This is a genomic window from Nitrosomonas sp. (assembly GCF_021731985.1).
Lineage (GTDB): Bacteria > Pseudomonadota > Gammaproteobacteria > Burkholderiales > Nitrosomonadaceae > Nitrosomonas.
Genome location: NZ_JAKFWH010000060.1, coordinates 1 through 57,671 on the forward strand (window position 1 = coordinate 1; position 57,671 = coordinate 57,671).

46 protein-coding genes and 1 pseudogene (1 of these 47 running past the window's edge) are annotated in these 57,671 nt (G+C 48.0%); 19 read left to right on the plus strand and 28 right to left on the minus strand.

The genetic code is table 11. From position 1 onward, the window contains the following. Positions 1-163: 163 nt before the first annotated feature. Positions 164-772 carry a DUF4214 domain-containing protein gene (locus QZ942_RS07825; protein ID WP_292994354.1) on the plus strand — a complete coding sequence of 203 codons (609 nt, stop codon included), beginning with the start codon at positions 164-166 and terminating at the stop codon, positions 770-772. Between the two features lie 238 nt (positions 773-1,010). Here the strand turns inward: QZ942_RS07825 and QZ942_RS07830 are convergent, their stop codons facing one another. After that, complete coding sequence (locus QZ942_RS07830) at positions 1,011-5,267, minus strand: TIR domain-containing protein (protein WP_292994356.1); 4,257 nt, start codon at positions 5,265-5,267, stop codon at positions 1,011-1,013. Between the two features lie 49 nt (positions 5,268-5,316). Continuing rightward, positions 5,317-6,621 (minus strand): M18 family aminopeptidase, encoded by a 1,305-nt coding sequence (locus QZ942_RS07835; RefSeq protein WP_292994358.1) that lies wholly within the window; start codon positions 6,619-6,621, stop codon positions 5,317-5,319. Between the two features lie 351 nt (positions 6,622-6,972). Between QZ942_RS07835 and QZ942_RS07840 the strand changes: the two genes are divergently transcribed. After that, positions 6,973-8,607, plus strand: coding sequence for a L,D-transpeptidase family protein (locus tag QZ942_RS07840; protein ID WP_292994360.1), 1,635 nt, complete (start codon positions 6,973-6,975; stop codon positions 8,605-8,607). Positions 8,608-8,657: 50 nt separating this feature from the next. After that, a complete protein-coding gene (locus QZ942_RS07845; protein ID WP_292994362.1) occupies positions 8,658-9,251 on the plus strand; it encodes a DUF882 domain-containing protein in 594 nt (197 codons plus the stop codon). Positions 9,252-9,268: 17 nt separating this feature from the next. Here QZ942_RS07845 and QZ942_RS07850 read toward each other — a convergent pair whose 3' ends face one another. The 5 genes from QZ942_RS07850 to pyrE form a co-directional block, all read right to left on the minus strand. Then, complete coding sequence (locus QZ942_RS07850; protein WP_292994364.1) at positions 9,269-12,064, minus strand: CHASE domain-containing protein; 2,796 nt, start codon at positions 12,062-12,064, stop codon at positions 9,269-9,271. 577 nt (positions 12,065-12,641) lie between these two features. Then, positions 12,642-13,109, minus strand: a complete 468-nt coding sequence (gene bfr, locus QZ942_RS07855; RefSeq protein WP_292994366.1) for a bacterioferritin — start codon at positions 13,107-13,109, stop codon at positions 12,642-12,644. A 363-nt stretch (positions 13,110-13,472) separates the two neighbouring features. Then, the gene (locus tag QZ942_RS07860) at positions 13,473-14,174 is read right to left on the minus strand and encodes a PEP-CTERM sorting domain-containing protein (RefSeq protein WP_292994368.1); all 702 of its coding nucleotides are present in this window, start codon (positions 14,172-14,174) and stop codon (positions 13,473-13,475) included. Between the two features lie 934 nt (positions 14,175-15,108). Further along, positions 15,109-15,768: a hypothetical protein gene (locus QZ942_RS07865; protein ID WP_292994370.1), complete on the minus strand. Its 660-nt coding sequence runs from the start codon at positions 15,766-15,768 to the stop codon at positions 15,109-15,111. A gap of 486 nt (positions 15,769-16,254) precedes the next feature. After that, a complete protein-coding gene (gene pyrE, locus QZ942_RS07870) occupies positions 16,255-16,896 on the minus strand; it encodes an orotate phosphoribosyltransferase (RefSeq protein WP_292994372.1) in 642 nt (213 codons plus the stop codon). 26 nt (positions 16,897-16,922) lie between these two features. Here pyrE and QZ942_RS07875 point away from each other — a divergent pair, with 26 nt between their 5' ends. The 4 genes from QZ942_RS07875 to QZ942_RS07890 all read left to right on the plus strand — a co-directional run bounded on the left by QZ942_RS07875 (position 16,923) and on the right by QZ942_RS07890 (position 20,913). Then, complete coding sequence (locus tag QZ942_RS07875; RefSeq protein WP_292994374.1) at positions 16,923-17,696, plus strand: exodeoxyribonuclease III; 774 nt, start codon at positions 16,923-16,925, stop codon at positions 17,694-17,696. Then, positions 17,693-19,069: an MFS transporter gene (locus QZ942_RS07880; RefSeq protein WP_292994376.1), complete on the plus strand. Its 1,377-nt coding sequence runs from the start codon at positions 17,693-17,695 to the stop codon at positions 19,067-19,069. Before QZ942_RS07875 ends, QZ942_RS07880 begins: the two co-directional genes overlap by 4 nt. 6 nt (positions 19,070-19,075) lie before the next feature. Continuing rightward, on the plus strand, positions 19,076-20,287 hold the full coding sequence (zapE, locus tag QZ942_RS07885) for a cell division protein ZapE (RefSeq protein WP_292994378.1): 1,212 nt from the start codon (positions 19,076-19,078) through the stop codon (positions 20,285-20,287). A 452-nt stretch (positions 20,288-20,739) separates the two neighbouring features. Beyond that, the gene (locus QZ942_RS07890; RefSeq protein WP_292994380.1) at positions 20,740-20,913 is read left to right on the plus strand and encodes a hypothetical protein; all 174 of its coding nucleotides are present in this window, start codon (positions 20,740-20,742) and stop codon (positions 20,911-20,913) included. An 832-nt stretch (positions 20,914-21,745) separates the two neighbouring features. On the opposite strand, the gene QZ942_RS07895 is transcribed toward QZ942_RS07890, so the two are convergent. The 6 genes from QZ942_RS07895 to QZ942_RS07920 form a co-directional block, all read right to left on the minus strand. Beyond that, a complete protein-coding gene (locus QZ942_RS07895; protein ID WP_366836259.1) occupies positions 21,746-22,561 on the minus strand; it encodes a formylglycine-generating enzyme family protein in 816 nt (271 codons plus the stop codon). A 215-nt stretch (positions 22,562-22,776) separates the two neighbouring features. Beyond that, positions 22,777-22,992, minus strand: a complete 216-nt coding sequence (locus QZ942_RS07900) for an SUMF1/EgtB/PvdO family nonheme iron enzyme (protein WP_292994382.1) — start codon at positions 22,990-22,992, stop codon at positions 22,777-22,779. Position 22,993: 1 nt separating this feature from the next. After that, positions 22,994-24,001: a reverse transcriptase domain-containing protein gene (locus QZ942_RS07905; RefSeq protein WP_292994384.1), complete on the minus strand. Its 1,008-nt coding sequence runs from the start codon at positions 23,999-24,001 to the stop codon at positions 22,994-22,996. Beyond that, complete coding sequence (locus QZ942_RS07910; protein WP_292994386.1) at positions 23,976-24,329, minus strand: HRDC domain-containing protein; 354 nt, start codon at positions 24,327-24,329, stop codon at positions 23,976-23,978. Before QZ942_RS07910 ends, QZ942_RS07905 begins: the two co-directional genes overlap by 26 nt. Positions 24,330-24,472: 143 nt before the next feature. Then, on the minus strand, positions 24,473-25,345 hold the full coding sequence (locus tag QZ942_RS07915) for a formylglycine-generating enzyme family protein (protein WP_292994388.1): 873 nt from the start codon (positions 25,343-25,345) through the stop codon (positions 24,473-24,475). A gap of 116 nt (positions 25,346-25,461) precedes the next feature. Further along, positions 25,462-26,241 (minus strand): DUF5995 family protein, encoded by a 780-nt coding sequence (locus QZ942_RS07920; protein ID WP_292994390.1) that lies wholly within the window; start codon positions 26,239-26,241, stop codon positions 25,462-25,464. Positions 26,242-26,819: 578 nt separating this feature from the next. Between QZ942_RS07920 and QZ942_RS07925 the strand changes: the two genes are divergently transcribed. After that, positions 26,820-27,806 (plus strand): malate dehydrogenase, encoded by a 987-nt coding sequence (locus QZ942_RS07925; RefSeq protein ID WP_292994392.1) that lies wholly within the window; start codon positions 26,820-26,822, stop codon positions 27,804-27,806. A gap of 38 nt (positions 27,807-27,844) precedes the next feature. Here QZ942_RS07925 and QZ942_RS07930 read toward each other — a convergent pair whose 3' ends face one another. Together QZ942_RS07930 and fur are read right to left on the minus strand one after the other, a co-directional pair. Beyond that, positions 27,845-29,116, minus strand: coding sequence for a lytic murein transglycosylase (locus tag QZ942_RS07930; protein WP_292994394.1), 1,272 nt, complete (start codon positions 29,114-29,116; stop codon positions 27,845-27,847). A gap of 4 nt (positions 29,117-29,120) precedes the next feature. Continuing rightward, a complete protein-coding gene (gene fur / locus QZ942_RS07935) occupies positions 29,121-29,561 on the minus strand; it encodes a ferric iron uptake transcriptional regulator (protein WP_292994396.1) in 441 nt (146 codons plus the stop codon). 77 nt (positions 29,562-29,638) lie between these two features. Here fur and QZ942_RS07940 point away from each other — a divergent pair, with 77 nt between their 5' ends. From QZ942_RS07940 to QZ942_RS07950, 3 genes are read left to right on the plus strand one after another with little or no spacing between them, the layout of a single operon-like run. Next, positions 29,639-30,052: an outer membrane protein assembly factor BamE gene (locus QZ942_RS07940; protein ID WP_292994398.1), complete on the plus strand. Its 414-nt coding sequence runs from the start codon at positions 29,639-29,641 to the stop codon at positions 30,050-30,052. 41 nt (positions 30,053-30,093) lie between these two features. Then, positions 30,094-30,900, plus strand: coding sequence for a 4-hydroxy-tetrahydrodipicolinate reductase (gene dapB, locus QZ942_RS07945; protein ID WP_292994400.1), 807 nt, complete (start codon positions 30,094-30,096; stop codon positions 30,898-30,900). A gap of 60 nt (positions 30,901-30,960) precedes the next feature. Next, the gene (locus QZ942_RS07950) at positions 30,961-31,764 is read left to right on the plus strand and encodes a symmetrical bis(5'-nucleosyl)-tetraphosphatase (protein WP_292994402.1); all 804 of its coding nucleotides are present in this window, start codon (positions 30,961-30,963) and stop codon (positions 31,762-31,764) included. On the opposite strand, the gene QZ942_RS07955 is transcribed toward QZ942_RS07950, so the two are convergent. From QZ942_RS07955 to QZ942_RS08005, 11 genes and pseudogenes are all read right to left on the minus strand, one after another. After that, positions 31,715-32,509 carry a lysophospholipid acyltransferase family protein gene (locus QZ942_RS07955; protein ID WP_292994404.1) on the minus strand — a complete coding sequence of 265 codons (795 nt, stop codon included), beginning with the start codon at positions 32,507-32,509 and terminating at the stop codon, positions 31,715-31,717. The genes QZ942_RS07950 and QZ942_RS07955 overlap by 50 nt on opposite strands. Before the next feature lie 388 nt (positions 32,510-32,897). Then, positions 32,898-33,215: a transcriptional regulator gene (locus QZ942_RS07960; protein WP_292994406.1), complete on the minus strand. Its 318-nt coding sequence runs from the start codon at positions 33,213-33,215 to the stop codon at positions 32,898-32,900. A 42-nt stretch (positions 33,216-33,257) separates the two neighbouring features. Further along, positions 33,258-34,214, minus strand: coding sequence for a sodium-dependent bicarbonate transport family permease (locus QZ942_RS07965; RefSeq protein ID WP_292994408.1), 957 nt, complete (start codon positions 34,212-34,214; stop codon positions 33,258-33,260). A 238-nt stretch (positions 34,215-34,452) separates the two neighbouring features. Beyond that, positions 34,453-35,748, minus strand: coding sequence for a HAMP domain-containing sensor histidine kinase (locus QZ942_RS07970; protein ID WP_292994410.1), 1,296 nt, complete (start codon positions 35,746-35,748; stop codon positions 34,453-34,455). Continuing rightward, positions 35,723-36,418: a response regulator transcription factor gene (locus tag QZ942_RS07975; protein ID WP_292994412.1), complete on the minus strand. Its 696-nt coding sequence runs from the start codon at positions 36,416-36,418 to the stop codon at positions 35,723-35,725. Before QZ942_RS07975 ends, QZ942_RS07970 begins: the two co-directional genes overlap by 26 nt. 44 nt (positions 36,419-36,462) lie before the next feature. Beyond that, positions 36,463-37,536: a uroporphyrinogen decarboxylase gene (gene hemE / locus QZ942_RS07980; protein ID WP_292994414.1), complete on the minus strand. Its 1,074-nt coding sequence runs from the start codon at positions 37,534-37,536 to the stop codon at positions 36,463-36,465. A gap of 176 nt (positions 37,537-37,712) precedes the next feature. Then, entirely contained in the window at positions 37,713-38,834 is a 1,122-nt protein-coding gene (locus QZ942_RS07985; protein ID WP_292994416.1) for a deoxyguanosinetriphosphate triphosphohydrolase, read from the minus strand. Further along, a complete protein-coding gene (gene aroB, locus QZ942_RS07990; protein WP_292994538.1) occupies positions 38,827-39,927 on the minus strand; it encodes a 3-dehydroquinate synthase in 1,101 nt (366 codons plus the stop codon). Before aroB ends, QZ942_RS07985 begins: the two co-directional genes overlap by 8 nt. A 108-nt stretch (positions 39,928-40,035) precedes the next feature. Beyond that, positions 40,036-40,524 (minus strand): annotated as a pseudogene (locus QZ942_RS07995) (shikimate kinase); the annotation flags it as partial. Between the two features lie 62 nt (positions 40,525-40,586). Beyond that, on the minus strand, positions 40,587-43,742 hold the full coding sequence (locus tag QZ942_RS08000) for a multidrug efflux RND transporter permease subunit (protein WP_292994418.1): 3,156 nt from the start codon (positions 43,740-43,742) through the stop codon (positions 40,587-40,589). A gap of 15 nt (positions 43,743-43,757) precedes the next feature. Next, the gene (locus QZ942_RS08005) at positions 43,758-44,813 is read right to left on the minus strand and encodes an efflux RND transporter periplasmic adaptor subunit (protein ID WP_292994420.1); all 1,056 of its coding nucleotides are present in this window, start codon (positions 44,811-44,813) and stop codon (positions 43,758-43,760) included. 519 nt (positions 44,814-45,332) lie between these two features. Between QZ942_RS08005 and QZ942_RS08010 the strand changes: the two genes are divergently transcribed. After that, complete coding sequence (locus QZ942_RS08010; protein WP_292994422.1) at positions 45,333-47,042, plus strand: multicopper oxidase domain-containing protein; 1,710 nt, start codon at positions 45,333-45,335, stop codon at positions 47,040-47,042. Further along, positions 47,042-48,004 (plus strand): copper oxidase, encoded by a 963-nt coding sequence (locus tag QZ942_RS08015; protein ID WP_292994424.1) that lies wholly within the window; start codon positions 47,042-47,044, stop codon positions 48,002-48,004. The genes QZ942_RS08010 and QZ942_RS08015 overlap by 1 nt, the downstream gene beginning before the upstream one ends. Before the next feature lie 196 nt (positions 48,005-48,200). Here the strand turns inward: QZ942_RS08015 and QZ942_RS08020 are convergent, their stop codons facing one another. Then, positions 48,201-50,630 carry a Lon protease family protein gene (locus QZ942_RS08020; RefSeq protein ID WP_292994426.1) on the minus strand — a complete coding sequence of 810 codons (2,430 nt, stop codon included), beginning with the start codon at positions 50,628-50,630 and terminating at the stop codon, positions 48,201-48,203. Between the two features lie 293 nt (positions 50,631-50,923). Here QZ942_RS08020 and QZ942_RS08025 point away from each other — a divergent pair, with 293 nt between their 5' ends. The 6 genes from QZ942_RS08025 to arsA all read left to right on the plus strand — a co-directional run bounded on the left by QZ942_RS08025 (position 50,924) and on the right by arsA (position 56,836). After that, positions 50,924-52,270, plus strand: a complete 1,347-nt coding sequence (locus tag QZ942_RS08025; RefSeq protein WP_292994428.1) for an HDOD domain-containing protein — start codon at positions 50,924-50,926, stop codon at positions 52,268-52,270. Between the two features lie 232 nt (positions 52,271-52,502). After that, positions 52,503-53,333: an abortive infection family protein gene (locus QZ942_RS08030; RefSeq protein WP_292994430.1), complete on the plus strand. Its 831-nt coding sequence runs from the start codon at positions 52,503-52,505 to the stop codon at positions 53,331-53,333. Between the two features lie 73 nt (positions 53,334-53,406). Beyond that, positions 53,407-53,985, plus strand: coding sequence for a DUF2269 domain-containing protein (locus tag QZ942_RS08035; protein ID WP_292994432.1), 579 nt, complete (start codon positions 53,407-53,409; stop codon positions 53,983-53,985). Positions 53,986-54,188: 203 nt separating this feature from the next. Further along, positions 54,189-54,518, plus strand: a complete 330-nt coding sequence (locus QZ942_RS08040) for a metalloregulator ArsR/SmtB family transcription factor (RefSeq protein ID WP_292994434.1) — start codon at positions 54,189-54,191, stop codon at positions 54,516-54,518. Positions 54,519-54,563: 45 nt separating this feature from the next. Next, entirely contained in the window at positions 54,564-54,914 is a 351-nt protein-coding gene (gene arsD / locus QZ942_RS08045) for an arsenite efflux transporter metallochaperone ArsD (RefSeq protein ID WP_292994436.1), read from the plus strand. 164 nt (positions 54,915-55,078) lie between these two features. Then, the gene (arsA, locus tag QZ942_RS08050) at positions 55,079-56,836 is read left to right on the plus strand and encodes an arsenical pump-driving ATPase (protein ID WP_292994438.1); all 1,758 of its coding nucleotides are present in this window, start codon (positions 55,079-55,081) and stop codon (positions 56,834-56,836) included. 60 nt (positions 56,837-56,896) lie between these two features. Here arsA and QZ942_RS08055 read toward each other — a convergent pair whose 3' ends face one another. Beyond that, positions 56,897-57,671, minus strand: partial view of a GGDEF domain-containing protein gene (locus QZ942_RS08055; protein WP_292994440.1) — the 3' portion only. It continues 1,088 nt past the right edge of the window; only the last 775 of its 1,863 coding nucleotides appear in the window; the start codon falls outside the window, past its right edge — the gene reads right to left on this strand; the stop codon is at positions 56,897-56,899.

Here is a 57,671-nt window from a genome sequence, read left to right on the forward strand (position 1 = left end):
TTTTAAGCCTAACTCTTTTCGAAAAAATACCTATCGATCAATTGGTTAAAAATACCGATGTGCAAATAACCATGTCGAACAATAATAACCAACTGAATCTATTCAATTAAATCTCCGGACACTTCTGCTGGCCGGTATAGAAACCAATCCCAATATTATCCGGGTGGATGCAATCCGTGACTTTATTGGCGGCGATGAAGATAATCAGGGTTATTTGCCGCTAGGACTGGCCATGAATACCGATGGCGGCGCAGGTTTTGATGTATTGCGCATGCCGGGTAGTCGTGACGATGTGCATCTGGAGTTTGTCGATAATCATCTGGAATTGACACAACTCAGTGATGGCGCCATGTTCAGCATTAAGAATGCCGAAATGATCGCATTCGACAACAATGAAACCGTCGTGATTGCGCACAATCAAACTGAAGGTATTCTGGCACGTCTGGTGCACAGCTTCTTTAACCGCGATGCCACTGCAGCAGAATGGCAACTCGGACGCGAAACACTGCAACAGCCTTACGATCCAGATGCAATTCTAGATTGGTTTCAGCAGCGGGCCGGTTTGCAAGATCTACCCGATACCGACTATGTGCAAACGATTTATACCCAAACACTGGGGAGATCTGCAACCGGCGATGAACTCGATCTGCAATTGTCTCGGCTGGAAAGCAATCAAATAGATCGCAATTGGCTGCCGGTTGAGATTGCACAAAGTTCCGAAGCTGTCACCCATCTGATTGGCAGTGTCCTATTGCAGGACGGGTGGGTATAGTTTCCAGGGAATCTCTAAAAAATTGTCATTTGGCGCAACGCGAGAAATCTATAGCGTAAATACGACAAGATTCCTCACTGCGTTCGGAATGACAAATGCTGGTTATTCAGAATCGTCTTCGCCAGGTAAGGCTAGCGGCGATTTGACAGGATCAGACAACAATAACGAAGAAAAACACACTCCAATCAAACCCGAGGCCCCATTTATTGGGACACAATCATACTGTGAAGTGCGGGCGCTAGCGGGGCTTCTCCAGCGTTTCAATCAGGAACAGAATTTCGGCGGCCATCGTGTAGTGAAGATCTGGAGCATCAGCGAGGGCGGGGTCGCGATTGCCAGCGACGATGGCTTGCAGGGCGTGGATGAAGCCACCAAAACCAGCCTCTTCAAAATGGGAAGCTTGTTGATGAAGCAAGGATGTAGCGGCAGCATTGTCACCAGCAAGCAGCGATTGGCTAACACCCAAAGCTAGGCGAGCGGTATCGGAGTGATCCTTACCGCCGTCGCGGCGGTAGTCGAGGCAACAAGCAATCGCACGGTTAATTTCCAACCGTGCTTCGTTAAAGCAGTTAAGCTTTCGCAAGGTATCGCCAAGATTATTTCTCGCTCGCCCTTCGTTGACCACATTGCCGATCTCGGCATACTTCTCCGCAGCTTGCCGATAAAAGTCCACGGCCTTTTCCAGACTGCCAAGGACATTGCCATACAAGCTCCCCAGTTGCATGAGTGTATCCGCCTGCCCGCTGACATCGCCAAGTCTCACATCGATAGCCAGCGCTTCGTAATAGGCGTTCTCCGCCGCTTCCGGTTGATTCATCTCCTGATAAGCATTGCCGGTCTGATGCCAGCTCACGGCAATCATGTGTGGTTCATTCAGCTGCGTGAACTTTTCACGCAATTCGGCATAAGCCTTCAGCACTTCCGGGTAGCGGCGCTGCAGCAAACGGACAGTCGCAAGCTGGCCTTTGGAAACAACAACTTCCCGGTCGATACCGATTTTCTCGTCGCGGAACATGGCCTTTTCGTAAGCTTCCGCGGCCTCCTCGAGCCGACCCAGATAAAGGAAACAAGTGCCTTGTTCCCCAATGCAGGCAGATACCATTACTGCTGCACTGCGATCCGGCTCCCGTTTCTCGATAGCATCGAAACGCTGATGGGCTTCATTCAGTAGTGGCAAGGCCTGCTCAGCGTCTCCAACCATGTGCAACACGCGCGCCAATAAAAAATGAGCCATCGCCAGATCGTAATCGACACCGGGATAAGCCTGCTCACCTGCCTCCCGAGCGCGCTGCAGCAACGCTTGCGCGCCATCAAACGCCTCGCGCAGCCGATTAGCGGCAAGCTGCTGCTCGATAATGGTTCGCTCTACCTCGAACTGAAGATGATTCCAGATATCGCCCAGCGCCGTCGCTGCGGCGTCTCGCACCTGCCCCACGCGACCTAACAACCGTGGCTTGTCGAGCCATCTTAGCAGATCGTAGAGCGAAATAGTCAGATCGATCGTCGCCGCAGCATCTCCTGCGTGCTGCACCCGATCAAGCAACACAAATAGATTTGGGAGTTCCAGCATTGTCAGTGTCGCCGCGACCTCGATTTTCTGTTTCTGCTGCTGCCTAAGAAACCCGGTATGCGCAAGCATCGCCTTGACCCAATGGGCCATCAGCGACTCTCGCTCCATTTCCTCCATCCGCCCGAGCAGGTAGGGGCAAAGCGCGGGATTAAGCGTGAGATAGTTGTAGCGGTTTGCCGTCGCCAGTCCTGTCTGAATCAGTTCCTTTGCCAGGGAGACCACATCCACCACTTCCCATTGCATCATTGTGCGAAGAACTTCCGGATGAAATCCACTGTGGAATACCCCAAGCACTCGTACCTTCTCTTGATTCACCGCAGACAGGCGTTGCAGCGACAGCTCAATGCTGGCAAAAACCGATTGCTCTCGACTGCCAGGAAATCGCTTTTCCATCTCGGCCATCAACTCGACGAGCGAAACGCGAGTCGCTTCGACGCCGCGACTGCGCAGTGCCGGGGCCAGCAGCGACAATGTACGGGCATGACAATGCACAGCATCGACGAGTTGCTCGATTTCCTCACGCGTGGCATCGCTGGTAGCATCCGCTTCTCCACCAGCAACGTTCAGCACGCGTTCGACCAATTTCACCGCATCGTCGCGGTCAAGCTGGTGCAGTTCGCGCCGGTTCCGTACGGCATTAAACGGCTCGGGCAGCGCTTCACGGCTGGTGAAGATCAGGCGGGTGTCACCCGCTTTCAGTAATTGTTCGCACAGCGCGAGAATGGCTTGCAACGCCTCGTTCGCATCCTCCGACAGTGCTTCCGGTGTTTCGTGCTGCATAAAAGGCGACAGCAGGATGCTTTCCATATTGTCCACTATCAACAAAGTAGCCCGCTCGCGCAATGCACGCTCAATCGGCAGCATGGCTTTATCGAGATTCTCGAATGTCGCCACAGAATAATTTGAGCACACCAATTGACGGCCGAGTGCATCGAGCACTGCGGCGGCATGGCTATGCGTTTCGACCGAGACGAACGCGGCATGACGGATTTGCTGCGAACGCACCATCCAACGGGCAAGCTCGGCGGCAAGTGCAGTTTTGCCTTCGCCACCCTGACCGCGCACTACGGCGTAGCGCTCGTGCTGCAATAACCGTTGCAATGCAAGCAGCTCGCGGCTGCGCCCAACAAATCCGGTTTCCGGCATCGGCGGCAGATCGCCAAGGCGTTTAGCGAGCGCGGCTTTGGCATCTTCCTGCGTCTGTTTGGCAGGCATGGTTTTAAAAAGCTGCGGATCGTCTTTTTCCTGGAACAGCACCGGCACGAACCAATCTTCCAGCCGCAATTCACCCGCGCCGAAAATGCGCCTTCGGAAAGTGTCGTCCTTGAGTTGACGCTGACCGGCGAGCATAGCGTCACCAACGCGTTTACCCCCGGCCAATGCCTGATAAAACGCACTGACAAATCGCTGTGCCGTCTCGACCAGCACGCTGTGGCTCATGGCAATCACGGAAACCACCCCGGTCTTGAGCAATTCGGAAGCGACGGATTCGGATGCTTGTTCGGCTTTCGCAGTCTGGCAAGCTCCGAGAAACACGAGTGGAATGCGGTGATCGCGTAGCAGCGGGCCAAGTTCGCTGGTAAAAACGGTGGCATGCCGACGCTGCTCCAGCTTGTTGGAGTCCTCTGGAAGCTCGAAACACAACCCGCCAAGGCCGACGGAACGATCATAGACGCCGTGACCATCGAAGTGGACAACGTGGTAAGGTTTATTTTCTCCCCTGCCACGATCGAGTTCCGCGCGCAAGGACGGTAACGTGGGCGGATTGAGCACTTGAAGGACCAGACCGGGCAGCGATTCCATCGCATCAACCAGCGGCAATGCGCTCGCACGGTGGTCGATGTAGCCGCAAGCCTCATCCTCTGGACGTGCAGTCACAAGCAGAATGCGGATCGGTGGAGCAACCACCGGCACATCGAGCACTTTGGTATTGGGCAAACGACGGCGAACGCGCGTCGGCTTTGCACCCTGGAAAAGATAACCATCGCCGTCGTGCAGCAGCTCCCACGGCAAACCGAGCAGCAGCGTAGCGGCTTCTCTGGCAGCGAAAACTTCAACTTCGGGTGCGCCGGATTCAGGCGTCGCATCCACGTGAATAGAAAACCGGCGCCCGGCGCGATCGTTAATTCGCACCCAAGCCAGCATAACATTCGCAGTGGACGCTGCGGGCATCGCTTCCTCGTGCAGAAGCTGCCCCCACTTCACGAGATTTTCCTCGACTTTACGCGCTTGGTCGCGGAAATAGTGGCTCGGCCAGATCGCATATTTCTCCAGATACCAGCGCAATTCTTCCACCTCGATGGGACCAATGGGCGCGACGAAACGCCATTGCTGTGCGCTTATGACTTCGCGCTGGCCCGGCGTGGCAGGCTCATAAATCAGCCGGGCGCGAGCCGAAGCGCGGCGTTTGCCGTCTTGCTCTTGAATTTTCAGATCCGTGAGTTCAAGAACCAGCTCTTCCAGCGGCTCGGCCTTGGGTTGCGGCGTAGAAGAAACGTCAGCAGGACTTCGCCGTTTCAACGCGACCAGAACCGCATCCATTGCGGCTTCAATGCCGCCCGCCTCGCTGCTCACTGAAATGTAAAGCGGTTCCGTGGCGAAAAGCTGCTTCAGAATACCAAGTTTTGTACCGTCCAACGAAAGCGGAATAACAGGGTATTCGTCTTCGCCACGCTGCTTCTGCACGTCCAGCGCGTAAGCTAACTCGTCACCAACCCAATCCGATTGCAACCCATTAGGGCTGACGACGACAGCATACGCCGATGCATCCTCGATGGCCTTTTGAATCTCCGGCCAGAGCAAATCGCCACCGCGCAACTCGCGCGAATCGATCCAGCCAGCTTGCCCGTGATCGGCAAGCACTTCACGGAGTTCGCGAACAAAAGCATCATCTTGCGAGCTATGCGAAATAAAAAGTTTGGTCATGTCTAGCCCGGTATACGGATTTAGTAATAAGTACAGTAGTTTACCGTGCCTAATCGCTAAAAAACCGCTTCAACACTCTGATCATATAGTCATGATCCTGCACACCGGCGCTTTCGCGGATGCTGTGCATCGCCCACATCGGGCAGCCGACATCGACGCTGCGTATGCCGAGTTTTGCCGAGGCGATCGGGCCGATGGTGCTGCCGCAGGGCAGGTCGCTGCGGTGCGAGTAGCGTTGATGGGGAACATCGGCTTCTTCGCACCACTGGATGAAGCGCGCTGTGGAGACACTTTCGGAGCTGTAGCGGCGGTTGGCGTTGGATTTAATCACTGGGCCTTTGTTGACGAAAACTTTGTGATCTGCGTCATAGGCCGAGGGGAAGTTAGGGTGATAGGCATGCGCCATGTCCGCGCTGACCAAGAAACTCTGCGCCATCGCGCGTGCCGTATCTTCGCGCTCCGACGATGTGGCGATGCTGATGCGTTGCAAGACATCGGATAAAAAGCTGCCGGCAGCGCCAATATGGCTTTCGCTGCCAATTTCCTCGTGATCGAAAAACGCGCACACCAGGGTGCTTTCAGCATGATTCAGCACGCTGTCATCCAGCATGGCTTGCAGTCCGGCGTGGCAGGAAGCCAGGTTATCGATCTGGCTATCGGCATAAAACTCTTCATTCGCACCCCAGAATGCGCCCTTTTGCGTGTCGTAAACCGCCAGATCCCACGACAACAGTTGCGCGGCGCCGATGCCCGTCGCCTGCTCCAGCAGTTGCAGAAAGTAAGGTTTCGGTAACTGGTCGCCGGTCAATTGCGCAAACAGCAGCGGCAACTCATTCTGTTTATGCAACTTCAAACCGTCTTCATTGACGCTTCGATTCATGTGAATCGCCAGATTCGGCAAGCGCAACAATGGCCGGTCGAAGTGCACCAGCTTGTAGGCAAGATTTCCCTTTTCATCAATATAGCTGATCCGTCCAGCCAGACTCAGATCACGATCGGCAAAGGTCGCGAGTATCGGTCCGCCGTAAATCTCGACACCGAGCCGGGCAATGCCATCGCTCACAGTTGCGGCATTCGGCCTGATCCGGAATCCCGGTGAGTCCGTATGCGCACCAACAATCTTAAAACCTGATTCAGCTGGCGCTTTATTTCCCAACACGAACAGCACAATCGACGAATCATCGCGCACCACATAGTAACGCCTGCCCGCCTGCAACTGCCATTTGGCGGTTTCGTCGAGGCGGACAAACTGAAATGCTCCAATTGCCGCTTCAATCGAAGCGACCGCATGCCAGGGACTTGGGCTTTTATCGATAAAGTCCAATAAATACTGCACTTGCTTTTTAGCTGTCATATTTATATTGTAGTTCAATTGCTTATATGAGAATCTCTGTTCTCCCCGCACAAAATATACGTAATGCCGGATATTTAGTCAAACAAGCTTCTGCGTGATCAATTAGGGAGCCGTTGAATTATTAGGAATGTGTCATTCCGGCAAAAGCCGGAATCCAGAAGAATCAAAGAACTGGGCACCGGCTTCCGCCGGTGCGACAAATAATTCAGTCGTTCCTTAGATTTTTTGGTTTAAAAATCGAGAAATGCGTGGTAATTTTACCTTTCAGCCAAATATGAGATCACAAGGCATTGATGGTAAAATCCAGAAATTCCCTGATAAAAACATTGCCGCATCGAAAGGAACCACAGTTTGCCGCGCTATCCACTTAAAAACCTCTCATTGATTTTCCAGTTCTTTTGTTGCACTTTTTTTCTGTTAATTCCTTCGATTTCCCATGCGCTGATCATTGAAGCAAAAGCAATAGAGCAGCAATTCTCAAAATCTGCTTCGTTTGGCTTGAACAAAACTGATACTGCCGATTTACAGCGCTTTTACACCGCCCGGAATTATCAGCCGGTGTGGGTAACGCCGGAACCGGGATCCTCTCTACTCGAAATAGCATTCACTTTCATCGCCAATGCGGAATCCGAGGGATTGGATAGCCACGATTATCACTTGCAACAATTGCAGCAACTACAACAACAAGCCAGTCAATCTTTGCCCGCAGCAATTGAACTGGAAATACGCACGACGCATGCGCTGTTGATATTGGCACGAGATTTATCGCGCGGACGGTTCACAGCGGCTAAGGCTGATGAGGATTGGCATATCCCGCAACCTGCGTTTGACGCGGTAACTTTCTTGCACGGAGCAATCAAAACCAACCGTCTGCAACAATCGCTCAATGATTTGTCCCCAAAGCAGCCAAGCTATCAGTTGCTTAAGCAAACACTGGCGCGTTACCAGAAACTTGCCAGCAGTCACATCGAGTGGGTGCATATTCCCAGTGCACCATCGATCCGGCCGGGAGACACGCACACAAACATCCCATTGATCCGCCAACGCATCGCGCAAGCGTATGCCGCCGACGGAATCGACGACTATCACATTGCTCCCACTGCAAGCGAGCACTACGATGACGAGCTGGTTACGGCCATTCAGGCATTTCAAGCGCAACATGGATTGAATACCGACGGCGTTATCGGAAAAAACACCATCCGCGCCCTAAATGTCCCTCTTGACAGGAAAATTCGCCAACTGCGGATCAATATGGAGCGCCTGCGCTGGCTTCCGAGAAATCTGGGTGAACGCTACGTACTGGTTAACACGGCCGGATTCCGCCTCACAGTCATCGAGAAAGACAAGCCTGTTCTCGATATGCGCATTATCGTCGGACGCGATTACCGGTCAACGCCCACTTTTAATGGCAGGCTCTCGCATATGATTCTGAATCCGTATTGGAATGTTCCTGACAGTATTGCGCGTAAAGACTTACTACCGAAACAACAGAGTGATCCGAGTCATTTCACTTCATTAAATATCAAAGTTTTTCCGAATCACAACCGGAATGGTGAAGCCATCGATCCGGACACGATCGATTGGCAAACAATCAAACACAGATTCCCCTATGTTTTGCGCCAAGATCCTGGCAAAAACAATGCATTAGGCAGGATTAAATTCATGTTTTCCAATTCATTTGATATTTATCTGCATGACACGCCCTCCAAGTCCCTTTTCCAGAGGGATATTCGCACCTTCAGTTCCGGGTGCATCCGGCTGGAAAAACCGCTGGAATTTGCGGCATTTGCACTGGGGAAACAAGAACTACCGGAGAAATTCCTTGCTGATCTGGAAAGCAGCCAAACCACCACCGTGTATTTACCCAAACCACTGCCCATTTACTTAGTGTATATTACGGCCTGGATTGATGAGCAAGAAAAGCTGCGCTTTTCCCCTGATATTTATGACCGGGACATGCGCGCTTTGCGGTATGCTCGCTGGTAATAATTAATTATTCGCACACATTCGCAACATTTTCAAGGAGAAAATAGCCGATGATACGAAACCTTCTAAATCAAACCCACGTATCCGAAACAGAACCAGAACCAAGCCGCCGCCGCTTTTTAAAAGCCGGATTAGGCGCATGCACTTTACTGACCCTTCCAATGGCTGCAACGTCTGTTCATGCAGCAATCAAAAGACCCTTCGAGAAAAAACTAAGCTTTCTTAACTTACACACCGGCGAACGCACGCGCGCGACCTTCTGGGCCAATGGCCGCTATATTCCTGAAGGAATGCGCGCTATCAATCATGTGCTGCGCGACCATCGTACCGGTGATCGCTTTGCGATAGATCCTGATCTATTCGATATTCTGCATCAGTTGCAATACAGATTGAGAACCAATCAGGAATTCCATGTCGTTTCCGCGTACCGCTCCCCTGCCACCAATGCCAAGTTGGCGGAACAAAGCGGTGGCGTTGCTAAAAACAGCATGCATACGCATGGAAAGGCCATCGACATTCGCTTGCCAGGACGTAAATTATCCGATCTGCGCGCTACCGCCTTGTCATTGCAAATGGGTGGGGTCGGTTATTATCCCTCGTCCAATTTTATCCATCTGGATACCGGCAATTTCCGTTATTGGTAGCGGGTTGAACAATTTTTCTAGCGACTGGAGCCGGTGTGCTGATTGGCCCATTTATTGAGCGCCACCACCAAGAGATTCATATTGACGGGTTTGGAAAGAAAATCATCCATCCCTGCTGCAAAGCACCGCTGACGGTTATCCTCGAACGCATTTGCAGTCAAGGCAATGATCGGCAGATGCGTTTTTCCGGTTTCCCGTTCCCATTGACGAATCTTTTCTGTCGCTTGATAACCATTCGTCACCGGCATTTCGCAATCCATCAGCACAAGCACAGGCCTCATCCCTTGCATGACCGCATTCACCGCTTCTTGGCCGTTTTCAACAACTTCACAGCGGAATCCCTGATTTTCCAATAAAGAGACGATTACCGTGCGGCTGATCGCATTATCCTCAGCTACCAAAATCAAACCGGCTTGCTGAGAATTTTTTCGTGTCGGCACAGCACCGGTAATGGTATCGCCTGCATCGTCGACGCTGGCCGAGTAAGCACGGATTTGGAACCATATTCTCGTGCCTTTGCCTTCCTGGCTTTCGACACCGACGCGTCCTCCCAGCAATCGGGCCAGATTATGCACGATAGAAAGACCAAGACCGGTACCGCCGTATTGCCGGGTTGTCGAAGCATCCACCTGGGAAAATGGCTTAAACAGTCTATCGTGCTTGTCGGCAGGAATGCCAATGCCGCTATCGGTCACCGTAAACTCCAGCATCGTTTCTGCTGATGCGTTTCTGATTTCGCGTGCCTCGATACGCACAAAACCTTGCGGCGTAAACTTGATGGCATTGTTAACCAGATTAGCCAGCATCTGACTTATTCTGACCGGATCGGAACAGTATCGCATTCGTGGTTTTCCGTGCCAAGACACATCGAGTGCCAGTCCTTTCATATTCGCACTCTCGGCAAATAGTGCCGCCGTTTCCAGCATCAATTGTCCGGGATCAAAAACATGGTTTTCCAATTTGATCTGTCCGGCTTCAATCTTTGACAAGTCAAGGATATCGTTGAGTATGATCAACAAGTTGTTTCCGGAGGTCATGATTACCCGGGAATAATCCAATCGCTCATTATCTTTGATGTCCGTCTTTTGGAGCAGGTAGGCCATGCCCAGAATGCCATTCAGCGGTGTCCGAATTTCATGAGACATGGTCGCCAGAAACTGGCTTTTGGCCAAATTAGCCGATTCTGCAGCAACCTTAGCCTGCCGGAGCGCTTCGCTGTTCGCACGCAATTGCGCCGTTTGCTCGTCTACGGTTTCTTGAATCAGTATGGTTCTACCCGTAGTCACTAACATCAACATCTGCAGCATGCTGGCCACCAGCAATCCGGCAAAGCTCAGCGCCCAGGCCTGCCATGGCCGATGCGCATGCAACCATTTCGCATCCGGAGAAATGATTAATTCCCAGCTACGATCAGCCATCATCAGCGTTGTCCGCCAATCGAGATTGGTATCCGTTGCACTGCCTGGTGCTGAACTGAACAGCAATTGACGATCGCGGTGCCCGGCAGAATCTCGCAATTGAAAAACAATACCCGGCGCAGCAACATTGCCGACGGCGAAGTTAACCATATCGGGAATTTTTAATGCACCCACCACAAAACCGATAAATTCCGGTGGATGTTCCGGACCATTCTGCTCAAAAATCTGGCGGTGAACAGGATGCAGTACCAATATGCCCGCCTTATTGTGTTGGTCCTGCACCAGATTGATCAAACCGGTTGCCACTGGCTGGCCGGAATGCCGGGCGCGGTCAATGGCTTCTGCCCGAGCGGGATTGGAATATATATCGTAACCGATTGCCCTTTGATTGCTTTCAAGCGGCGTCATATAGGTCACGACAATATACTCCGGCCGCTTGCTTGCAACCGTTAACTCGCCCTGCGCATCCAATTCGGTTATCCGGAATGGCCCCCCAGAAACACTCCCGGAGTGGGTTCGTTCGAAGAGAGCCCGGTCTCGGTCACGCACAAGAAAATTGTAGCTTAATCCTGCAATGCTCTGATAATCCTGCAATATCTCTTGAGTAAAGTAATCAAATTGCTGATAGCTCATATCCGGATTCAGCTCGATCAAACGCCGCAACGCCGATAGCGTTTCGTTGTAGGCATTGAAACGTTCCTGTAACTGAAAAGCGATGTTTTGCCCAATGCTCTGAATTTCTGCTTGCTGTTGCCTGTTTTCAAGTTTCGATGTATTAACAAACCCCGTAACGATCAACACCACCAGAATCAGCGTAATGGGAGCAATGACGGACTTGCGCGTTTTCCAGTAGGATTGGCTGCCGAAAAAAGCCAGCGACAACGGTGCGAAGACGAGTACCCCAAAGGTATCGCCGGACCACCAGTTCCACCATGACCAAGAGATATCGTCTGCACCGATAGCGCCAGAAAAGAACAAGGTTAGATGCGCGATACTGGCTGAGATCATGCAAGACAATGGGCCGCTCAGCAGAAAAAACGTGAAGATCTCTTTTTCCCGCATCAAAATTTGCCAGCGCGCCTTGACGAATCTGTGGACAAGCCAAGCCCCTAGCGCGGCTTGCAGCATCGCACCCATTCCTAAGAACACCGCAATCAGGATACTACTCTGCGTAAGATCGTTCTGATTCCAAGCAACCCAGATATTGAGTCCCAACGAGCCAATCCAGATGCCCGGCAACAGGCGGTAACCCGATACCAGTGTCAATGCTAGCGCTAAGCCAGCGGCAGGAAAAACCGGACTCGCATAACCCGGCGGAATCGCGAGCAACAATCCCAGGAAGCCAAATAGGACATAACCAACAGCCGCATAGGTATTGTGTCGTATGATCTTCAAAAACACTCCGGTTGATGTTTGGATCTGATCCAGCATGCAAATAACGATTTGTTATAGAAGAAGGTCTTGCACAACCGATAGCGGACTAGGCCGTGCGGATGTTGTGATTATATGCGGAAACATAGTCTTGAAGTGAAAGGCTATGCGTTTCTGATTCCTGAGACAATGGACCACGGTTGATTGGGATTTATTTTTCAGGTCGTTCGGCGAATCCTGGCTGATCGTGAACTTATGATGTTTCAGAGCATATGTCCGAGTAATTTTCACAAGGACGGATACCTAAGGAAACACTGATTAATTCATTTTTGTCATTCCGAACAGAGTGAGGAATCTTTCCGAATCAACATCATAGATTTCTCGCCATGCTCGAAATGACAATTATTCAGAGACTCTTTAAAAATATCTGACTGCTCACAAGAAATTCTTTAGCGTGACCGATCACGCTCAAGATTTTGCAACTGTTGATAAATATTCGCAGATTCAAAATGCCATTTTTCTCGTACAGAGTGCGAGAGCGGCTTAAAGTCATCGCTCATGACGCAGACTGCTCCTAGCATCATGAGCGATACATCCACAATCACATCTGCGATTGCAAATAATTCTGCAGTCCTACTCTGTTGATCAGTCCCAATTGCTGTTCTAGCCAATGCGCATGATCTTCCTCCGTTTCGGCGAGCATACCTTCGAGAATTTCCCGCGTTTGATAATCCCGTTCCTGTTCGCAAATCGCGACGGCATCACGTAACGCGGTGATCACCGAACGTTCTAGCGCCAAATCGTTTTGCAGCATCTCCGGCACATCCTGGCCAATTCGCAGCGGGCTGCGGTTGCCTATCACCGGCACACCTTCGAGCAACAAAATCCGTTTGATCAAAAGATCGGCATGCTGCTTTTCATCGTTCATCTCGTGATCGATTCGCTCATATAACTTGTTGAATCCCCAATCTTCGTACATACGAGAATGGGCGAAATATTGATCCATGGCTGTCAACTCTTCGGCCAGCAGCTTGTTCAGCAAGCCGATAATTTTTGGATTACCTTTCATGATCGTGTTCCTCTAATCTATTGGATGACAGGCAGCTCTTGATGCCGTCTTATTTGAACAGACAAGAGCCGAAAAGCATTTTGCAAACAACCGGCATTATACGAGCCACAACGCACAAAAACAACAACAAATTATTGATTACAAACAGTAATAATTCTTGATACCGTTATCATTCCGTTTATGTGGCTTACTGATAAGACGCTGGGAGTTTGAAAAGAAGATTAGGCAGACGATCCGATAAGCGCATCGTAACACCCGTCTTTTTTGACTCAGAAACTACTTCAGAAGCAAACAATCACCGGCCTTATCCGGTGATTGTTTGCTGATTTTTAAGAGACTTTTACCCGGCTTGGGAAAAAATTATCAAACATAAATCCTGCCAAATTTTCTGCGGAATCCCACAAGTGCAATTAAACCAGCACTCAGCAAGAAAATCATATTGGGTTCAGGAATGGGCGCTGCCACAAATTCCAAATTATCGATTGAATAAAAGCCGAAATTGGAATCCGTATAATTAAAAGCGACATAGCGGATACCGGGTAACGCTATAGAAGCCGATGTTTGATCATACCCCAATGCATTCGGTAAGTTTGTAGTGCTATAAACCTGGCCGATTTTATTTCCCGATGCATCATAAGCCGTCAACGTCACCGATTCGTCATCCGTGCCAGAATTGGTGCCGTTATCAACCCCTACCAAAGAAACACTATTCACATCGAACGCAAAGCTGATTAATATGCCGCCATCCCCATAATCAGGCTCTCCAGCAAATGGCGAGCTTACCGCAACCTGAGGCGGTGATAATGCTGATGCAAAACCTTCCGTCCATGTCGACACGCCGCCTAGAGTGACAGGCAATATGTCAGGCGCTGGGAAAGCGCCAGAAAGTGGAAAAGGATTGTCGATGGCATTCAAGGTAACGCCCAGTCCCGCATACCTGTTAGTGATATCAACCCTTGAACCGATCACATCATCAAAGTCAATTAAAACGGGTGCCGCTTTGATAAAAGAAGAAAACGTAATGAGTGTTAGGCAAAGAGTGATTGTTATAAGTGATTTCTTCATTTGATACTCCTTTCAGTCTGGAATAAAAAAATTATAACCAAGTCAAGGCATAAAGAAAGTTTCCCTAAACTTTTCTTGGTCTGGCTGAAAATCTAAACTTACATCGCTATATGAGAAATATTATAATTAATTCAAAATATTATACATACTCCCCTAAAGAATCTTAATCGACGAGGCTTTCCGGCTCAATAGAACATTACGCCTAGTCCAACTAGGACATTTGTCATAGTTTTCCCAGCCAAAAAAACGATTTCGAGGCAACCGGCGCGAGGTAAAGCCAGTTTTCTTGAACATCAACGCCGACTACCGCCATAATGGAAGCTCTGAATAACTGTCATTTCGAACGTAGCGGGAAATCTATCACGTTGATTCACAAAGATTCCTCACTTTGTTCGGAATGACAAACATGAGTTATTCAGCGTTTCCTAAACTTAGCGGCAATATTCGGACGTCTCCACGACCCGCTCGATTTGATAGGGAGAGTTCGGACTGAGAATATACTCACTCGCGCCGAAACGGCTTGCCGGATTACCCCAATCGCAGGTATAACCCAGGCCAGTCCACGGTACGCCGGGGCGGTAGCGAAAGTCATTAAAAATTTCCGATATGCGTGGTGATCTGAGTGAGTACTCCCTGCAGCAACTCAATCACTAGTGTACGTACGATACTGGTTAAATGGGAGGAGAGATGCCATACCAAAGAACGAAGAAAATGGAGTGTAACTTACTGAATAATTAAGGGTTCAATGCGTACGCATTTTGATGAATAAAAATTCTTTATTCTGGACCTGGCCCCGTTGACTAAACCTGTTAGCACGTGCGTTATTATTGAATCTTGGAAGCAGCACAAACCATAGTTGATTTATCCGCCGCTGAGAAATTCAATATCTCGGTTTAGATACATTTTATATGCTTATAATTATCCAAAATTTTTCTTAATTAATTTTAAAAGTATTTGGATTCATACTAATATAGCGTTCTTGCCTTAAAGTTACTTCTGAAATAGAGGCTCCGCTTTTGGGAATAAATTTACAGGTAATAACCTTGCCGTGATCAACACTCTTATCATATTTGCAATTTGTATATCGGTAATCATGAATAGGATGATCCGCTAAACTACTGTGACGCGCTATTCGCGAAAAAGACATAGAAAATTGCTCACCGACAGTACCATCCTCTTTGGAATTGAAACTACCTTTGAGCGTTAATGCAGTTAGTGTTATTTTAGGTCCCTTTGTTGCATTCCGAACTATTTCATAGCCGATAAGTATTTCGTATTGATTATCGGGTCCCCAGATAATGAATGCTTTTCCTATTCCTCCGAGTTCTTCTAAATCTTTTTCATCAAAATATTTCGTGAAACTTGATTCAAAGTTCCAAACACCTTGAAGAGGTTTCTCAATCGAATTTCGTATTGAATACGTATTATCTTTTATTTCAGAAGTCATCTTTTTTTCATTAATAGTGTGATACAACGAAATACCAACAATAAAAAGTGTAGTTATTTCTATCGCTAACTGTACCCAGCTTCTTTTATATTTTATTTCCAAATATTTGTGATCAATGTTTTGAGTTTTTTCGAAATCTTGAGCCATAAATTTAACTTCCAATGAACATAACGTATTATTTAATTTAATCATATCTATTTGTTGCTAGTATTTCAACTTATGATTCGATAACAAAGCACAATGTTTGTTATAGGCACCTGCCCTCTTTTCTCTCGTTTATTCAACCTTCAAACTTTCTCAATTTAAGTTACAAAAAAGCACCCCCCCTAAGCACTATTCTGTCTGTATGGAAGCAATCAAAATTAACAAACAATAAGGGCTGACTTTGACTCCAAAAAAGAAAGCTTTTAGCAGACAAAATAATTGGAATAAGTAGGGGCAGATCCTAAACTACGGATTTTTACTGCTATGAATATTCATCCCGGCGGAACTTGTGTAAAAGGATTGGGATGCATCACGAATAGATACGACTTCAGTGCTTTGGTTATTGCGCCCGCTGGCGGCGTCCTTGTTTGCGAACTTCACGTGACCGTAATTCAAGACCCCGAGAGCAACTACCGCCACGACCAATAATTACTTGATTCCGTATTGCGCGCGATAACGCTCTACGGGGGGGAGATATTGTTCGAGCTCCCGATGATTCTGCAAATATTCCACCAAATCATCCAGATTAATAATCGAAGTCACCGAGAGTCCGTGCATTTGCTGTACTTCCTGTGCCGCCGATAACTCCCCGATACCCCGTTCCATGCGATCGAGCGCAATCACAACACCGCCAGGTGTGGCAGCCGAGGTTTTAATGAGTTCGACCGATTCACGCACTGAAGTACCCGCAGAAATCACGTCATCGACAATCAGCACCCGCCCGGCCAGCGCCGCACCGACCAGCACCCCGCCTTCCCCATGATCCTTGACTTCCTTGCGATTAAAGCAGAATGGATAGTTGTGACCCATTTCTGCCAGCGCGATGGCTATTGTGCTGACCAACGGAATCCCCTTGTACGCGGGACCGAACAGCATATCAAACGGAAGCTGGGCAGCGACAATCGCTTTGGCGTAAAATTGCCCGAGTTTGCGCAGCGAATCCCCATCGTTAAACAAACCGGCATTGAAAAAATACGGGGACATGCGCCCTGCTTTGGTTTTAAATTCACCAAAGCACAACACATTGCGCTCAATGGCGAACTGAATAAATGCCTGCCGGAAATCGGACATAACTTGACCAATCCAAAAATAAAGATATGCAAATTATAACGCTTAACCTGAACGGCGTTCGCGCGGCCGCAAAAAAAGGCTTTTTTGAATGGCTGGCCGCGCAATCGGCGGACATTGTGTGTGTGCAGGAATTAAAAGCGCAATTGCCCGATCTTTCCGGCGATATGCTGTCGCCCGACAGTTATCATGGTTACTTTCATTGCGCGGTGCAAAAAGGCTATAGCGGTGTCGGTATTTATTCCCGCAAGCAACCGGATAACATCATTGAAGGCGTCGGCATCCCGGAGATTGATGCCGAAGGCCGTTTTATTCAGGCGGATTTTGGCAATTTGAGCATCATTTCACTCTATCTGCCGTCCGGGTCCAGCGGCGAACACCGTCAGGTCGCGAAATTCTTTTTTATGGAAAAATTCTTTCCGGTACTGAAAACACTGATCGCCAGTGGCCGGGAAATTATTTTGTGCGGCGATTGGAATATTGCACATAAGGAAATTGATCTGAAGAACTGGCGTTCCAATCAGAAAAATTCCGGTTTCCTGCCTGAAGAACGCGCCTGGTTGTCGAATGTTTTGGATGACATCGGTTTTGTCGACGTGTTCCGGCAGCTTAATCCTGAAGCCGACCAATACACCTGGTGGTCCAATCGCGGACAAGCCTGGGCGAAGAATGTGGGCTGGCGGATCGACTATCAGATCGCCACACCGGCAATTGCGCAAAAAGCGCGCAGTGTTTCCATTTTTAAAACCGAGCGTCTCTCCGATCATGCGCCATTGATCATTGATTACGATCACACCTTATGAAATCCACAGGATTTTCCGGTTGGTTACAGGCATTGCGCGTTTATACGCATCCGCGCGTGCTGGGCATGCTGTCACTGGGATTTTCGGCCGGACTGCCATTGTTGTTGATACTTGGCACGCTGTCATTCTGGTTGCGCGAAGCGGGCATCGACCGCACTACAATTGGGCATCTCAGTTGGATTGGCTTGGCGTACAGTTTCAAATGGCTGTGGTCGCCATTGGTCGACCGGCTATCGCTGCCGCTGTTGACGCAACTGCTGGGCCGGCGCCGTGCCTGGTTATTACTGTCACAAATTATCATTACCGTTGCATTGGTGGGGATGGCCAGCACAGACCCCGTTGTGAATCTTACCCAAATGGTGTTTTTCGCGCTCGCGGTGGCCTTTGCTTCCGCCACGCAGGATATTGCTTTGGATGCCTACCGTATAGAGGCGGTCGCCGCCGAGCTGCAAGGCGCTATGGCTGCGACTTACCAAGCCGGTTACCGTGTCGCCATGATCCTAGCCTCGGCGGGTGTGCTGTGGATCGCTGCGGCGGTAGATCTCTCTGCGGATGCCTACGATCATGCGCCGTGGCGCTTCGCTTATCTGGTGATGGCTGCCAGCATGGCGGTCGGCATTATTTCAACGCTGATCATTCGTGAACCGGATGTTCCTTACAGCAAACTCATTTCAGAAAACGAAGAAATTGCGCAACTAGCGATTGCACACTGGAACCTCCCTCCGCGCATCAGGGCCATGTTGATATGGCTTTACGGTGCACTGATCGCCCCTTTCCGCGATTTTATCGTGCACCATGGCCGGCAAGCCTTGCTGATCTTAGGGCTGATTGCCATCTACCGCATTTCCGATGTGGTGATGGGTGTGATGAGCAATCCCTTCTATGTGGATATGGGCTACAGCAAAGACGAAGTCGCCACGATTTCTAAGGTGTATGGCGTGATCATGACCATCGTCGGCGCGGCGATTGGCGGTGTGCTGACCCTGAAAATCGGCATTATGCGCACGCTGTTCCTTGGAGCGGTGTTGTCCGCGGCAACCAACTTGTTGTTTGTCTGGCTGGCAGGACGCGGCCACGATGTGAGCGGATTGATTTTCACCATTTCAGCGGATAATCTGTCTGCCGGTATTGCCTCCTGCGCTTTCATTGCTTACTTGTCGGGCTTAACCAATTCCGCTTACTCGGCCACCCAATATGCCTTATTCAGCTCGGTGATGTTGTTGTTGCCTAAATTCATCGCCGGTTTCAGCGGTCAGTTTGTTGATGCCTACGGTTATGAAAATTTCTTTATCGCCACGGCGCTGTTGGGCTTCCCCGTTTTGATACTGGTCTGGCTTGCCGGGCAAGCAAAATTTGCAACTTCTGCCAAGTAATCAACCATGCAACAGAATTTAGAGAAACCCGACCCGGATGCAGAATACCAAGCATTGATGCAAGCCGGTGAATTAAAACCGGACGACGATCAAGTCAAAGCAGTTGCTGTATTAGAGCGATTACACCGCGAACTCATCGATTATCCGGCGATCGGAAATAAACGTGATGGCCTTGCGCTCAAAAGCTGGTTTCCTAGCGGCATCTTTCGTTGGCTGGGTAGTGACAAACCTACCCCCAAAGGCATCTATCTCTATGGCGGTGTAGGCCGCGGGAAATCTATGTTGATGGATTTGTTTTACTCCGTCGCTCCGATTGCATCAAAGCGACGAGTGCATTTTCATGAATTCATGTTGGACATCCATGCCCGGCTTAAAGAATGGCATGATCTCTCAGTACGGGAGCGCGCACAGCACGGTAGCCGTGCGAATGACAATGACCCGATGCCATCCATCGCACGGCAAATAGCCGGTGAAACAACATTGTTATGTTTTGACGAATTACAAGTCACTGATATTGCCGATGCCATGGTTCTGACCCGATTGTTCAAGGAGTTGTTCGCCCGAGGCGTGATTGTGGTCGCCACTTCCAACCGCCCGCCCGATGATCTTTACAAAAATGGCCTGAACCGCCAGCGCTTTCTGCCTTTCATTGCGCAACTCAAGGAAAAACTTGAAATCATTCCGCTTGAAGGCCCGGTAGATTATCGCTACAACCGTTTGAAAGGCGCAGAGACTTATTATTTCCCAATCAATACAGAAACCACGGACCAATTAGCAGCAACTTTTTTCCGACTGACCGACCGCCGAATTGAAGACCGGGCAAAAGTTCCCAGCGAAGTATTGAATGTGCAAGGACGTACACTGTTTGTGCCTAAAGCGGCACGCGGGGTTGCGGTTTTTTCGTTTAAACGCCTGTGTGCAAATCCACTGGGGACAGCAGACTATCTCGCTATCGCCAGAACCTATCATACCGTCATCATGGTCGCGATCCCGCAATTCAACGAGGAAAATAGCGATGAAGCCAAGCGCTTTGTGAATTTTATCGATGCGCTCTACGAACATGGCGTCAAATTCCTCTGCTCTGCCGCTGTGCCGCCGCAATCACTGTATACCGGGGGCGATGTCAGTTTTGAATTTGAACGTACGATTTCGCGTTTGATGGAAATGCAATCGGAAAACTATCTGGCAAGCGGCCATGGCAAAACTATCGCGGCTTAGGAGAGCCTCTTAGACAGACCATTTTTGACAAATCATCAATAAGAACAGGAACCCAGCCACACACTTCATTTTTTATCGATGTATTCCGCGAACCTGGCATCAAATTTTAGTGCTCAATCATTGCACTCTTTCGATCACTACACGCCTATCTGTTGCGTTTAAATTTCACACATAATTAACATTTTTAATGTTATCCTTAAATCAGGATAAGTGTTATCGCTTATTCTTAGTTACATCACTTAATTACTTCAGAAATCGTATCCTATCCTTTTAGAAGATTAAGTTTGTACGAATAGGTAGTCTTCTAAAAGCATATTTTCTGTCTGTGGAACTGCAATTTGATTCCAGATAAAGATTGTAGACTAGGTATGTGACTTGTAGCTGATTGAGTTTCAACGTAACGCTGAATATATCCATTAACATCATTTGATATTATTACAAAGGAGATTTTCATGAAATATTCACTAATTGCAGTTGTACTGTTAGCCATCATGTTGACCGGGTGTAAAGGCGAGGGCAAGCCAGGTCAATACCCACCAAGTCTATATAAAGAAAGAGACAGTGCATTATCTGATGCCGAACTCGAAAAAAATAAACAAGAAGCTGCGGGGAATAAAAGTAACTAATTGTTTCTACTGTTGATTCTTTAATATTTCATAGAGAGTCGATTCTGAAGCATCAGCAACAAGCTAAAGCAACAGATGATTGAGCATTTTATTGTGCATAAGCAAAAACTATAATGAGCAGATAAAATGTTAAAGCTTGTTCTCCAAAAGACCCTGGTGAAATACCCAGGGTCTTTTTTTTAAAACTAGCCTCTAAGCAAATTTCCTGCATCTCGCACCGCTGCATATCGACGATTGGTTATTGGCCATCGCAGGCGGAATACTCGTTGCAGCACTCACCCTGTTGAATTCAGCAAACCAGCCGAATGCTGCGCACAATCGGAAAACAAAATAAAACGCCATCGCCCGGAATCCCGCTCTGTGTTGTGAGAATAATCACATACACAACAGAACAATTACTGGATACTGTCCCTCACGTACTGCAGAACTCTCTCTCCTACTGCTGCTACGTTCTCCAACTTTTGACGATAAAGTTGGAGACCCCTCCCGGTCAAATGGACTTAACGGTTCATTTGACCTTTTTTTCTTTGTCATTCCGAACAAAGTGAGGAATCTTTGGGAATCAACTGCGCAGATTTCTCGCCATGCTCGAAATGACAACGCTTCAGGGCGCCTCTAAAAATTCAAAGTTCCAAACAAAACGAGGCGTGAGTAACAAAGTGTTGTGACGAAATTTGGATTTTTAGAGGTGCCCTTCAGAGACCTCTTAAGCGCTGATAGTACCCCGCAGTCCATCCCCCGTTTTGTCCCCCGCGCGCTCCGCCGCGCAGCTGCCAACCGGCTGCTGGCCTGCTGTGTTTGACTTAGTGCAATACCCTCCGGGTATTGCACTCTACCTGAGCTCATGACCTCGGACAAGACGGAAACCGACGTTGCCGCGGCGGTCCGACGGATCGCCGTGATAGCGGCCAGCAGAACGGCAGTGCCTGCCGTAGCCGTACCAAGAGCCGCCGCGCAGCACGCGGGAATCGCCCGATTCCGCCCCTTGTGGATCGATTATCGGCTCCGCCGGGTAATCTCCATACCGATCCTGGCACCATTCCAACACATTACCGTGCATCTGGTATAGCCCCCAGTCATTGCACGGCAGCTCTTTGACATCAACAGTCCGACGCCGGTATTCACTTGGGCTACCATTGTTGTAAGGGCGACTTCCATCAAAATTAACCAACGTTGAATCCATCTGATCTCCCCAGCAAAATGGCGTAGTACTCGCGGCGCGGCAGGCATATTCCCACTGCGCTTCGGTCGGCAGGCATAATTTCAATTCTGCTTTCAGGCCGTTCATTTTGGTAATGAAAGTTTGAGCATCCTCCCAGTTGATATTCTCTACTGGAAGTTCTTCCCCTTTAAAATGACTGGGATTTTCCCCCATCATCACTTCCCACAGCGCTTGCGTCACTGTCGTATCAGCCATCCAGAAGCCTTTGGTTAAAGTCACCTGATGTTGCAATTCATCATCATAGCGTTCCGGCTCATCTGGTGGCGACCCCATCAAAAACGTCCCCGGCTCGCACCAGCGAAATGCCTGCCGCACGCCTTTGTAGGTGAATGCCATCCATAGCCCGAATTCATCTTCGCCCCAATCAGAGGCCCATGCTTCCGGGAATTCTTCGGGGAAAATCGTGTGTTTACGGATAACGAACATATTAGTTTCTAAGGAGCAACAGAGTAATTGTCATTTCGAGCATGGCGAGAAATCTATAACACTGATTACCAAAGATTCCTCACTATGTTCGGAATGACATCCGTGGATCATTCAAGATTTCTCTAATTTCTTTAGTTTAAAAAGACGGTCAACCGGCGGGCGTTCACACGAACATCCATCCGCATTACTAGCGCATCCGGCGACCTTGCTTTTTGTCAATCAACCATCGGATTGAACTGGATAAAGATCTGGTCATTCACGCTCATTCCAACAGCGTGTCGAGCTCGGACAAGACGGAAACCGATGTTGTTGTTGCGGTTCGACGGATCGTTGTGATTGCGGTTAGCAGAACGGCAGTTCCTGCCGTTGTTGTTCCAAGAGCCGCCGCGCAGCACGCGGGAATCGCCTTTTCGACCTTCACCCATCATCATTCTACACAACCAGCGCAGGGTGTTGCAGCAAATTCCCTCGCCGCCAGCCTAAGCTGTCCGTTCCCTGCGTGATTGAGTGTACGGCGGCGTAGGCCGTTTGCAACTGTGCCGGGGTAATCCATTCCTGCCGACATTGGTGTTCCCAGTATAAGCGGCGCTGCTGATAACGGCGTTTGCGGCGAATGCTCATACGCATGACACCCGGAAGAATGCGATAACCACAGAAAAGAATGCCTTGATCGCTGCGCTGGATTTGCCAATTGGGTTTGACCGTAAGCTGACGCTGTTCATGCAGCCAGTTCTGCACCAGTAGTAAAATCTCTTGCACTTGTTGCTTATCGTCACACCACCACACGATATCATCCATGTAGCGCACATGCGCCCGCACTTCCGGCAATTCATTCAGCAACCGATCCAGGCCATCCAGATAATAATTGGCGAAATATTGCGAGGTCAGAGAACCAATCGGCAAACCTTTGCCGGGTCGAGTGTGGTAACAAGCCAGCAAACGCTGCAACTGCGCTTCAAACGCTCTTCCCTTGAAGCGGCGCAACAGTATCGACAATAAAATATCCTGGTCGATGCAGGCAAAATAACTGTCAATGTCTATCTTGCCGTACCATCCATACCGGCGGATAGACTGCTGTGCCGAATCTGCCGCCCGGTGCACACCCAAGGCCGGGCGGCAAGCAAAACTGGTTGGCAGCATGGCACGCTCTAATACCGGCCCGGCCAAATTGATGAGGGCATGATGAAAAACCCGGTCTTCAAAACAAGCAGCATGAATGGTGCGCCGTTTCGGATCATGAATGATAAAAGAACGGAAATCCCCATAAGGCATTCGACCATCCAGAATCGCCTGGGCTAGCTGATTCAGATTTTCCTCAGCTTGTTGCAGAAACCGGCTGATTGGATCGCGGTGGCGTTTACCACTGGCAGCTTTGTGTAACGCCAGCGTCAGATTGGCATGACCGGCAATCTGTTCAAGATCGATCCGAATGCGCTTCATCGTCGCCTTCCGGTACATCGCCTGCCCAAAATCCGGTCAATTTTTGTAGAAATTGATCGCCATATTTTTCCACCCGTGACTTTCCAACACCCGGAATGGCCTGTAATGCGGTTTTATTGCGAATCCGTTGTTCCACCATCGCAGCCAATTGCTCATTGGTGAACAAGGCATACGGTGGCACACCATAACTATCAGCCAGTTCTTTGCGCAAATTACGCAGTTCAATATACAAACCAAAATCCGTTTCACTCAGCACTTGCTTGTAATCCACCGAAGATTTTTTCTGAATGCTGGCAGAAGGCGCGGCTTCGCCGTCCAGCCAGGTCACGCAGATTGACCAAAAACTATTGGCACCATCAGCAACTCAGTGTTTCTCCACAAAACTAACACGGTGCTGACTGCAAAAAGCATTCAATTCTTCTGCGGATGAATCGGGAGCACAGGCAGAAACGGCAAAGAACTTGTATTTCATCACTTCATTAAATCTTTAAACCGATCCAACATACCTTTCGGCTCTTTCCCGCCCCGCAGACCATCCCCCGTCTGTCCCCCACGCGCTCCGCCAGCGTGGCTGCCAGCCGGCTGCTGGCCTGCTCGAACTGACCTGACTGACTGGAGCTCATGACCTCGGACAAGACGGAAACCGAAGCTGTCGTAGCGGTACGACGGATCGTGGAGAGAGCGGTGCGCAGAACGGCAGTACCTGCCGTGGCGGTCCCAAGAGCCGCCGCGCAGCACGCGGGAATCGCCTGATTCCGGCCCTTGTGGATCGATTACCGGCTCCGCCGGGTAATCTCCAACGCGATCCTGGCACCACTCCCACACATTACCGTGCATCTGGTACAAGCCCCAGTCGTTACAGTACAGTTCTTTGACTGCGATAGTCTGTTCCCGATATTCGCTCGGACTGCCATTGTTGTATGGATAATTTCCATCAAAATTAACCATCGTTGAATCAATCTGATCTCCCCAACAAAATGGTGCAGTACTCGCGGCGCGGCAGGCGTACTCCCATTGTGCTTCGGTCGGCAGGCATAATTTCAACTCTGCTTTCAGGCCGTTCATTTTGGCTATAAAGGCTTGAGCTTCCTTCCAGTTGATTTTCTCTACTGGAAGTTCTTCCCCTTTAAAATGACTGGGATTATCCCCCATTACAACTTCCCACAGCGCTTGTGTCACCGTTGTATCAGCAATCCAGAACCCTTTGGTTAAAGTGACTTGATGTTGAGTTTCATCATTACCGAACGATTCCCGTTCCGGTTCATTTTCCGGTGACCCCATCAAAAACGTCCCCGGTTCACACCAGCGAAACGCCTGCCGCACGCCTTTGTAGGTGAACGCCATCCATAGACCGAATTCATCTTCGCCCCAATCAGAGGCCCAGGCTTCCGGGAATTCTTCGGGGAAAATGGTGTGTTTGCGGATGTACATGGCAGATTTTAGTGAGCGTTACAAACCCATCATTCCAAAATTTCAATACGTTGACGTGTCGTGCCCCGCTCCCCGAGGCGAATGATGCCGATGATGAAAGACCCGTAAAAACCCGGATGGGAAATGACGTTTGAAAATAATGCGATCATTTGATCTTTATCGATGATCGCTTGCTGGCGTTGTTCTTCGGATAAGGGAGATAACTTTTCTGCGAATGACCAGGCGGCATCGCGGGCCTTTTCCATGCTGAAATTGATGATCGCTGTTTCCACGCTACCCAGAGCACTATTGAGCAATTTCAGGAGAGGCCATATTTCCGCCAGTTCCTTTTGTACGTCACCCACCAGGCCAGCAAGTACGCCATTGATCTTATCAAAGTCACCTTTGAGACCGGGTAGCTCTCCTGGGGGAACTGTTTCTGCCGCAGCAATTCCCAAGTCCAGGTTGATATGCGCATTCATGCCGATCAGCAAATGCTGTAATACAATCGGCCACCAGTGTTCGGTTTCATTAAATGCACGCACCCAGGATTGCGTCGGCGTTTGTCCTGTCTGATACTGATAACACGCATGAATATAGCGATTGGCAAAAATGATATCGAGTCGCTCCATGCGCGGACCATCGTCAAAAAAATTGTCTGTAATGCCTTTCTTAACTTGGATGGTCACTTTGCGATACAACGCTGCAAAGTAACCGATGCGTGAATCATTTTGTTTGGACCATTCAATGATGGCTGTTAATTGCGCGATAACTTCGTCAATCGATGTTGCGGGCGTAGAAATAGAAGCGGGGAAACTTTCGGTATTCATAGCATCTCCTTTTAGGGCACCTCTAAAAATCCAAATTTTGTCACAACACTTTGTTGCTCACAAAAAATGTTTCCTTACATATCAGCTATAGGCTGCGTAACCATTTTTTGCTCGTGCCTCGTGTTGTTTAGAACTTTGAATTTTTAGAAGCGCCCATTAGTTATTCAACTTCAGCATCATACGCAATACAAATTATGATGCAAGTTCAATGTACGCGGACTTGTCAGCAAACAATGATCGCCAATTTTTATCTGCAAAACCTGAAAATTTTGTAGCAGCACAGGTCCCTTTAGGAACCTCTGATTAACTGTCATTTCGAGCAGAGCGAGAAATCTATACTGTTGATTGCCAAAGATCCCTTACTACGTTCGGAATGACAAGGGTGAATTATTTAGAGATTCCTTTACATTCCAGATACTCCGTGTATTTCAATCTGCAATCAATGCCCTATCGCATTTATTTTTTCTTAAGTAAACTTGCTCTTCCGCGAGACCCTGATTGCAAGTATAATTCCTTCACTTTTCCCCATATACCGCCAATCTCCCAAGTTATTGACGGATTCTCGAGGATTGGAAAAAATGAAATCGCCTATTCGTATTGCTGTCACCGGTGCAACTGGACAGATTTGTTATAGCTTGCTATTTCGCATTGCGGCTGGTGACATGTTTGGCAAAGATCAACCGGTCATTCTGCAGTTGCACGACATTACTGATGCGCAGCCGTTTTTCGAGGCCATCGTCATGGAGTTATATGACTGCGCTTTCCCATTATTAACTGAAATTATCACTACCGATAATCCAGAGGTTGTATTTGATAATGTGGACATTGCCTTGCTGGTAGGTGCCCGGCCACGGGGTGAGAATATGGAACGCAAGGATCTCCTTGCAGCCAATGGCCCTATTTTCATCGCGCAAGGAAAAGCACTGAATGTCGCTGCCAAGCGTAATGTCAAAGTATTGGTCGTCGGTAATCCTGCCAATACGAATGCTTACATTACCTTAAAAAATGCACCCGATCTGGATCCCGCGAATTTCTCGGCGATGTTGCGGTTGGATCATAATCGTGCAGTGTCTCAAGTCGCACTGAAGCTCCATGCTCCTGTGTCAGACATCAAAAAAATGATCGTGTGGGGCAATCATTCCAATACGCAATTCCCTGATTTAAGCCATGCAACCGTTGGCAATGGCCAGGTGGCATCGCTAATTGGAGATGCGGCTTGGGTTGAAAATCACTTTATCCCGACAGTACAAAAACGCGGCACGGCGATTATTGAGGCGCGTCGTGGCAAATCCAGCGCAGCCAGCGCGGCCAATGCGATCATCAATCATATGCAGAGTTGGATTTTCGGTACTCCGGAAGATGATTGGGTATCTATGGGTGTACCGGCCAATGGATGCTACGATATACCCAGAGGGGTTATCTTCAGTTACCCAGTCACTTGCAAGAACGGCCAGTATAAAATTGTCGAAGGATTAGAAATAACTCAGTCAGATCGAGAAAGAATGCAGAAAAGCTATCAGGAATTGATTGCTGAGCAGGAAGCTATTAAGCATTTGCTCGCTTAAATCGAAAGTACCTATCAAAATTCTCAGTAAGCTTTTGTTTAGCGTACCATACTCGCCGCTTCACGAATAACCATCAATAATGTTGTATCCAAATGACCATCCGCAATACGCTGGGTATTTTTCTGGAACCGGCTGATTGCTTGACGGGTAACTGAACCCATTACACCATCCGCGTCACCGGCATCAATGCCCAGTGTGGACAAATCCATCTGAAGCTGGCGTACTTGTTCGCGGGATATTTTTTCCGTATCAGCCCGTGGTGTACGATGTAATGCGGCCGCACCGGCAATGCGATCTGCCAGATGTCCGACTGACAGCGCATAAAATTCCGAGCGATTCCAGCGCATAATCACATAAAAATTCTTGGTAACCAGAAAAGCGGGTCCTTGATGGCCTGAAGGAACGAGCAATGCAGCTCTCTGTTCGGTAGGTACCAATGGCGTTCCAGCGGCTGTGGTAACACCCAGTTTTGCCCATTCCGCCTCACTCAGCATTTGATCACGCCCTGCCAGCGAATAATCAAAAGCTGGTGGCAACCGGACTTCCCGTCCCCAGTCTAAACCAGGCGCCCAACCCAATTGCCGTAAAAAATTTGCCGCAGATCCCATGGCATCCGGGATACTACCCCACAGATCACGACGCCCGTCGCCATCGATATCTTTGGCATAGCGCAAGAAAGTCGATGGCATGAATTGCATATGCCCCATGGCTCCCGCCCATGAGCCGATCATCCGTTCCGGCGAGATATCTCCCGCATCGACAATGCGCATGGCATTGAACAATTCCTGTGTGAAAAAGGTGCTGCGACGCGGATCACAGGCAAGCGTGGCTAATGAATCGACCACTGACCAGTCGCCAAAATGCCCGCCGTAGTTAGTTTCCAGACCCCAGAATGAAACCAGATATTGTGCCGGAATACCCGTTTCCTGCTGAATCTGATTCAGTAAAGGACGATGTCTGGTAAATAATTCCCGGCCACGTTGTATACGTTCATCATTGATACGCGTGTTAAAGTAATTTGCAAATGTTTGCGTGAATTCCGGTTGACGCCGGTCCAGTTCAATCACACGCGGTATGTATTTGGCCTTATCCAGCGCCTTACTGACTGTTCTGTCAGAAATACCTTCTGCTTTGGCTTGTGCTTTTATTCGGGCAATGCACTCGCCAAAATCGTTATTTTCGGCATGAACAGTGTGTGTGAACGTCAAAACAATAAACGCCATGATTCCTGAGCCTATCTTCCTGCAACATGCGCTATGCGCCAAGGAAAAACTCAAAGCAGGGAAATAGCGGGTAGCAATCACTGGCATTTTGTTATTTTCGATGAGGGCAGTTTGGTTTAGTGCAATCGGCATAGAGTGACAATGAATGTTCCTGCAGGGTAAATCCCCGGTCTTTCGCAATGGCTGTCTGGCGTTTCTCTATTTCTGCATCATAGAATTCTTCAACACGGCCACATTGCAAACAAACCAAGTGATCATGATGGCCATCGCCTTTCAGTTCAAAAACAGCCTTTCCGCTTTCAAAATGATGCCGCTCCAACAATCCAGCTTGTTCAAATTGTGTTAAAACACGATAGACAGTAGCCAATCCGATATCCTCACCTTCGCTGATCAATACTTTATAAACATCTTCAGCAGATAGATGGCGGACACTGCTTTGCTCGAACAAATTCAGTATTTTTAGCCTTGGCAGTGTTGTTTTTAGGCCAATATTTTTTAGATCTTTACTTTTCAGATCGTCGAAGTTACCCATGGTTCTCTCTGTTCGGAAAATTATTTACTGTATCATATAGTGCTGTGTTCACTTTGGAAACATATAATATCAACAAAATGGCCGCAAAAATTTTCGCACTGCTTACGTGCCTGCTGCTGGCAGGGTGTTCATTCCTGCCTTCTATTCTCTACAGGATAGATGTGCAGCAGGGCAATGTTGTTACAGAAGAAATGGTAGAAAAATTAAAACCTGGCATGACCAAATCCCAAGTACTCTTCGTTTTGGGATCGCCGCTCATCCTGGATGCTTTCCGTGATAACCGATGGGATTACGTCTACTTATTTCGTGAGAAGGGAGAATTAATCGAACAAAAAAGAATGACCGTTTTTTTTGAAGATGACATGTTGGTGAATATTGAAAATCATCTGTCTTTCTCTAAGGATCCCATCAAACCAAAGCCAGCCAATGCTAGCCCTGATGCAGAAAAAACTCAGTCTGACGATACGGAAGTTAAGAAAGCTGTTCCTTGATATTCATTCTTTACTTAAATTTAAAACCAAGCAAAAACAAAATGATAATTCAAAAGATTGCTATCGCAGGTAGCTCTGGACGTATGGGTCGCACATTGCTGGAAGCAGTCACTCAAGCGCCCGATATGCAGCTCGCTGCCGCACTCGAAAGAACTGGCAGCCCTTATCTGAATAAAGACGCAGGAGAATTAATAGGCGCCAGTTGTGGCACCCCTATAGTGAGCGATTTTTCTGGCGCCTTAGAAAGCTGCCATCAATTGATTGACTTCACCCGTCCGGAAGGCACACTGGCCCATCTTTCCGCTTGTCAGAAAGCTGGTGTAAAGATGGTTATCGGCACCACCGGTTTTTCAGTCGAGGAAAAAGCTCATCTCAAAGCAGCAGCAAAGGACATTGCTATTGTATTCGCACCCAATATGAGTGTTGGCGTGAATGTGACTTTCAAGTTACTGGAAATTGCCGCAAAAGTCCTGAATGAAGGCTACGATATTGAAATTATCGAAGCGCATCACCGGCACAAAGTGGATGCGCCATCCGGCACCGCACTGCGTATGGGCGAAGTAATCGCGGAAACCTTGGGAAGGGATTTGAGTAAAGTGGCAGTTTACGGACGTGAAGGCGTGACCGGTGAGAGAAACCCGGAAACCATCGGATTTGCGACCATCCGTGCGGGTGATATTGTGGGTGATCATACCGCGCTATTTGCCGGTATCGGTGAGCGCGTGGAAATCACTCATAAAGCCAGTAGTCGCATGACCTTTGCGATGGGCGCATTGCGCGCGGTACGTTTTCTTGCCGACAAACCCAATGGCTTATTCGATATGCAGGATGTGCTCGGACTACGCTAATATATTTTCTATTACTAAAGCAGCAATGTAACGTTACATTCGTTCAGCGGTAACCCAAAGATGGCAACTTATGCAATCGGTGACTTACAAGGCTGTTTTACCGCATTCCAGCGGCTTATTGATTTAATCCAGTTCGATCCGGCACAGGATAAATTGTGGCTGGTTGGGGATATTGTTAATCGCGGCCCTGATTCATTATCCCTATTGCGTTATATCAAACAAGCTAACAATACGATGATCATGGTGCTGGGTAATCATGATTTACATCTTTTGATGGTTGCAGCAGGTATCGCAAAAAGCCATTCCAGTGACACAATTCAGCCCATTTTGGATGCGCCTGACCGGGATGAATTGTTGCACTGGTTGCGGCAGCAGAAGCTATTTCATGCGCAAGAGCAATACGCCATGGTACATGCCGGTTTGTTACCGAGCTGGTCTATTGCGCAAGCTGAGCAATTAGCGCATGAAGCCGAGCATGCTTTGCGTCAGGATAATTATCAGGAATTTTTCTCACAGATGTATGGCAATGAACCCAATTACTGGCAAAATGAATGGACTGGTTATACTCGCCTGCGGGTGATCATCAACGCCATGACGCGGATGCGTATCTGCACTGTGACAGGCAAAATGAATTTTGCTTTTAAAGGTGATCTGCAATCCATTCCCACGGGTTATGTGCCGTGGTTTAACGTACCGCAACGAGCCAGCCAGAAAAAAACCATTATTTGCGGCCACTGGTCGGCATTAGGGCTGCACATCACAGATAACTTGATTGCATTGGATACTGGTTGTGTATGGGGCGGACAACTGACTGCTATTCGTCTGGAAGACCGGAAAGTTTTTCAGCTTCCTTGTGCGCAATAGGCAGCGCCAGCGTATCAGCGATCGCTTGTTCCGATAAGCGTGCCAATTCCCGCCGATTCTTCAAGCCACATTGAATCGGCTGATTAAAAGTCAAACTAACATCAATGCTTGTCTGGCTCAGTATCCTCTGTAACGACAAGACCAGAGAGGGCTCTATATAAGCAGCCTCCTGGCAGATATCGCCTGCGCTATTACGATAACTAATGGCCACGGGATAAAGTAATGCATCGGAGGTTACTGCCGATTGCAGCAATGACGCATGAAAATGATTTAATTGCATACCAGTGGTTGTCGTGCCCTCGGGAAATACGGTGACCCGCTCACCTTGTTCCAGTACTTCGCTGATTTGTTGATTAATACGCAAGGTATCGCTACGTTTTGCACGTTCAATAAATAATGTGCCAGCATTTCGACTCAACAAACCCAATACCGGCCATTTGCTTATTTCTGCTTTTGCCACAAAACGAGTCGGACAAGCTGCCATCAGCACACAAACATCCAACCAGGATACGTGATTAGCAGCAAACAACACGCGCGGCACTTCCGCTGCCGGCAAACTGCCATAACAATGCAGCCTGATTTCGAGAATAGATAGTAAGCCGGCTGCCCAATTCTGCATCATACGGCGCTGAATATTCTGTGGAAAATACGGATAGACAATGGACTGCAGTAATCCTGAAGCAATTTGGAACAGCAAGCGGACCATGCGAATAACACGCAGTAACAGAGGGGTGGTTTTTTGCATGTAGCGAACTGTGCTGGGTAACGGTTGCGTAGATCTCAGGTCGTCAGAAATTTACCAGGAAGACTCACCGGTAGTTACTTTTATTGTGTCCCGTAGATCCGGCTTTTCTTATCAAAATTGGGAAACGGGATTATACAGACAAATGTGCGCGAACTTCTGTATTGGAATACTAATCTGTGCCAGACATGGGATTAAACGATAAAGAATCCTTAAATCTTGCGCAGACTATAGAAAGTAATATGTGTGATTGGATGGATATTGCATTAGTGACTTCACATCACATTTCACCAAGCTATTAAACGAAAAATTCTGTAATACGCGCAATTCACAACTAAAAAATTGGTGCGCATATTACAGAACGATACAAAAGATCTAAAAGAATCCGGAATTAATAAGAAACTGCCGGCCCTTCAACCCACATGCACTCGGAAATCAGGCACATACCACCTAACTTCTTTAGCGCAGGTCTTAGCTCATCAAGCACTCTTTGCGCTTGATCATCTTTACAAGCAAGAACAACCATCACATTTTCTTGTTCCATCAACACATCACCGGGGCCCCGTATACCGCGTGAACCGAGTCCACCTGCATTTTTAAGAACGGTGTAGCCACGCACTGAACATCTATCCAATAATTCCGTCAATTTTTCGAGTTGTTCGATACCGACAACAATCTCAAATCGTTTCATTGCTATTGTGTTATTCATAAATTTTTCCCATCAATAAACATTCAATAAATTCAATCTTATTTAAACTGCGATGCTATGGAACCAATGCGACATTTCCCAATAAATCGGTACACCAATAAAAATATTAAAGGGGAAAGTCACACCGAGAGAAGCGCCTAATGAAAGTGCTGGATCCGCATCGGGTACCGCAAGACGCATGGCTGCAGGCGCAGCGATATAGGAACAGCTAGCGTACAAGACAGCCAGTAACATCGTGCCGCCTTCCGACAAGCCAAACATCCAACCCAAGTAAGCGCCTAACATTGCCATCAACATCGGAAAAAGTATACCAAAACTAATTATGAATACACCTTTTTGGGCAACCACTTTCAGTCGTGCCGCTGCCAGCAAACCCATTTCCAACAAGAAGAAGGCCAGCACACCCATAAACAAGTCCATAAACATTTTGTCTAGTGGAGATACCAGCTTCACCACGCCAGCGTAATAACCAATAATTACACCCATTACCAAGAGATACAGGCTGGTACCGGTCAAGATTTCATGCATCAACTTGCCCCATTGGGTTTTTTCACCGCCAGCACCTGCACGTGCCAAGATCGTACCGGTTACCAACGCTGGTATCTCCATCAGCGCCATAATCAGCACCATATAACCTTCGGAAGGTTCATCCTTCGCAGCCAGAAAGGCTACGCCCACAGCGAAAGTTACCGCGCTCACCGAGCCATAATGCGCGGAAATAGCGCCCGCATCAGCCTGGGTGAATTTACCTAGGTACCTTAATATCGGGTAAGCTGTCAGCGGAATGAGCGCTGATAAAACAACCATGGAAAGCGCGACAGGCAGCACCTCCATGATTTCATACTTGGCCATTGACACACCGCCTTTAAAACCAATGGCGATCAACAGAAAAATACTCAAGCTCTTATATAAAGCTTCGGGTATTTTGAGGTCAGATTTGATTACACCTGCCAAAACCCCGAATACAAAAAAAAGCACTACTGGTTGTATAGATGCCATACAAAAAACTCCCTATTCGATTTGATGTTATTTAATATTTTAGTTTTAAAATAAATTCGCCCCGTACCACAGTCTTCTTCAAAGCATCGTAGATTCGGAACTAAATTAACCCGGACAAATTCTGTAGACAGCAAGACACCACACTACTCAATTTTATCTGAAACTCTACGAGACTCTAAGGTTGAAAACGTTAACACAGGAAATGTGAAGAATTCGTGAATAATATTGATCTAATTAACTATCTGATACTAGAGGAGTGCTCGGAGAAAACAATATGAAAAGTTGTACCCTGCCCAGGCGTGCTGTTTACTTCGATCAACCAGCCATAGTGATCGCAGATTCGCTTCACAATAGCAAGTCCAATCCCTAATCCTTGCCCCTGTGTTGAACCACGAAAGAAGCGCTCATACAGCAATGGCAAATAAGCCGGTTCTATCCCGATTCCGGAATCTGAAATAGACAGTCGTTGATGATCAAATCCAACCCGGATATGCCCTATTGGCGTATATTGCACCGCGTTTCGAATCAGGTTCATCAGTACTGTATGCAGTGCTTGGCGATTGACCGTAAGCACCACATCGGGAGCAATCAGTACTTCAAAAGCGAGCTTCTTCCTGGAAATCTCAACCATTAATGGATCTGCTGCATCATAAACACATTCTGCAACTGCCACTGTCTCTATGACGCCGAGCGCTTGTTCACGCGCAAGGAATAACAAGGCTTGGATCTGCTCACCCATGCGGGTGGCAGCCGCTTCAATCATTTTTATACGTTGATAGGCTTTGACAGGTATGTCGGCTGCCGCAACCAGCAACTCACAACTGGTCAAAATAGTAGTAATCGGCGTTCTTAATTCGTGACTAATATTAGCAGTAAATTCTTGCTCACGTTGCAGCATGCGCTTGATACGATTCTGATAATCATCCAATGCGCGCGCAAGTTGCGCTACTTCCTCATCCATTCCAGGCTGCGTTAATAATCCAACCTGGACATCTCCCGGAGCGAGTAAATTGACTCGCTCAGCCAGATCTGTCACTTGTTTAACCAGTATTCTTGCAAGTAGATACCCGACTGCAAACGCAATAGCAACTACTACGACCCAAGACAATAAAATGAGTAACCTCAGTTTACTCAATCGCTGTTGATGAAGCGCAATCCGATACGCTACAAGAAACTTCACTTCATCAACAATGCGTACTAAAACATGGAAATCCTCAAGGCCGTAGTAAATACGATGATAACCAGCATTAAGTCCGCGTAAATAAGCAGGAATCTGCAGCTCATCGTCTATATCATGAATAACATAGGTTTTTAGATGTGAGCCGACTTGAGAAATAAAGTCCGAATGCTTCTGATAGCGATAAACAAGATGATCCATTTCCATTTCAATCACTTGTCCAATATGGTCTTCCTCTATGTTGTCTGAAACAAAATAAAGAATAATGCACAGTGTACCAACAGTAAAAATGCTGAATGTCGCCAGCGCTACAGCAACACGATAGCGCAGACTATGTTCTATCGGGAATCTGCGCACGAGATGTCAAACAATAACCAAGACCATGAACCGTCTCAATTGGGTCGTAACCGCCGGCCTTGGATAAGGCACGTCGCAAAATATGCATATGACTACGCAAGGTATCACTTGTTTCCTGGACATCTTCCCAAGCTTCCAGCTCAAGCTCTTCCCGGCTGAATACCCTGCCCGGTTCGCTCATCATCAGTGCCAATAAACGTATGCACTTGGGCGGAATCTTTACAGTCTGATTGTCGAAAAGAATGGAAAATGTTTTCGGGTCAAAAGACAGTTTGTCAAACTCCAACTTGCGGTTCGCAACTTTTCCGACATGCCTTTTATGCATCGCCAACAAGCGCGCTTCGACTTCTTTTAATGCGAATGGCTTGACAAGATAATCATCCGCGCCTTGCTCAAAACCAGCCAGCTTATCATCCAGTGTATCGCGGGCTGTTAACATCAAAATCGGCGTGTCAATCTGTGATTCCTGCCGCAGTTTACGGCACAAAGTCATTCCATTCATTCCAGGCAAACCTAAATCAAGCAAAATTGCGTCAAATCGCTGTGTTACGGCAAGATGAAGTCCCGCAATACCATTGACAGCAGCATCTGCCGTATGACCTCGTGATTCCAGAAAATCATACAGATTGGCAGCGATCGCCAAATCGTCCTCAATAATCAATATATGCATAAACTTACTATTACAAAATTACTTGCGATGATCTCCAAATCTGTTTACACGCTCACCGAATGAAATTTACGGCTCAATGTATGAACAGCCTCTACCAATGCCGCTGCGCTTTCAGGGGGAGTAAACTGAGAAATGCCATGCCCCAGATTAAACACATGACCGCTTCCATCCCCATAACTGGCCAGTATCTTTTCCACCTCCGCAGTGATTACTTCGGGCGATGCAAAAAGCACTGAAGGGTCTAGATTACCCTGCAAAGCAACTTTATCCCCGACACGGCGACGTGCGTCACCAATATCTATTGTCCAGTCTAACCCGACAGCATCACAGCCAATATCCGCAATGGCTTCCAGCCATAAACCGCCACCTTTGGTAAAAACAATACTTGGAATACGCACACCATCCTGCTCACGCTTTAATCCGGAAACAATCTGCTGGATATAACGCAATGAAAATTCCTTATAAGCCGCATGTGAAAGTGCCCCGCCCCAGGTATCAAAAATCATTACAGTCTGCGCACCGGATTCAATCTGCGCATTCAGGTAAGCCGTCACAGCCTTGGCATTCACATCCAGTATGTGATGCAGCAATTCGGGGCGCTGATACAGCATGGTTTTGATTTCACGAAATTCTGTACCGCCACGCCCTTCAACCATATAGCAGGCGAGTGTAAAGGGGCTGCCGGAAAAACCAATTAACGGCACCCGGTTATCCAGAGCTTTGCGGATTTCTGCAACCGCATCCATCACATAACGCAATTCTTGGCCGGGATCAGGCACCTTTAATGCACGAATTTCTTTTTCTTCGCGTAAAGGACGTTCAAACATGGGGCCTTCACCTTGTGAAAAATACAATCCCAATCCCATTGCATCAGGAATTGTCAGGATATCCGAAAACAATATTGCGGCATCCAGCGGGAAACGCGCCAGCGGCTGCAGTGTCACCTCCGTAGCAAATCCAGGATTTTTGCATAAAGACAGGAAATCCCCGGCACGAGCACGCGTCTCATTATATTCCGCCAGGTATCTACCCGCCTGACGCATTAGCCAAACAGGTGTATATTCAACGGGTTGCTTCAGAAGCGCACGCAAAAACGTATCATTCTTAAGTGTTGTCATTAAAAAGCCTATATCTTATTGTTCTTTTGAAAGGCTACTCGCAAGCAAGTATGTTAGCCTTTTCCCCAATCAGCAATATTACCAGTGAATAGCTATCACGTATATTGTCTATCCGGCATGAAAATCAATCTGTCTTGATAAAAGAGGTGTTCTTTCAATTGAAACTCTGTTCATTATTAATTTTCTGTAATAGAAAATAAGCGCTGATACTCTTTAATCGCATACCGGTCCGTCATTCCAGCAATATAATCAGCGATCGCCTGATGTCCTTCCTGCTCAAATTTTTTCTGATATTTGACAGGCAGCAGCAGTATCTCCGAGCTAAAAGCTGCAAATAACTTCTCAATAGTATGACGCGCCCTGCTATTCATGCGTACCACACGAAAATGCCGGTAAAGGTTATCGAACAGAAATTTTTTCAATTCTTGCTGCTCCTTTTTGATCTGCTGGCTAAAGCCGATTAGCGGCGGCGCTGTATGCACTGCAGCCAGCGTATCAATACCGGCATCTTTGATGTTGCGGGTACTTTGCTGAATAAGATCGGTTACCAGCGTATTGATCATACTGCGCACCGTTTCATAAACCATGCGACGTTCCGGCAGTATCGGATATTTATCTTTCACTTGTGTTAGGTGACGCGAAAAAATAGAGACTTCTTCCAATTGATCCAATGTGATTAAACCCGAGCGCAATCCATCATCCACATCGTGATTATTGTAGGCAATTTCGTCAGAAAAGTTGGCTAACTGCGCTTCCAGAGAAGGATTTCTATGCTGCAAAAAACGCTCTCCTAATGCGCCAAGTTTTGGAATGTTTTTCCTCGCCACATGCTTGAGTATTCCTTCCCGCGTTTCATAGCAAAGATTCAAACCATCAAAAGTGGCATAACGTTCCTCAAGAACATCCACAACCCGCAAGGATTGGAGGTTATGTTCAAAACCGCCATATTCCCGCATGCATTCATTCAATACATCCTGACCCGCATGCCCAAATGGGGTGTGCCCAAGATCATGAGCCAGTGAAATTGCTTCAACTAAATCTTCATTTAACCCCAAGTTTCTTGCAATCGAACGCCCTATCTGCGCAACTTCCAGGCTATGCGTCAGACGTGTACGGAATAAATCCCCTTCATGATTGACAAAAACCTGGGTTTTATACTCCAGGCGGCGAAAGGCTGTAGAGTGTATGATTCGATCCCGATCACGCTGAAATTCACTCCGCCCGGCAGGCGGCTCTTCAGGAATCATGCGTCCACGTGAATTATCAGAAGACACTGCATAAACAGTCCGCTTATTCATCACTCATACAAGCCAAAATCGTTTCATTCAGTATGGCAGGTGGAATATCCGCCCGCATCACGGCTTCACCGATGCGATTGAGAACAATAAAACGTGCTCTGCCAGCATCCACTTTTTTATCCAGCATCATCAATTGCAAATATTTTTCCGACGGCATTCTGGGTGCTACAACCGGCAACCCAGCCTGTAAAAAAATCTTGCGGATACGGCTAACATCCGCTTCGCTGATGAGTTTCATGCGCCGGGATAAATCAGCTGCCAGCACGATGCCGGCCGCCACTGCTTCACCGTGTAACCAGACACCATACCCCATCCCATTTTCTATGGCATGTCCAAATGTATGCCCCAGATTCAGCAAAGCCCTTACCCCTTCTTCCTTTTCATCCGCAGCAACTATTTCAGCTTTATTCTCACAGCTACGTTGGATCGCTTCATTCAACGCCACCGGGTCCCGTGCTAACAAGCGATGCATATTTCGTTCCAGCCAATCAAAAAACGCTGGATCACGAATCAAGCCATACTTGATAATTTCAGCAAAACCTGCGCGCAGCTCTCTATCCGGCAACGTATTCAATGTTGCGCTGTCCGCCAATACCATACGCGGCTGATAAAAGGCGCCGATCATGTTTTTACCTAAGGGATGATTAATACCGGTTTTACCCCCTACCGAGGAATCAACCTGTGCCAGCAATGTCGTGGGAATCTGAATAAATGGCACGCCCCGTAAATAAGTCGCCGCGGCAAATCCGGTCAAATCACCGATCACACCACCACCCAGCGCCAAAATGGCAGTATTTCGTTCGCAGTGATTTTTAAGGAGTGCATCAAAAATTAAATTTAAAGTTTCCCAATTTTTATGGGCTTCGCCATCCGGCAGGATGATCGAAACAGAAATAACTCCCTGTTTCTCCAATGCTGCGCGCAAATTATCCAGATAGAGTGGTGCAATCGTTGTGTTGCTGACGATAGCGACTCTTTTTTGCGGCAAGCAAGACACGATCAAATCAATCTGTTGCAGGATTCCGTGACCGATATGGATGGGATAGCTGCGCTTTTCTGACGAAGGCGTAAAATCTACCGTGATAGTTTGCATGATATTTTTGTTATTATTTTGCATTATATTGTTGAAATCAATAGATATTAACTTATTAATGAGTTTTTGTACTAAAAAACGGATACCTTGTTTCCCGCTATCAATGATGATATGAGCTGTTTCACGATACAGCGCATCCCGCTGCGCATAGAGTTCATTCAATCGTGCAAACAAATTTTGTGTCTGAAGTAATGGCCGGCTTTTATCATACCGGGTGCGCCGGTACAAATCATTGACCGATGCCCGGAGATAAATAACGATCCCGCCGCGCCGCAGTATTTGACGATTTTCCCGGCTCAGCACTGCGCCGCCACCGGTAGCCAATACGATATTACTTTTTTTAACCAGCTCAACCAGCACTTCAGATTCACGTTTACGAAAGCCAGCCTCACCTTCAATCTCAAATATCACCGGAATTTTTACACCGGTACGGTCCTGGATCTCATGATCTGAGTCGACAAATTCCTTACCCAGAGAATTAGCCAGTGCTTTACCGATGGTCGTTTTTCCGGCACCCATCATACCCACCAGAATTATATTGGTATTCCCCAGTTTTTTCTGAACGGGTTGAAGTATTTTCGTTTTGCTTAAATTCATACCTGTGATTGTAGCAGCAGTAAGTACGCAGATACACTCACTGGTTAGTCACGCCTTGTCAGTTAATTCTGAGTCTTTTTGACAGGCTTGAAGGATAACGCGGGTTGTTTCAGTGTGTTTTGATTGTTTCCAGGGTGTTTGGGGCCATGTTTGCTCACAAACCAGGAAAAAAATAACGGCACAAATATCGTCGCAATCAGAGTTGCCATGATCATCCCGCCAAAGACGCCTGTTCCCATCGATTGCCGAGCCGCTGAGCCAGCACCGGTTGCAAGTACCAAAGGGACTACTCCTAATATAAAAGCCATGGAAGTCATTACAATAGGTCGGAAACGTAGCTGAGCGGATTGAATGGCTGCTTGTTTAATCGCAACCCCTTCTTTCATCCTCTGGTTGGCAAATTCGACCAATAAAATTGCATTTTTTGCTGTCAGTCCAATTAATGTCACCATCCCAATCTGAAAATAAATGTCATTCGGCATATCGCGCAACAAAATCGCTATCAACGCACCCACCATCGCGAATGGAATCGCCATAATGACAGCCAGTGGCAGTGCCCAGGTTTCAAATTGCGCTGCCAGAATCAAAAAAACCATCACAACGGCCAAGCTAAACGCAAAAATTGCCGCCGAACCCATTTTCTTTTCCTGAAATGCAGCACCGGTCCAAGCGATCTGATAACCCTCCGGCAATGTTCTGGCTGCAATACTTTCAACCAATGCTATCGCATCCCCGGAACTGACCCCACTCGCACCGCTGCCCATTATTTTTGCCGACAATAGCCCGTTGAATCGTTCCAATTGCTCTGCACCCACGATATGCTTTACTGTACTCAGTGCAGATAAAGGAACCATCGAACCGGATTCTGAACGCACATAAACCTTACCGAGATCCTCCGCTTTCATGCGATAAGCCGCTTCAGCTTGCAACTGCACGCGATAGGTCCGTCCGGAACGATTAAAGTCATTCACATAAAATGATCCCATAGTGCTTTGCAACGTTGCGTAGATATCCGCAATGGACACTCCTTGTGCAATGGCTTTGGCTTCATCCACTTCAACAAAATATTGCGGCACCGATGTTCGCAAGAAAGTATTCACAGTCGCCAGTTTGGGTTCCTGTTTCAGGGTTTGTACCAACTCATTCACCACACTGGCCAATTGCGTCGTCTCTGAATTTGTCCGGCTTTGAACAAATAGTTCAAAGCCGCCCGTACTACCCAAGCCACGTATCGCCGGTGGATTAAAGGCTATCGCCAAACCATCCGGTTGTTGTGCGCCGATCAGAAACAATTTTTTCACAATATCCGTAGCGGTTGTGGTGCGTTCTGACCAATCCTTCAAACGGATGAACATGGTCGAAACATTGGTTTTATTGCCGCCACCAATAAAATCTAATCCATTGACCGCGAACTGAAAAGCCACGGCAGATTCTTTTGCCATCTCAGTATTAATGGCATCCGCCGTACTGACTGTTCTCGCCAGTGTTGCGCCATCTGGCAAGATCACCGCTGCAATCACATAGCCTTGATCTTCCGGCGGAACAAAGCTTTCAGGAATATTTTTTACTAAATAAACCAGGCTAGCAATCATCACCAGAAATATCAGCGCGCTTCTAGCCACATGACGTAAGCTCAAGCCAACCATACCAACATAGAGTCTACGCACACGCTCAAAATGATTATTAAACCAGGTAAAAAAAACAGATTGGCGGTGTGTGGGGCGAAGTAAGACCGCACACAATGTAGGCGTCAGCGTTAAAGCGACAATACCGGAAATAACACCGGCGACAGCCACTGTCACGGCAAACTGCTGGTACAGCTCCCCGGCGATACCGCCGAGAAAAGCAACAGGGATAAAAACCGCCACCAGAACCATGGTCATCGCCACCACGGCGCGGGATACCTGTTGCATTGCTTTGATGGCCGCATCAATCGGCGATAACTTCTCCTGCGACATCAGCCGCTCAATATTTTCCAGCACGACAATCGCGTCATCGACCACTATGCCGATCGAAAGCACCATCGCAAACAGCGTCAACGTATTGATCGAGTAGCCCAGTAGCCATAATCCGGCAAAGGTGCCAATCAAGGAAATCGGGATGGCAATAATCGGAATCAATGTCGCACGCCAGCTCTGTAGAAACAAATAAACCACCAGAACCACCAGCAGCATCGCTTCCCCCAGGGTTTTTACCACTTCCCAGATCGATTCTTTAACAAACACGCTGGTATCATAAGAGATAACGTATTCCATGCCTTCCGGAAAATATTGCTGCAGCTCAATCATCCTGGCTTTAACAGCGGCTGCTGTATCCAGCGCATTGGCACCCGAACGCAGAAAAATACCAATCCCTAATCCCGGTTTGCCGTTGAGCAAGGTACGTGTCGCATAATCTTGCGCACCCAGCTCAATCCGCGCCACATCTTTCAGATAGAGCACACCGCGCGGCCCGCCTGAACGCAGAATGATATTCTCAAACTGTTCTGGCTCTAATAACCGCCCTTTTGCGGTCACGGTATAAACCAATTGTTGATCCGCCAACGCCGGTTCCTGGCCTATTTTCCCGATGGCTTGCTGCGCATTCTGCGCCCGGATGGCACTTGCAATGTCAGTGGTTGTAATACCCAACTGCGCCATCCGGTCAGGCCGCAACCAAATCCGCATGGAATAGTCCTGTGCGCCAAAAATCCGGGCTTCCCCCACACCGCTGGCACGTCTCATATCATCCAAAATATTGATCGTAATGAAATTACTCAAGAATAGCGGCGTATGCTTCGGATCTTTGGAAGTTATCGCAAAAACCAGCAACAGATCGTTCGAACGTTTCTGAATGGTAATGCCGGTGCGCCTCACTTCATCGGGCAAACGTGCCAAGGCGGTATTGACTTCATTGCTGACATTGAAAGTAGCCCGATCAATATCGGTTCCAATTTCAAAAGTAATGGTAATCGTCAGACGGCCGCTTGAATCAGCACTGGAATTAAAGTACAACAAGCCCTCAATTGCGCTGAGTTTCTCCTCGATCGGCGCAGCCACCGTTTTGATCATGGTCTCCGCACTTGCACCCGGAAATGTTGCCGTCACAATAACTGTTGGCGGTGTAATCCTCGGATACTGTTCGATGGGTAATTGCATAGCCGCAGCCAATCCTGCTAGAACGATAATAATCGACAGAACCGAAGCAAAAATTGGTCGTTCAATAAAAAATCTGGCCATGTGTGCAGTTGCTATTTAATTGGTAGATACCGCATTGGATTGAGCAGAAGTTAACGTATCCCGCAATTGAGGATCAACCACTTTGCCGGGTGCTAATTTGATCATATTGTCTATCACCACCCTATCCCCTGCATGCAATCCATCCAGAATGATCCAATCCTTTCCGATCCAATCCCCTGCAATGACAGGACGCTGCATCACCGCATTGCTCTCATTGAGGACATACACATATCGACCCAGATCCGAAGTCAGAACCGCAACCTGCGGCACCACATAAACAGCTCTGGATTCTCCCGCAGTAACCCGCACACGAACAAATTGACCGGGCAATATGCGCTGATCGCTATTCTCAAAGGTTGCGCGCAATTGTTGTGTGCCGAGTAACGAATCAATTTTACTGGCGGCAAAATTGAGCTTCCCTTCCTGCTGATACTCAGACCCATCTGGCAAAATCATGCTGACACTGCGTACATTTTTGTCATTTAAATGTCCGCCGAATCGCGCCACTTCATTATCTGAAAAACTAAACCGGACCCAAATCGGAGAGAGTTGGGTCAATGTCGTCAGCAAACTGGTATTGGCGGATACCAGCGCACCTTCGGAAAAAAGAGCACGGCCCGTCATTCCATTCATTGGCGCTTTGACCGTGGTATAGGAAAAATTGAGTTCCGCTTGCTGAACACGCACTTTCGCAGCTTGCAAAGCAGCTTCTGCAATAGCCAAGTCTGCTTTTGCTACATCATAGGCACGCTGACTGACAAAATTCTCGGCCAGCAATTGCCGCTGGCGATTTTCTTCACTTTGAGCGCGCATAACACGAACATTCTGCTCAAGAAACGCTGCTCTGGCTTCTGCCAATGCATTCTGAAAAGGTTCTGGGTCAATTAAAAACAAGGATTGCCCGGCTTTAACCGCCACACCCTCAGCATATAGCCGTTTAAGTAGCATTCCCCCCACTCGCGGGCGGATTTCAATTTCTTTGGCACCTTCGGTTTGTGCGATCGTTTCCAAGCTGACAGGCATGCTGACCGACTCTGCAACCATCACTGTGACCGTGATCGTCTGATCCAAACGCGGTGCTTTTTGAGCTGATTCGTTATTTCCACATCCAATTAATAACAAACCCATTAGCCCGTAACCGATAAAAATAGTACCTCCATTCTTTGTCCGCTGACACGGTACATAATTCCTCTTAAATTTAGAAACTAACACTTCCACGGTTTGCCGATATACAAGGCGGCTCAAGACTGTAAAAAGAAATTTGTTTGTCACTCGGATAATTAGTTCGTAAGTTAAAAATTTAAAATCTAATCGACTATGGAAAAACCACAAAAGCGCAATAGGGTTCTGTATAATGAATAAGATGATAGCTTGACGGATAATGTAGAAGTATTACATAGATGAAGATAAGATATTTCTCATAATTTTACCTACCTACAGATACACAATTAAATGTATTTTGTTCCTACCGATCTGTCATACCAGACAGATACTCTGGCTATTAAATCTGATACCGGTCATCAATAAATCACATGATCCAATCAGCTCTATTTGTTTTTACTATTAGATAAATTTTTAAGGTGTGTTGATATGCCTATCCATAATTTTATTGCCTTACTAACTTTCTTCATGCTGACGTCAGCAACAATTGCTCAGGCATCTTTGAAATTGCCTGAAACCATAAAAGTTGATCCGGCAGCGTTAACTGCTGAGCCGATGTGTGACCCGAAGATTTCACCTGCATGGCGGGAAGCCCAGGTAATTGATGGTGTCAAAATTGATGCATCACCGGGTTGCAGTCCGGATAATCCGGCTTGGATTGCCGCTGCGGTTAAAGGAACCAACAACATTTCGATGGATACCCTGATGAAGACGGGTCTTTCACCTGATGCCATCATTAAAACCGATGATCTGGATGGTGACGGCGATCCCGACCGGATTATCATCAAGCTGGAAATCATGGAATTAAACGGCAAATCACCCGATTTCCCCGGATTGGTTCCAACATTTGATATTGCTCCCGGCATACAACCCGGCGCATGGGTTTTCGCGCCAAAGACCAGCGGCATGTCAACGGAAAATTTTGAAAGTGTACGCGCCAATCCGCTGCTGAGATTACCTTCGCCTGTCATCCGCGTTGAAGTAGGTGATATCGTTCAAATCGTATTGGAAAACACACACTATTTCCCGCACAGTATCCACCTGCACGGTGTGGATCACCCATTTTCACACGGTGAGCATGGTGGTCAAGACGGCGTACCACAAACTAGTGAAGTCGAACTGATGCCTGGCGAACGCCGTATTTATCAATTCCAGGCACGGCAACCGGGCACCATGTTTTACCACTGCCATGTGCAAACGCACACCCATTTGGCGATGGGCTTGGCTGGAATGATTGTCATTGAAGAAAACAAACCGAATAACTGGCTGCAAACTTTAAATATTGGCGCCGGGCATGTTCGCCACCCCTCCGTTGCCGTGCGCGAGCAATTTGATCAGGAATATGATCTGCATTATCACGCGATGGATAAGGAATTGAGCAGCATTATTCAGAAACACAACGATCCTCGACTCATTGCGCGCGATATGAATCAACGTTATGACATTACCGACTCAACCGAGGATTACTTCACGCTGAACGGCTTGTCTTTCCCTTACACACTCAGGGAATCACTGATCATTGTTGAGCCGGATCAGAAAATCAAATTGCGCTTGCTGAACAGTGGTGGTGAACTGATCGCCGTCCATACGCATGGCCACCACGCCACGATCACGCATTACGACGGCGTGGAGCACAACCCGGTTGCACAGATCATGCGTGACGTGTTTGACATGGCACCGGCACAACGGCTTGACCTGAAATTAGAAACCGTCAATGATGGCAAACACAGCTATGGCGAAGGTGATTGGCTGTTTCATGATCACCGGGAAAAGGGAATCACCACAAACGGTATGGCGGAAGGCGGTAGCATGAGTTCCATTGTTTACACATCTTATTTAGGTGAACACGGCATGCCCAAGGTCAGTCATTTTGGTATTGAGCTCAATAAGTATTTCACCAAAGAATATTACGAGCGTCGACTCCCGGTGTGGCAAGACCTTGATGCATGGTCAAGCCTGGGTTCGCCTGCCGGAGATATCGGTGTTGATGCTGCGACTCAAACTTCGTTGCTTAACGCGCTCTATGGTTTGTTGGCAGGACTTTTGATCTATCTGATTTTCGCCAAACGGGAACAAATCAAACAATGCGCTGTTGCAGCGGTTTCACGTCTAAAAAGCCCAAAAGGGAGTAACCAATAATGGCTAAGACAACAACAATTACTTTCATACTTGCTGGTCTGCTTGCTTTCAGTGCACATGCCATGGCACAGCAACCGGCTAAACCCAGCGAACACGACCATCAAGATCACAGTGGTCATGACATGAGTCAGAAAAATGCTACCCCAACAGATCATAGCCATGATCATGATGCCATGGATCACAGCGGCCACAACATGGAACCCGATCACACGATAGATCACGGTGATCACAGTGACCATAGCGGTCATGCCACAAGCACGCAGTCCACAGAACATGGCGATGCGCACCATCATCATCATATGGACCACGATCACATTATGGATCATGAAGGCACCATGATCATGGGGCAAAACCTGGACAAACTGCCCAGTAGCTGTAAAAGCATTTCTGAAGAGGTTGAAATTACCGTGCGTGCCGGCAGGAAGTATGCCGCAAAATTCCCCGGAACGGCTTTCGCGTTTGATCAGCAGCAATGGCATGTAAAACCCTGTTCAAAAGTAACCTGGCACTTCATTAACGAAGATAATATCCGCCATCAATTCATGATGCACGGTTTGCCAAAATACCTCTATAAATATGGCATGTTCCACCTTGAAGTCACCGGGCCTAAAACGGTATCCGGCACGATCATCGTTCCAGGATCCGATGATACCTTCCTGGTGCACTGCGACATTTCCCATCACATGGAAAAAGGCATGAAAGCGCAATTGGTGGTTGGAAAAGGCGCGGAAAATATACCCAGTATTCCTGGGGTAACGCCTTACAATATCAACGACACCTACGAAGCGGAAAACTTACCCAAAATCTCCGACAAAGCGGAACAAAGCGCCATGGTCAGACAAATCACGGCGTTCACCAACAATAATTTCCAAAACTATGGAATGATGCTGATAGGGCTGCTTATTGGTTTGTTGTGTATCCCGCTATTTAAGAAAATCCCGTTTCGCAAAAAGAGCGATTAGCGCTTAACTATCGCTTAGCTTTTTTATTCCAGAGACCGGTCAGATAAATTCAAATTTGAATTTGTTTGGCCGGTTTTTCTATGGCTTAAAATGAATCAAACTTTCAACCGCATCGATACTCCGCTGATGTAAAGCAACCATTTCAGAAGAAAATTCAGAAATCGACAAATTCTTTTGCCGTCACTATTGGGTACAACTATTTTTCCGTGCGCGACGGCAGTCGTCTATGCTCGGTTTTAGGGTGCTGGGTCAATTGACAAGCGCGGCGGAAAACCAGCAACGCTCGCTGCGCATACCCCAGAACCGTATCCGGTGAGTAACCCATTGTCCGGCTTTGTTCGGTAAGTCCCGCTGGGCAGCCGGTTAGCAATTCCAATCCTTGTGTCACATGTTCCATTGTATGAATCGCAAACAAGCCTTTCTCAACGGCTTCAATAATCTTGTAATCCAGTACCAAGTGTTGCCGGTTATGGTGTGGAATCAGCACACCTTGCTCACCGTTTAAACCCATTTTTTCACACAACTTGAAATAACCTTCAATCTTGTCATTAATGCCGCCAACCGGCAGCACCTCACCGTATTGATTCAGTGCACCGGTCACCGCAATACTTTGTTTCAGCGGCGCTTCCGCCAGCGATGACAGCAAAACGAAAAACTCGGCGCAGGAAGCGGAATCCCCCTCGATGCTGGAGTATTCCTGCTCAAAAACTATCGATGCACTGAGTGCAATCGGTGCAATATGCGTAAAGAGTCCGGTCAGGTAGTTTTGCAATATGAACATGCCCTTATCGTGGATCGGTCCGGACATATCCACTTCACGGGCGATATTCAGCACCCCGTCTTCCCCGGCAAAAGTGCGTGCAGTGACGCGTACCGGCGTACCAAAGCGATGATCGCCCAAATCGATCTGCGTCAATGCGTTGAGTTGTCCTACTTCAGCACCCTGTAATGTAATGGCAATTTCGCCTTCGATAATGGATTCCTGCAAGCGCAAATCCGGATAGTTATGCCGGAGTGTGCGCGCTTGAAGCGCTGCGGAAATGTCCGCCACTTCCACGACACACCCGTGACGGGCACTGCATAAGGCGGCACTCTCCAGCACCAGCATTTCGGTGCGCGCAAAAATTGCGCTTTGACGTTTTTGATCCTCCACTTCCCGGTGCGATTCTTCCAGTAACCGCGCGACTGCAGCAGCAGAAAAATGCGGTAACTTTGCCGCTTCGCAGGCGTGCGCGACAAAAACAGACGATGCCTGGTAGGTTTCCGCGCTGGCGATGAAGCTTCCGGAAAAATCCACTTTCACACGGAAGCGCCGCATGAATTCAGGATCAATTTCCTCCAATTCATAATATTCATCCCGCGATCCGATCAAGACAATCTTGACATTCACGTCCACCGCCTCCGGTTCGAGGGATACAGGCGTATTCGAGGTTAATGCGGAGCCGGGCTCTTCGATTTGTAACCGCTTACTGCGTAAGAATCGCCGTAGCTTTACCCATAACTGGCCATCCGTCAGCAAATCATCCAGGTGCAACATAATATATCCGCCGTGCGCCTTTAATAAACTGCCGGCCCGTATGCGCATGAAATTGGTTTTTAGTTTTCCATCCTCAAACTGATAATCGATACTGCCAAACAATGCATACGCAGAGGGGTTATCTTCAATAATGACCGGCGCGCCGTGCAAATCCGCGTTGTCCACGACGAGATTGATCTGATAACGCGAGAAAATCTGATGCAATTGCGTTTCCCGCTTCTCTTCATCGGCGTTATTCGTTTCGAACAGCGCCAGATTATCGAGAATATCCGATTCCATCCGTTCAAAATAAGTTTTCAGCCGTTCTTGTGCCGGTAATTCATTTTGGATTTTCTGCAACGCAAGGTTCAACAAAGGTTGCACGCTGTGGCGTTGGAGTGCCGCCAACGTTACATTCTTGTCTTTCTCCACGCACTGGAATTCTTCAAAATACAGCACAATCGCCTCATGTAACGCTTGCTCGGCCTGCTCTATTTCCGTCCTGCGAGCCTTGGGCAGTTTTAATAAATTTTCTGCCGTGAGAATTTCGCCCTTTTCATCCAGCAAAGTAAAAACAATTTGTTCGTCTTCGCAGTGAATGGTGAAATGCAGCGATTCCGCAATCTTGTCCAGCTTGGCATACGCTTGCGTCGCTTCCGTTTTGAATTTCTTCTCAGTGTGATCACTTTTGAGCTTGAAGTCTTGCCCGCTCAGGCATTGCGCGATTTCCGCCGGTAGCGATTTTGCCAGTTGCAGCAGCGATTGGCGCAGCACTCGCCCCTGCCCGGCAGGCAAGTGCAAAGCCAGCGGTTTCTCAGGCGCGATAAAATTGTACAGGTAGCACAAATCCGCTGGCACTGGCTGATCAGCCGCCGCGTCAATCATCGCTTGATGCAACAACGAAGTGCGCCCCGACCCGGCTTCCCCCAGCACAAACAAATGATAATCCGGCTGCATCATGCCAAGACCAAAACGCACAGCCACTTCCGCCCGCTCCTGTCCGATCCAGGATAACGGCCGTTGCAGCAATTCCGAAGTATCTAAAAACCCCAGCGAGGCCGGGTCGATGGTGATGCGTAATTGGGAAGAATCTAAAGATGGAGTCGACATGTTTGGGTTAGTAACCATAGGGCGAGAGTTTTCGAGAATTGCCGGTATTGTACCTATTAAGAGACTATTGCGTCATGGAGTAATCCAACCAGTCAGGTATCGGTTATCTGGGATCACTGTATTTTGTCGATTTCAATGCGTTTGAGATCCTCATTTAGATTTAAGAACATAAAATTATTTGTAGGAATTACTGTAAAGTTTTAAGTAATTAATCCGAAAAAGTCATGACATTTGTACTACAGCTTTGAAGTAAGCATTTCGCTGCTCAAAGTATTCGATTTTACGAATTTGTAATGTTAAGGGTTATGATGAATCGGCTATTAATTTGTAACAGTCAGCGGAACGAGCTGGATTCGCTCCAGGCAGTACTCAGCAAATATACTTTGCACTTAATGGACTCTTGGGATAACAAGCCGGTTAATCTCGACGGGATTGATGCCATCATCCTGGACGTAAATTTTACGCAAGCGCAAGGACTCGATTTTCTGATGGAGGTTTGCAGCAAAACCTATATCCCAGTTCTGCTCATCACCCCTCCTGATGACCCGCAATGCGCCATTGAGGCCCGTCGAATCGGCGCATTCAATTATTGCGTCAAAACCGGCAAGCTAAATTCTGTGTTGGAAATGGCCGTGCGCGAAATGCTCTTTGCTTTTAGTGATCAGCGAGAATTGAAACGCACGATCATGGCTCAAAAAGCCCGTATTACGGAGCTGGAAGCGCAACTCAACGCAAAAACAGGTGGTGAAGCTGAAGTGCGTTCAACTGACAAGGCACTGCCAACCAACCAACACAAGCGTGCGCCCATGTTGCAGGAAATTGCCAAGCGTTTAAACAATGGAGAAATTAATCTGCCGAGTTTCCCCAGCATCAGTCTTGAAATGGATCGATTGGTCCAAAGAGATGCCGGGATTGAAGAAATCGCAATTTTACTCAGAAAAGATATGGTGATCAGTGCCAAGCTGATCAGCGTAGCCAATTCTCCACGCTACGGCGGATTGCGGCAAAGCACCACGGTCGATCAAGCGATCAATGTTCTGGGTCTGAGCACCACGAAGGAATACGTCGATATCATCGCGAATCGCGCGTTATATATGGCGCGCAACCCAAAATATCAGGCTGCGCTGAAGGATCTTTGGAAACATGGCGTAGCGTGCGCTCATGCTTCTTACCGGATAGCACAACTTGCCAAGCTCTCAAAACCCTGTGAAGTGTTCTTCATGGGACTGATGCACGATATCGGCAAGCTCTTTCTGCTGCAGGTCATCTCGGAATTGCAAGCCCGGGATGTCATTGATCCGGCTACTTCCAAAGACACACTGGATGCATTTTTGGAAAAGCATCACGGCCTGTTTGGCCGCAAGCTCCTGGAAATCTGGAAATTACCGCCGGAAATCACAATAGTCGCACAATTTCACGACGCCCTCGACCAGTCAACATCCGTTACACGAGAGCTGCTTGCCGTCTCGTTAGGGAATCTGCTGGCAAAATGCGCCGGGTACGGCATTTATAACGAAAAACGGGACGATCCGCTAATGGAAAGTACAGCCAAATCCATCGGACTCGATATCACCAGTATCCAAAAAGTGCTTAACGAATTGACCGTGTTTATGGAAGAAACCGGATTGAGCTTTGATTAACCGGTATTTTTCATGAATCAACTATTAGAATTGCTTGTAGAATAAGCTGAAAACTCTAAGGAGAAAATAGAATAATCTAAATGAGTCTGATATGATCGAATTAAGAGCTAATCAATTGATTAATTTTCATAAAACATAACGGGATATCATGAAGCTTGCCGCATTGGATCTTAATTTTTACGCAATCAATCGTTTTATTTCTGAAATTTTCTTAGAGTTGGAACTATAGCCCGTGCGCAAAGTTATCCCGTCGCCCGTGATTGCTATTGCCGCTGAGATAATGTCCCACCGTGAAACGCACGCCTCGATGGACAACTTATTCATGTATGCCGGTGCTCCTGGCGCCCCTCCGGAAGGGAGCAAAAAGGTGAAGGCTCAAGAGTGGCTGCGCCGTGCGAATACAGATGGGTCTGTTCAACCACTTAAAGTTCTCGGACGGTTAATCGAAGGTTACATGGAAGAGCCGCCTCCCGAAGACAACCCATTCGACGACACTACAGAAGACACTCCGTCTCCCACTCAAACACAAGATCAAGAAAAGCTAACCAAGATTCTCGGTCGTTGTGAATTACAATACGTCCGTGGCGGCTCAATTGTTGGAGCCCTCGGTATTCCTTCTAGAACGCTTGAGGAGTTTGTTCGAGAGAGGGACATCGCCGCACTGGAACATGAATTCAATCGTGCACTTGAGAACGTTGATAAAGATCCACGGGAGGCCATTTCTGCTGCGAGCAATATTCTCGAAACTCTCTGCAAAGTTTACATTGAGGAACAAGGACTCGAAATGCCTGCAAGGCAAGACCTTAAACCCGTGTGGAATGTCGTTCGTAAAGACCTCGGTTTCGATCCCGGTCGAGTGGAAGATCAAGATCTACAAACTATTCTCACGGGCTTATTCGCGCTCGTTGATGGAATTGGCGCACTGAGGACCCATGCTAGTTCTGCACACGGTGCAGGAAAGAAATCATACAAAATAGAGTCAAGACACTCACGCCTCGCGGTTCATTCTGCACATACCGTTGCACTGTTTGTCCTTGAATCTTGGGAGCGCAAGAAGAAATGAATTTCACCTCCTGGGTAGTTATCCTGACACTGCGCGATAAAGTCCAGCAGTTCTTCACTAAGGACCCAAAACCATGACCTACGAACTGCTAAAACTCGCGCACATCATCGGTGCCGTCTTGATTGGCGGCGGTTTGATCGGTGTTTGGTTGAGTGATTTGCGATCCCGGCAATCGCGTGAGCTGGTGCGTTTTTCCGAGTCCGTGCGCAACATTGCGGTGTTTTACGACGGCGTCGTGGTTCCGGGTGCAATTGTTCTCCTCATCTCCGGTACCTGGTTGATTGTTGAGTTCTACGGCGGCTGGAATTTTATTTCCATACCCTGGCTTGCGGGCATGGTCTTCCTGTTTGTTTTTGAGTTCATCGAAGGCAATACCGTTACCCGGATCTACTTCTTGCGCTTGCGGCGTTTGACTCAAGAGGCTTTACACGTTGGCGAATTTACGCCTGAACTGGAAAAAGCGCGCGCTGAAAATATTCCGGCATTCACGCACTTTCTCGATTTACCCATGCTGTTCCTGATCATCACGTTGGGCGCGCTCAAGCCCGACAATTGGGACGTGTTTGTTGTGGGCTCATTGTTCGCGATAGCGCTTGCCGTTGCCCTTACGGTATTCATTCCGCGTCTTTATCCCTGGACGGCAAAACAATAAGCCGTTGTTACGCCGCCACGCACACCAACGCAACCGCACCACCCCTCGCCTGACCAGGTCGCCTGACTTTGGCCATTAGGGCGTTTTAAAAGAACTGTCAATTCCCAAAGATTCCTCACCGCGTTCGGAATGACAAATGAGGTTTCTGAATAAATTTCAGCAAAAGAATTGACATAATTCATTATTTCCAATATTATGGAAACATGGAAATGGATATTGCAATTAAAGCGCTTGCCGCCCTAGCACAGGAAACCCGCCTCACGATTTTCCGGGTTCTGGTTCAGGCTGGCGAATCGGGGCTTCCGGCGGGTCAGCTTGCCAAGGAATTAAACATCCCTAATGCAACGTTATCTTTTCATCTAAAAGAATTGACGCATGCAGAGCTGGTCATTGCCCGGCAGGAAAGCCGCTTTATTTATTACTCGGCGAATTTTGCAACCATGAATGCGTTATTGGGTTATCTCACCGAGAATTGCTGCATCGGCATTCCGTGCAGTTCCGCTGAAGTTTGCTGTGATGAAAACAACAGCTAATATTTGACTATCGAAACTTTATTACCACAACCTTGGAGAATCAAAATGACAACTATTCACGTATTTGACCCTGCTTCATGCTGTAGCTCAGGCGTTTGCGGTTCCGACGTAGACCAAGAATTGGTCGGTTTTTCCGCTGATGTCGATTGGGTCAAACAGCACGATGTTGCAATCGAGCGTTTTAATCTGGCACAGCAACCCATGGCTTTTGCAGACAATTCTACGGTGAAAGGATTCCTGGACCGCTCCGGTGCTGAAGCGCTGCCATTAATACTGGTAGACGGAGAAGTGGCATTAGCAGGCCGCTACCCGCAGCGTAGCGAACTCGCGCGCTGGGCGGGGATCCCTCTGGAGGAAGAAGTCGAAGAGTCGAGTTGTTGCGGCGGCTGTTGCTAAGGAAATTCTGAATAATCCCTCTTTGCCATTCCGAACACAGCGAGGAATCTTTGCGAATCAACACTATAGATTTCTCGCTGTGCTCGAAATGACAAGATTACCGTTCGTCCTGAGCCTGTCGAAGGACTTAATCAGAGCTTCCTTAAAGTAACCTCGATCCCATCATGACCAAACTCAAATTTCTCAATCAGCCGCCGCGTTTTCTGTTTTTTACCGGTAAAGGCGGGGTCGGCAAAACGTCATTGGCTTGCGCCACGGCGATAACACTGGCTGATGCAGGTCAGCGGGTGTTATTGGTCAGCACCGATCCGGCTTCTAACGTTGGCCAGGTATTCGGTATCACGATTGGAAATCAGGTTACGGCGATTACCGCAGTACCCCGTTTAGCCGCCATGGAAATAGACCCGCAAGCGGCGGCCCAAGCTTACCGCGACCGCATTGTCGGCCCGGTGCGCGGTGTGCTGCCGGATGCAGTAGTTAAAGGTATCGAAGAGCAATTATCCGGTGCTTGCACGACTGAGATAGCCGCCTTCGATGAATTTACCGCGCTTTTGACCGATTCGGTGCTGACTGCAGACTACGATCATATTATCTTCGACACCGCACCAACCGGCCACACCATCCGGTTGCTGCAATTACCCGGCGCGTGGAGTGATTTTCTTGCGGCAGGCAAAGGTGATGCCTCTTGTCTTGGCCCATTAGCTGGTTTGGAAAAACAGCGTGCTCAGTACAAAGCAGCAGTAGATGCTCTCGCTGACTCGGAGCGTAGCCGATTGGTATTGGTGGCTCGTGCGCAACAAGCCACGTTACGCGAGGTAGCGCGGACGCATGAAGAATTAACGGTTATCGGCTTGACGAAACAATTTCTGGTGATCAATGGCATGCTGCCGCAAGCCGAAACATCGCGAGATCCTTTAGCCGCCGCAATCTTCCAGCGCGAACAAAAAGCTCTGGCGGCCATGCCGGAAGTCCTCGGCCAACTGCCTTGCGACCGCATTGCGCTTAAATCATTCAACCTAGTCGGATTGACCGCGTTACGGAAATTACTGACTGATGCTTTACCTGACGAAGGTGGCAAAGAAATTACGCATACTGCAATCCCATTCCCCAGTTTATCCAGTTTGACTGATGAAATTGCCAAAGACGGATGCGGTTTAATCATGCTCATGGGCAAAGGCGGTGTTGGTAAAACCACACTGGCTGCTGCTATTGCCGTGAATCTCGCACATCGTGGCTTGCCAGTACATCTGACCACCTCAGACCCGGCAGCGCATTTAAGCGAAACGCTCAATGGGGCGATGGCTAATCTGGCGGTAGACCGGATTGATCCGCATGTGGAAACCGAGCGTTACCGTCAGCATGTCCTGGAATCCAAGGGCGCACATCTGGATGCCAAAGGCCGAGCCTTGCTGGAAGAAGACTTACGTTCGCCTTGCACCGAAGAAATTGCGGTATTTCAGGCATTCTCACGAATGATCCGGGAAGCGGGTAAGAAATTTGTCGTGATGGACACTGCACCAACCGGTCACACGTTATTATTATTGGATGCTACCGGCGCTTATCATCGCGAAGTCATCAAACAAATGGACCCTTCCATCGTGCATTACGCAACGCCGATGATGCAACTGCAAAATCCCAAGCAAACTAAAATATTGCTAGTGACATTGGCGGAAACGACGCCAGTACTGGAAGCCGCTAACTTACAAGTTGATTTGCGCCGTGCTGGTATTGAACCTTGGGCATGGATCATTAATAACAGCGTCGCTGCAACCACTGTCCTCTCACCCTTATTGTGCCAGCGCGCTAGTAACGAGCTAACAGAAATTGAAACAGTTTCGTCTATTCACGCACAACGCTATGCCGTCGTGCCTTTGCTTAAAGAAGAGCCGGTCGGCGTACAGAAGTTATTGGAATTAGCCTAAAGCAAATGTTCCGCACAAACGCACAAAATTTCTAAGCTATTATCTGATCCCATTGCCACATTACGCTGAGCCTACCCGGTCCATGTGGTGTAAGTATTGCTCTCGCCGTTCAATGAACAGACTATTTCCCGGTATGCGCTTGGCTTGGTGTTTGGCAGTTGTTGCGATGGTCGAAATCTCATGGTGCGAACTAAATATACCCGGGGCTACCAAGACTGCGCCGATAGAAAGTGTAACCAGCGAATGAAATACGCGCTGCCCCTTGCGATCTATCGAGAAATATCCGCCATGATCGCAATGCTCCGGTTTAAAGAAACGTATAATTTCGCGCGTGAAATTGGCTAAAGCATGGCGACAGCGAATTTCCCAGTCGAGACTTTGAAACAAAATGATGAAATCATCTCCACCAATATGCCCGATAAAATCCCGCTCCAAGTCGCACGCTTGTGACAGCATATTTCCCGTAACCTGAATTATCTCATCACCTCTGCGATAACCATAAATATCATTGAATGGTTTGAATGCATCCAGATCACAATAGCAAACGCAGAATCCGACCTGGCTTTCCAGCAAACGATCAATATGTTCGTCAATGGGCACATTCCCCGGCAACAAGGTAAGCGGATTGGCATAGCGCGCTGCTGTTATCTGTAACTGGGTAATCTCCCGCATTAAATCATGACCGGTACCGACACCGAGGTATTGACCCCGGTCAGTGATAATGAAACCATTCGACAAATGACGCTGCCCGGCGGCAACAACCGCATTACTCAATTCTTGTAAACTGATGTTTTTATCCACCACTAACGGTGCCGAATCCATAAATAAGGTGCAG

Coding starts and splice junctions, on each gene's coding strand:
- QZ942_RS07860 (WP_292994368.1), bottom strand. CDS start 14,174: ATGAAGAAATCACTTATAACAATCACTCTTTGCCTAACACTCATTACG.
- QZ942_RS08040 (WP_292994434.1), top strand. CDS start 54,189: ATGGAAATGGATATTGCAATTAAAGCGCTTGCCGCCCTAGCACAGGAA.
- hemE (WP_292994414.1), bottom strand. CDS start 37,536: ATGACAACACTTAAGAATGATACGTTTTTGCGTGCGCTTCTGAAGCAA.
- QZ942_RS07845 (WP_292994362.1), top strand. CDS start 8,658: ATGATACGAAACCTTCTAAATCAAACCCACGTATCCGAAACAGAACCA.
- QZ942_RS07965 (WP_292994408.1), bottom strand. CDS start 34,214: ATGGCATCTATACAACCAGTAGTGCTTTTTTTTGTATTCGGGGTTTTG.
- QZ942_RS08035 (WP_292994432.1), top strand. CDS start 53,407: ATGACCTACGAACTGCTAAAACTCGCGCACATCATCGGTGCCGTCTTG.
- QZ942_RS08000 (WP_292994418.1), bottom strand. CDS start 43,742: ATGGCCAGATTTTTTATTGAACGACCAATTTTTGCTTCGGTTCTGTCG.
- pyrE (WP_292994372.1), bottom strand. CDS start 16,896: ATGTCCGATTTCCGGCAGGCATTTATTCAGTTCGCCATTGAGCGCAAT.
- QZ942_RS07955 (WP_292994404.1), bottom strand. CDS start 32,509: ATGCAAAAAACCACCCCTCTGTTACTGCGTGTTATTCGCATGGTCCGC.
- QZ942_RS07925 (WP_292994392.1), top strand. CDS start 26,820: ATGAAATCGCCTATTCGTATTGCTGTCACCGGTGCAACTGGACAGATT.
- bfr (WP_292994366.1), bottom strand. CDS start 13,109: ATGAAAGGTAATCCAAAAATTATCGGCTTGCTGAACAAGCTGCTGGCC.
- QZ942_RS07905 (WP_292994384.1), bottom strand. CDS start 24,001: ATGAAGCGCATTCGGATCGATCTTGAACAGATTGCCGGTCATGCCAAT.
- aroB (WP_292994538.1), bottom strand. CDS start 39,927: ATGCAAACTATCACGGTAGATTTTACGCCTTCGTCAGAAAAGCGCAGC.
- arsA (WP_292994438.1), top strand. CDS start 55,079: ATGACCAAACTCAAATTTCTCAATCAGCCGCCGCGTTTTCTGTTTTTT.
- QZ942_RS07890 (WP_292994380.1), top strand. CDS start 20,740: ATGAAATATTCACTAATTGCAGTTGTACTGTTAGCCATCATGTTGACC.
- QZ942_RS07960 (WP_292994406.1), bottom strand. CDS start 33,215: ATGAATAACACAATAGCAATGAAACGATTTGAGATTGTTGTCGGTATC.
- QZ942_RS07930 (WP_292994394.1), bottom strand. CDS start 29,116: ATGCCAGTGATTGCTACCCGCTATTTCCCTGCTTTGAGTTTTTCCTTG.
- QZ942_RS07875 (WP_292994374.1), top strand. CDS start 16,923: ATGCAAATTATAACGCTTAACCTGAACGGCGTTCGCGCGGCCGCAAAA.
- QZ942_RS07915 (WP_292994388.1), bottom strand. CDS start 25,345: ATGGCGTTCACCTACAAAGGCGTGCGGCAGGCGTTTCGCTGGTGTGAA.
- QZ942_RS07865 (WP_292994370.1), bottom strand. CDS start 15,768: ATGGCTCAAGATTTCGAAAAAACTCAAAACATTGATCACAAATATTTG.
- QZ942_RS07830 (WP_292994356.1), bottom strand. CDS start 5,267: ATGACCAAACTTTTTATTTCGCATAGCTCGCAAGATGATGCTTTTGTT.
- QZ942_RS07920 (WP_292994390.1), bottom strand. CDS start 26,241: ATGAATACCGAAAGTTTCCCCGCTTCTATTTCTACGCCCGCAACATCG.
- QZ942_RS07900 (WP_292994382.1), bottom strand. CDS start 22,992: ATGATGATGGGTGAAGGTCGAAAAGGCGATTCCCGCGTGCTGCGCGGC.
- QZ942_RS07985 (WP_292994416.1), bottom strand. CDS start 38,834: ATGAATAAGCGGACTGTTTATGCAGTGTCTTCTGATAATTCACGTGGA.
- QZ942_RS07975 (WP_292994412.1), bottom strand. CDS start 36,418: ATGCATATATTGATTATTGAGGACGATTTGGCGATCGCTGCCAATCTG.
- QZ942_RS08015 (WP_292994424.1), top strand. CDS start 47,042: ATGGCTAAGACAACAACAATTACTTTCATACTTGCTGGTCTGCTTGCT.
- fur (WP_292994396.1), bottom strand. CDS start 29,561: ATGGGTAACTTCGACGATCTGAAAAGTAAAGATCTAAAAAATATTGGC.
- QZ942_RS08025 (WP_292994428.1), top strand. CDS start 50,924: ATGTTAAGGGTTATGATGAATCGGCTATTAATTTGTAACAGTCAGCGG.
- QZ942_RS07895 (WP_366836259.1), bottom strand. CDS start 22,561: ATGTTCGTTATCCGTAAACACACGATTTTCCCCGAAGAATTCCCGGAA.
- QZ942_RS08020 (WP_292994426.1), bottom strand. CDS start 50,630: ATGTCGACTCCATCTTTAGATTCTTCCCAATTACGCATCACCATCGAC.
- QZ942_RS07940 (WP_292994398.1), top strand. CDS start 29,639: ATGGCCGCAAAAATTTTCGCACTGCTTACGTGCCTGCTGCTGGCAGGG.
- arsD (WP_292994436.1), top strand. CDS start 54,564: ATGACAACTATTCACGTATTTGACCCTGCTTCATGCTGTAGCTCAGGC.
- QZ942_RS07950 (WP_292994402.1), top strand. CDS start 30,961: ATGGCAACTTATGCAATCGGTGACTTACAAGGCTGTTTTACCGCATTC.
- QZ942_RS07880 (WP_292994376.1), top strand. CDS start 17,693: ATGAAATCCACAGGATTTTCCGGTTGGTTACAGGCATTGCGCGTTTAT.
- zapE (WP_292994378.1), top strand. CDS start 19,076: ATGCAACAGAATTTAGAGAAACCCGACCCGGATGCAGAATACCAAGCA.
- QZ942_RS07835 (WP_292994358.1), bottom strand. CDS start 6,621: ATGACAGCTAAAAAGCAAGTGCAGTATTTATTGGACTTTATCGATAAA.
- dapB (WP_292994400.1), top strand. CDS start 30,094: ATGATAATTCAAAAGATTGCTATCGCAGGTAGCTCTGGACGTATGGGT.
- QZ942_RS08010 (WP_292994422.1), top strand. CDS start 45,333: ATGCCTATCCATAATTTTATTGCCTTACTAACTTTCTTCATGCTGACG.